We start from the raw sequence: 57,671 nt of genomic DNA on the forward strand, positions 1-57,671 counted from the left end.
CAGCCCGTGCACGACCTCCCGCACGTCGGAGACGGACTGGCTGATCACACCCTTGATCTTCGTCGCCAGCGGGTGTGCCCGGGGATCGTCGGCGACCCGTTCGGCGAGCACGTCGATCTGGAGGCTGGCCGCCGCGAGCAGGGGCCCGAGCCCGTCGTGCAGGTCCCGCCGCACCCGCCGCCGCTCCTCCTCCCGCGCCCGCACGATGCGCTCCCGCGACTCCCGCAGGTCCTCCTCCAGCCGGGCGGCCCGCACTGCCATGGCGATCTGGCCGGCGAGATCGGCGAGCAGGTCCAGCTCGCGGGGCTCGAAGGGGGCGCTGCCGCCGCGCCGCCCGACCAGCAGGGTGCCCTCCTGCCGGCCGTTGCTGACCAACGGGAACGGGTACGCGTCCGCCGGCGGGTCGACCACCTCGCCGGTGACCACCCGGGCGTACGGCACGCGCAGCATGCTCGTCAGCGTCTCGGTCACCGTGTGCAGCAGCTCCTCCAGCGCCACGGTCCGCGACAGCCGCTCGGCGAGGCCGGTGACGACCTCGTAGGGCCGGTCCCGGTCGCCGAAGAGCAGCCGGTCGACGCCCCGCAGCAGGCGGTCCTTGACCGGGTTGAGCGAGACGGCGACCGCGGCCGTGGCCACCAGCGACGCGCCCCGGCTCCGGTCGGGGGCGAGCAGTGCGGACGATGCGGCGAGGGAGCCCAGATAGGTGACGACGACGACGGCGGACAGGGCCGCGTAGGTGATCGAGCGGTCGAGCACCGCCGCGATGTCGAACAGGTCGGCGCGGAGGATGGCCATCCCGGTGGCCAGCGGAAGCGCCGCGACGCCCACGCCCTCCAGCAGGGCGCCCACCCACGGCGGCGTCCACTGGTCGGTGAGCAGGCCGACCAGGGTCGTGCCGATGAAGACCAGGGCGGCGAGCGCCAGCCAGGCGAGGCGCCGCCGGTCCGGGCCGCCCGCCCGGCGCCAGCGGACGACGAACGACGCCATCGCGGCCACCGTCAGGGCCAGCAGCGCGAACAACGTCACGGTGGTGGCGAGCGGCGCGAGCCCCGCCAGCGCGGGTACGCCGAACGGGTTGACCGCCAGGTCGTCCGCCGCGACCCGCCCCGGGGTGACGACGACCGAGGCGACCAGCACGGCCAGCGTCACCGTGGTGGCCGGGAGGATCCACCGCCAGCGGGGGGACGGCGGACGGCCGTCCGGGAAGAGCAGCAGCGGGTACGTGGTGGCGCAGACCCAGGCGACGGCGAACAGCGCGTTCTGCGCGAGCACCAGCACCGGGCCGGTGGCGCAGGTGGGACAGGTCGCCAGAAAATGCTGGCCGAGCCCGTCCAGGACGGCGGCGCCGAACTGGAGCACGCCGACGGCGAGGAAGAGCCAGCCGACGCCGTTCGCCGGGCGGTGCACCGCGATCACCGCGCCGACCAGGGGGAAGGCCAGGAAGCCGGTGAACCAGACGAGGTCCGCCACGGTCGGCGGCGTCACCCCGGGCACGAAGGCCGCGCCGACGGCCGTGGCGGCGTAGCAGGCCAGCGACAGAGCGAGCGCGGCGACGGCGACAACCCGGGACGGCCCCCTGACGGCCACTGACCTCTCCTCGCTCTCGGCGTGCCGGATGACAGTAGCCGCGGCCGCGTCCCGCTGTCGCGGGACGTTCGTCCCCTCCACGGCGTGCGGTCGGCCGGGCGCGACGGGGACGCCCGACCGTCCCGGCCGGGGCGCGGGCGGACGCAGAGTCTTCGGGCAGGAAGAACCCTCACCACGTTGGAGATCACATGTCCACGACCAGCATCGCCAATGCCGACGTCGCGCCCGTCGCGCCGACGGCGCCCGCCCGGGCCGGGCTCGGCGTCGCCGCCGGCGCCGCGCTCGCCCTGTTCGTGTCGATGTTCGGCACCTGGACGCCGCAGTCGCCGGAGGTGGGCAACACGGACGCGGCCGCCATCCGGGACTGGGCCGTGGGCGCCGCGTCGACCCTGCAACTGAACGCGTTCGCCGGGGGCCTGTCCATCGTCGCGCTGCTCGTGCTCACCTCGGCGCTGGCCGGGCTGGTGCGGCAGGCGGCGCCGAACTCGGTGCTCGGCGGCCTCACCCTGCTCGGCGGTGGCCTGCTGGCCACGGTCAACACCGTCGTCACCGGTTTCACCCTGCTCTGGGTGCTGCCCGACCTGAAAACGCTCGACGACGCCACGGTCCAGACCTGGTACGCCGCCGCGCACCTCGGGCAGATGCTGGGCGAGGTCGCAGTCCTGGCCCAGTCGCTGCTGATGGGGGCGTTCTCCCTCGCCGCCCTGCGGGGACGGATCGTGGCCCGCTGGCTGTGCTGGCTCGGCATCGTCCTCGCCGCTGTCGGCTTCAGCAGCGTGCTGGCGCTGGTCGTCCCGTCGCCGGTGTTCGACACCGCCTGGCTCGTCGGCCTCTACGGCTGGATGCTGTGGCCGCTGCTCGCGTCGGTCACCTTCGCGGTGCGCCTGCGGAGGCGGCAGCGCTGAGGCGCTGACGGGCGACGCGCCCGTCCGCTGGCGGGCCGTCCCGGTGGGGCGGCCCGCCAGCGACGCAGGTTCACGCCGCATGCCGGGCGTCGGCGGCTGTGTCGCAATTCCTGCCAGCGTGGTGGGACGCCCTCACGACCACCACCAACGCCCTTCCGACGGGAAGGACGCGGGGTCAGCCGCCGAAGCCGACCCGGTGGCCGCTGGTGGCGATGCCGCGGATGGCGAGGGCGGCGTCGAGCGCGGCGACCGTGGCCGCCCAGCCCTTGTCCTCCGCCGAGCCGGGCAGCCCCGCCCGGTCCCGGGCCTGCTCGATCGTGTCCACGGTGAGGACGCCGTGCGCCACCGGCTTGCCCTCGTCCAGCGCGACCCGGGTCAGCCCGTCGGTCACCGAGCGGCAGACGTAGTCGAAGTGGGCGGTGGTGCCCCGGACCACCACGCCCAGCGCGACCACCACGTCGCAGCGGCGCGCGAGGGCCTGGGCCACCACGGGCAGCTCGACCGAGCCGGCCACCCGGGCGGTCACCGCGCGGGCCCCGCACGCCTCGGCGGCGGCGACCGCCCGGTCGAGCATGTGGTCGGTCAGCTCGCCGTGCCACCGCGCGGCCACCACGCCGACCGTCATCCCGGCGGCGTCCACCGCCGTCACGCCCGGCTCCCCGAAACCCGCCATGTCTACGCTCCGATCTCGTCGCCGGGTACCGGCCGGCCCATCGGGGCCTCGGTGACCTCGTCCAGCTCGTCCAGCAGGTGCCCCATCCGGTCCCGCTTGGTGCGCAGGTAGCGCACGTTCTCCGGGTGCGGCCGCACCGGCAGCCCCTCGCGGCCGGTGACGGTCAGCCCGTAGCCCTCCAGGCCGGCCCGCTTGGCCGGGTTGTTGGTGAGCAGCCGCATCGAGCGCACCCCGATGTCGTAGAGGACCTGCGCGCCGGTGCCGTAGTCCCGGGCGTCGGCCGGCAGGCCCAGGTCGAGGTTGGCGTCCACGGTGTCCCGGCCCTGGTCCTGGAGCTGGTACGCCTGGAGTTTGTGCAGCAGGCCGATGCCGCGCCCCTCGTGGCCGCGCACGTAGAGCACCACGCCGCGCCCCTCCCCGGCGACCCGGTCCAGGGCCGCGTCGAGCTGGGGGCCGCAGTCGCAGCGCACCGAGCCGAAGACGTCGCCGGTGAGGCACTCGGAGTGCACCCGCACCAGCACGTCCCGCCCGTCGCCGATCTCGCCCATGACCAGGGCGACGTGCTCGGCCGAGTCGTGCTCGCTGCGGTAGCCCAGCGCCCGGAACACCCCGTGTCGGGTCGGCATCCGGGCCTCGGCGACCAGCTCGACCTGCTTCTCGGTGCGCCGCCGGTACGCGACCAGGTCGGCGATGGTGACCAGGGTCAGCGCGTGCTCGGCGCAGAACTTCTCCAGGTCCGGCAACCGCATCATGGTGCCGTCGTCGTTGACCAGCTCGCAGAGCACACCGGCGGGGCGCAGCCCGGCCAGCCGGGTCAGGTCGACGGCGGCCTCGGTGTGCCCGGGCCGGCGCAGCACGCCGCCCTCCCGGGCGCGCAGCGGCACCACGTGCCCGGGGCGGGCCAGGTCGGTCGGGCCGGTGCCGGGGTCGGCGAGCAGCCGGATGGTGTGCGACCGGTCGGCGGCGGAGATGCCCGTGCTGACCCCCTCCCGGGCGTCCACGGTCACCGTGTAGGCGGTGCCCCGCCGGTCCTGGTTGGTGTGGTGCATCGGCGGAAGGTCCAGCCGGTCGCACTCGCTCTCGGTCAGCGGCACGCAGATGTAGCCGGACGTCCACCGCACCATGAACGCGAGCAGCTCCGGTGTCGCCAACTCGGCGGCGAAGATCAGGTCGCCCTCGTTCTCCCGGTCGGCGTCGTCGACCACGACGACGGGCCGGCCGGCGGCGATGTCCGCCACCGCCTGCTCGATGCTCCCAAAGGTGGTCATGCCGGCACTCCGCTTCGCTCCGTGCCGTCATGAGGCACCAACGCACTGAGCCTGATGATTCGCTCGCTTCGCTCGCTCATGCCACGGCCTCCGAGTAGGTCTGCGGGATCGGGGCGGGCACCGGGCGGGCGACCCGCGAGGTGCGCCACCAGGCGACGACACCCCAGGCGCAGAAGGCGCCGTAGACGAGGTACATGGCCGCCGAGGGGTAGAAGCCGCCGCGCAGCAGCAGCGGCACGCCGACGGCGTCGACGGCGATCCAGACCAGCCAGAAGTCCACCCAGCCACGGGCCATGCCGTAGGTGGCCAGCAGGCTGCCGGTGAGGATCCAGGCGTCCGGCAGCGGGCCCCAGGAGCCCAGCGCGGCGAGCACCGGGTAGAACGCGGCGGTGCCGAGGACGGCGGCGGCCAGCAGGCCCAGCCGCTCCCGGCCGGTGGCCCAGCGGGGCGCCACGGCGGCCCGGTCGTCGTCGCCGCCGTGGCGGCGGTTGCGCGACCAGCGCCACCAGCCGTAGAGGCTGACCGCGAAGAAGAAGACCTGCCGGCCGGCCTGCCCGTAGAGGTCGTGCGCCTGCGGCGTGGCGAAGACCCCGCCCAGGAACACGGTGAACAGCAGCGCGTTGCCGATCATGCCGACGGGCCAGGCCCAGACCACCCGGCGCAGGCCGAACAGGGCCGAGGCCAGCCCGAAGCCGTTGCCGACGATCTCCCGGACCAGCACCGGCGAGCCGCCGATGCTGAGCTGCGCGTCGAGCAGCCACCCGAGCGGGCCCATCAGGCCGCCCCGCCCGTCGCGGCGGCGTCCGGCAGGCCGGCGACCGGGACGTCCGTGCCCGGAAGCCCGCCGGTCGAACCGGCCTCGGGGCGGCCGGGGTCGGCCAGCCGGGCGCCGAGCAGCCGCTCGACGTACTTGGCGAGGACGTCCACCTCGAGGTTGACCGGGTCGCCGACGCCCCGCGCGCCGAGGGTGGTCAGCTTCAGCGTGGTCGGGATCAGCCCGACGGCGAACCAGTCCGGGCCGACGTCGGCCACGGTCAGCGAGACGCCGTCGACGGTGATCGAGCCCTTCTCCACCACGTACCGGGCCAGGGCGGCGGGCAGGCGGAACCGGACGGTCTCCCACTGCGCGGCCGGCTCCCGGGCGAGCACCTCGCCGACGCCGTCGACGTGGCCCTGCACCAGGTGCCCGCCGAGGCGGCTGCCGAGCGCGGCGGCCCGCTCCAGGTTGACCGGGTCGCCGGCCCGCAACGCGCCCAGCGCGGAGCGGCGCAGCGTCTCCCCCATCACGTCCGCCGTGAAGACCCCGTCGGCGGCGTCCACCACGGTCAGGCAGACGCCGTTGACCGCGATCGAGTCGCCGTGCCGGGCGTCTGAGGTGACCAGCGGGCCGCGGACCGCGACCAGCGCCGAGTCACCCGCCGTCGGAGTGATCCGGACGACCTCACCCAACTCCTCGACGATGCCGGTGAACATGTCAGCCCTCCCTCTTCCGGGGCAGCGCGGTGATCCGCAGGTCCGGTCCGACCTGCGTAACGTCGACGTACTCCAGGTCGATCGCCTCGGCGATGGTCGTCACACCGGCGTCCACCAGGGCGGTCGGGCCGGCGCCGAGCAGCCGGGGCGCGACGTAGCCGACGATCTTGTCGACCAGGCCGGCGGCGAGGAAGGCGCCGGCCAGCGTGGGCCCCCCCTCCAGCAGCGCCGCCCGGACCCCGCGCCCGTGCAGCGCGGCGAGCAGCGCCGGCAGGTCGACCCGACCGTCGGGCCCGACGCCGACCTCCGCGGCGGTGGCGACCCACGTCCGGGCCGCGCCGTCGCGGACCCGGGCGTCGACCGGCGTACGCCCCGCCGAGTCCACCACCACCCGCAGCGGCTGCCGGATGCTGAGGGTGCCGTCGCGCAGGTTGCGGGCGGTGAGCCGGGGATCGTCGGTGAGCACCGTGCCCACCCCGGCGATCACCGCGTCGACGGTGCCGCGCAGCGCGTGCACGTCCATCCGGGCCGCCTCGGAGGTGATCCACATGCTGGTGCCGTCGGCCGCCGCCGACCGGCCGTCCAGCGTGGCGGCGAACTTCCAGATCACGTACGGCCAGCCGCGGCGCATCGAGGTGAGCCAGGCGATGTTGCCGGCCTCGGCCTCCGCCTCGCGTACCCCCAGGTCCACCTGGACCCCGGCGGCGCGCAGCGTGGCGGCCCCGCCGGAGGCGACCGGATTGGGGTCGGGCACGGCGATGACGACCCGGGCGACGCCGGCCTGGACCAGCGCGGTGCTGCAGGGACCGGTGCGGCCGGTGTGGTCGCAGGGTTCGAGGGTGACCACGGCGGTGCCGCCGCGGGCGCGCTCCCCCGCCTGGGCGAGCGCGACGATCTCGGCGTGCGGCCCGCCGGCGTAGGCGTGGAACCCCTCGCCGACGACCTGGCCGTCGGCGTCCAGCAGCACGCAGCCGACCACGGGGTTGGGGCTGGTCGTGCCGAGACCGCGCGCGGCGAGTTCGACCGCGCGACGCATCGCCTCGTCGACGGAGACGCCCCCCATTGCCCTGCCCTCTCACTCACCGGTCGGCGCGCGGGCGGGTCACGGGAGGCAACGGCACGGGCCGCGGGCGTGCGGCGGCGGAGGTCCGGGGTACGGCGGAGCCGACCCGGGGGGCACACACGGCACGCTGAGGTCAGCGGCCGGGCAGGGCCCGTCCGTCCCGCGCGCTGTCTCCCATCCGGACTGTCTGGGCGCGGTTTCCCGCCCCCAACCGTCGGCCCCGGATTCTCACCAGGTCCACCGGGCGGCACGAGGCCGACCGGGTCGCGGGCTTACCACGGTCACGCCGTGGATCACCGCCGGTTCGGAATTACACCGAGTCCCGCCAGCGCGTGGTGGGTACACCGGCAGTCTTACACGTTCGACGGGGGGTGGCGCCACCGAGGCGAGCTACTTCACAGCGGGAATACGCGGTCACGTCACCCCGCGTCGCCGGTCCACCGCCACGTACGAGCCGGGCTGGCTCTTGGCCACCGTCTTCATCTCGGAGGCGACCGCGATCGCCTCGAGGGGGTTGGTGAACCGCTTGTTGGCGTCGGAGATGGAGACGCCGATGGAGAGGGTGACCAGGGCGGCGCGCCGGATGTTGCCCCGCCGGTCCTTCAGCTCCACGTAGCCGCGGGCGGCGTCGGCGGCGTCGTAGAGCGAGTCGGCGGCCTTCTCGAAGTCGGCGGACACCCGCGAGGTGAGCGGACGCACCTGCTCCGGCGTGCAGACGATGACGAAGTCGTCGCCGCCGACGTGGCCGAGGAAGGCCGGCGGCAGCCCCACCGAGACCACGGCCCGGTGCAGGCTGCGCGCCAGGGCCGAGATGAAGTCGTCGCCGCGCACGAAGCCGTACCGGTCGTTGACGCTCTTGAACCGGTCGATGTCGATGTAGCCGACGGCGTAGTCGACGCCGCTGCGGACCCGGTCGGAGATCTCCCGGCGGATCCGGCTGTTGCCGGGCAGCCCGGTCAGCGGGGAGACCTCGCGGAACTCCTTGTTGCGCCGCAGCGTCGAGCTGACCCGGGCCACCAGCTCCGCCGTGTCGAAGGGCTTGACCAGGTAGTCGTCGGCGCCGGCGCTGAGCCCGTGCACCTTGTCCACCGTCATGCCCTTGGCGGTCAGCATGATCACCGGCAGCGCCGAGGTCATCGGGTCGGCCCGCAGCCGCCGGGTCAGCTCCAGCCCGTCGATGCGCGGCATCATCAGGTCGACCACGGCCAGGTCGGGACGCTGGCGCTCGATCACCTCGAGCGCCTCCTGCCCGTCGCCGGCGTGGATCACCTCGAAGCCGTGCAGCCGCAGGTTGAACTCGACGAAGCGCGCGATGTCCTCGTCGTCGTCGACGACGAGGATGATGTCCTTGCGGTCGCCGGCGGGCTCCACGTCAGGCCCCGGGGGCGGCGCGTTCCGCGAGTGCCCGCAGCTTCCGGACGGCCTCGGCGGGGTCGTCGGCGCCGTAGACGGCGGTGCCGGCGACGAAGGCGTCCGCGCCGGCCTCGGCCGCCTGCGCGATGGTGTCGGCGGCGATCCCCCCGTCGACCTCGATGCGCAGTTCGAGGTGGCCGCTGTCGACGTGCCGGCGGGCGGCGCGCACCTTGTCCAGCAGTTGCGGGATGAAGCGCTGCCCGCCGAAGCCGGCCTTGATCGTCATGATCAGCAGCGTGTCGAAGCTCGGCAGCAACTCCAGGTACGGCTCGATCGGCGTGTCCCGGTCGATCGCCAGCCCGGCCTTCGCGCCGGCCGAGCGGAGGTCCTTGGCCAGCGCCACCGGGTCGTCGCACGCCTCGGCGTGGAACGTGACGTTGTACGCCCCGGCGTCGGCGTAGCCGGGGGCCCACCGGCGCGGGTCCTCGATCATCAGGTGCACGTCGAAGGGAAGCTCGGTGGCGGCCCGCAGGCTCTGCACCACGGGCAGCCCGATGGTCAGGTTGGGCACGAAGTGGTTGTCCATGACGTCCACGTGCAACCAGTCCGCGGCGTTCTCGACGGCACGGACCTCTTCGGCGAGGCGGGCGAAATCGGCGGCGAGGATGCTGGGCGCGACGATCGGCGGCGGTACGGTCACGGGGCCAGTGTACGAACGCGGCGACCGGCCGCCCGCAGCGCGCCACCCACGGGACGCCCGGTGGCCCGGCGGTGACCAGTGGTGACGATCGACCGTCCCGGCGTGGTCGACGTCTCCCGGTCCGACGCTGCGGCAACAGCGTCGGGACTGCTTTCGCAACGCTCGATGCGAGGCACCGTCCCGAAGGGACTCCCCGCGGTCTGAGCGCGGTGCCGTATGCTGCCGCACCGTGACGTGTCCGGCCGCCTCGCGCCGCCGGACCACGATCGGCGGGAGGTCGGGGCGATGCGACGGTGGTGGACGGCGGCCGCGGCCGGCGCGGTGGCGGCCCTGGCGCTCGCCGGCTGCGGTACCCCGGCCGGCACCGACCGGGACCTGACCGACGACTGGCCGGCGCCCGCCGCACCGCAGTCGTTCGTCCCCGCCGACGGCGTCTGCCACCGGGGCATCCAGGACGTCGGCTACCTCACCGCCTACAACCCGGTCGACTGCGCCGAGTCGCACCGCGTGGAGACCGTGCACGTCGGCACGCTCACCGGGGCGGCGACCGAGCGCACCACGCCCCCGCCGGCCGGCTCGGCCGGCATGCGCGCCGCCCGGGCCGAGTGCGACACGAAGGCCAACGAGGTGGTCGGCGGGGACTGGCGCTCCGGCCGGCTGGGGCTGAGCGTCGTGCTGCCGTCGCCGCAGGCGTGGGGCGGCGGCGCCCGCTGGTTCCGCTGCGACCTGAGCGAGCAGACCAGCCTCGACGAGGCGAGCGCGAAGTCCCGGACGGGAAGCCTGAAGGGCGCCCTGGCCGGCGCCGCCCCGCTCGCCCACCGCTGCTTCAACCCCAAGCTGAGCGACGACGAGGTGCGGGAGATGGTGGCGGTGGCCTGCACCAGCAAGCACCACGCCGAGTTCGTCGGCGTCTGGCGGGCCCCGGACACCAGCTACGACGCCTTCACGCGGGACAGCCTCAGGGTGCACCGGGCCTGCCGCGCGTTGATCGCGAAGTACGTCAAGGTGCCGAACAACGGCGACCTGAAGTACCGGGCGGGCTCGATCTTCTACCACCCCCTCGAGCAGGAGTGGCGCGACGGCAACCGGGGCGTGCAGTGCTTCCTCTGGGTCAGCGACCGCAACCTGACCCGCTCGATGAAGGGCGCCGGCACGAAGGGCCTGCCGGTCACCTGAGCGCCGGACCGGCACCGGACCGACCGGCACGGGGCGGCCACCCGAGGGTGACCGCCCCGTCGGACGTCCGTTGTCAGGTGCGGCGCAGCACCGCGAGGAACATCGCGTCGGTGCCGTGCCGGTGCGGCCACAGCTGCACCGTCGGCCCGTCGCCGAGGCCGGGCATCCCCGCCGGCAGCAGCGGCCGGGCGTCGACGAAGTCGACCGGCACCCCGGAGCGGCGGGCCGCCTCGGTCACCGTCACGTGCGTCTCCACGGTGTGCGGGGAGCACGTCACGTAGGCGACCACGCCGCCCGGACGGACGGCCCGCAGCGCCGCGGCGAGCAGCTCCCGCTGCAACCGGGTCAGCGGCGGCAGGTCCGACGGCTCGCGCCGCCAGCGGGACTCCGGCCGGCGGCGCAGCGACCCCAGCCCGGTGCAGGGAGCGTCGACCAGCACCCGGTCGAAGTGCGCCTCGGGCAGCTTCGGGTCGGCGCCGACCGTGCGGCCGTCGGTGTTCAGCACGTTCACCGGCAGGCCCCGGGTGGCCTGGGCGACCAGCCGCGCCCGATGCTCGGAGACCTCGACGGCGGTCAGCCGCGCGTCCCGCTGCGCGGCGAGGGCGCCGAGCAGGCCGGACTTGCCGCCCGGGCCGGCGCACAGGTCGAGCCAGCGCCCGTCCGGGCCGTCCAGCGGGGCCACCGCCAGGGCGTTGGCCACCAGCTGGGAACCCTCGTCCTGCACGTGGGCCCGCCCCTCGGCCAGCGCCGGCAGGTCGCCGGGCGCCCCGCCCGAGAGATAGACGGCGTACGGGGAGAAGGCCCCCGGGGCCCCGCCGACCTCGTCGGCCAGCGCGACCGGGTCCGCCAGCCCGGGCCGGGCGCACAGGTGCACCGGCGGGCGTTCGTTGTCCTCGATGAGCAGCCGGGCGGTCTCGCCGAGGTCGCCGCCGAGCGCCTCGGCGAAGGCCCGCACGATCCACTGCGGATGGCTGTACGCCAGCGCGAGGTGCCCGATCGGGTCGGTCTCCATCGGCGGGGCGAGCTTGGCCACCCAGGCGTCCGCGTCCCGCCCGGCGACCTCGCGCAGCACCGCGTTGGCGAAGCCCGTCGCGCCGGGGCCGACCGCGCGGACCAGGTCGACGGTCGAGGAGACCGCGGCGTGCGCCGGCACCCGGGTGTGCAGGAGCTGGTAGGCCCCGAGCCGCAGCGCGTCGCGTACCGGCGGGTCGATGCGCTGCACGTCCCGCCCGGCCGCGTCGGTGAGGATCGCGTCGAGGGTGCCGAGGTGGCGCAGCGTGCCGTAGGTCAGCTCGGTGGCGAAGGCCGCGTCCCGGCCGGTCAGCCCGGTGTCCCGCAGCAGCGACGGGAGCACCAGGTTGGCGTACGCGTCGTCCCGGTGCACCGCCGCGACGGCCTCGTACGCGACCTGCCGCGGCAGGTCCACTGCCGGGCGGGCCGGGCGGCGGCCGCCGTCGCGCCGGTCGCCGCCGGGGCGGGCGCCCCACCGGCCGCCCCCCGCCGGCCGGCCGCCGCGCCGATCGCCAGCCGGTCGGTCGCCGCGCCCGGGGCCGCCGGGCCCCTCACCGCGTCGCTCCGCCGGGAGACGGTCGCCGGAGGGTCGCTCGGGGCCCGTCACGCGAGTTCCTCCCCCGCGGCCACCCGGGCGCCGCGCGCCCAGTCCGTCGCCGCCATCGCCCGCTTGCCCGCGGCCCGCACCTCGCCGAGCCGCACCGGAACGGTGGCCGTGCCGGCCAGCACCCGGGACTTCTCCACCAGCAGCTCACCCGGCTTCAGCTCGGGGCCGTCGGCCACCGGGGCGACCGGGCCGAGCTTGACCCGCTCGCCCCGGAACGTCGTCCACGGCCCGGGCGCCGGCGTGCAGGCCCGGATCCGCCGGTCCACCGCGAACGCCGGGTCGGACCAGCGCACCCGGGCATCCTCCACGGTCAGCTTCGGCGCCAGCGACACCCCGTCGGCGGGCTGCGGCTCGGCCCGGGCGGTGCCGTCGGCGATCGCGTCGAGGACGGCCACCAGCAGGCCCGCGCCGGAGTGGGCGAGCCGCTCCAGCAGGTCGCCGGAGGTGTCGGCCGGGCGGATCTCGTCGGTGAGGGTGCCGTAGACCGGCCCCGTGTCGAGGCCCTCCTCCAGCTGGAAGACGCTGGCCCCGGTCAGCTCGTCGCCGTGCAGCACCGCGTGCTGGACGGGCGCGGCCCCGCGCCACGCGGGCAGCAGGGAGAAGTGCAGGTTGATCCACCCGTGCCGGGGGATCTCCAGGGCGGCCGGCGGCACCAGCGCGCCGTAGGCCACCACGGGGACGCAGTCCGGGGCCAGCTCGCGCAGCCGGTCCAGGAACTCCGGCTCGCGCGGGCGGGCCGGGGTGAGCACCTCGATCCCGTGCTCGTCGGCCCACGCCCCGACGGGGGACCGGGACAGCCCGCGTCCCCGCCCGGCGGGCGCGTCGGGGCGGGTGACCACGGCGACCAGCTCGTGGCGGGAGGCCGCCACGGCGGCCAGGGCAGGTACGGCGACGGCCGGTGTGCCGGCGAAGATCACGCGCACGGGCGGCTCACCGACCCAGGCCGAAGGGGCTGCTGGAGGTGTGCGGGTTGAGCTTCACCGTCGGCGGGGCGGCCGGGTCGTACCACTCCGCCTGGCGGATCGCCTTCATCGCCTCCTTGCGGCCGGCCGGGTCCAGCCGGTCCACGAAGAGCACCCCGTCGAGGTGGTCCGTCTCGTGCTGCACGCAGCGCGCCATCAGGCCGGTGCCGACGATCTGCAGCGGGTCGCCGTAGCCGTTGAAGCCCTTGGCGATCACGTTCTGCCGGCGCTTCGTGTCGAAGTAGAGGCCCGGGATGGACAGGCAGCCCTCCGGCCCGTCCTGCTCCTCGGCGTCGGGAAACTCCAGCACCGGGTTGACCAGGTGGCCCAGCACGTCGTCGACGTCGAAGGTGAACACGCGCAGGCCCACACCGAGCTGCGGCGCGGCGAGGCCGGCGCCGTTCTGCTCGCGCATCGTGTCGGTCAGGTCCGCGATGAGCTTGCGCAGCTCGACGTCGAAGTCGACCACCGGATCGGCCGGCGTGCGCAGCACCGGATCCCCGAACAGACGGATGGGCTGGACGGTCACTCGGCGTGGCTCCTTCGGCTGGACGACGTGGTGCCGTACCAGTCTACGGAGTGCCGGGAGCCGTCCCGGCCGGCGTACCGCGTTGCGCCGCCGCCGGTTCCGTGTCGATGATCACCACGCGGCAGCTCGTACGCCCGGTGGGCCCGCGGGCGCTCGCGGACCAGCCGGCTGTCCCGCCGGTGCCGAGGTGCGGCCGGCCGGGCGGATCAGGCGCCGGCGCCCGGCTCCCCGGCGAGCACCGCGCCCCCGCCGAGCAGGGCGTGCTCGGGCAGCGGCAGCTCGATCTTGTGGGCGGCCTCCCAGTCGTGGATCAGGGTCGGCCGGGCCTGGGCGGCGAAGTAGTCCACCGCGCTCATCCCACCGACCACCGGCTCGTCGACCTCGGCGACGAGTTGGGCCGGCACCAGGCGGAAGCCGTTCTGCAGGGCGGCGCTGAGCCGGCGGTGCCCGTCGACGACGAAGAAGTGCTCCCCCGTGTAGCCGATCCGCAGCGGCTCCAGCGCCTCGTCGCCGGCCGCGGCGACGTCGCCGACGAACTCCGAGTCCCACAGGTCGCGCAGGGCGGCGATGTCCTCGGTCGGGTAGACCCGGGCCGGGTCGAGCAGCAGCAGCGGCGGGGCGTCGCGCAGCACGTCCGCGCACAGCCGGCCCTCGTACGCGTCGACGATGTGCTCGATGACCTCGGCCGCGGAGGCGCGGGTGGTGTCGCAGATCAGGTCGTAGTTGCGCAGCCGCGCCTTGTCCACGCCGTAGCGGACGATGAACCGGCCCCGCTCGCTCTCGCTGCGCTCCCGCAGCTTGGCCGTGGCTTCCTCCAGCGACGTGTAGCTCTCGGCCGGGCCGGAGGGGCGGGCGAGCACCCGGCGGGCCGCCTCGCCCGGCTCGGTGATCATGTGCACCTTGAGCGCGTCGGTGAAGAAGTGCCAGGCCAGCCGGGAGTCCATGACCAGCCGCTCGCCCGAGGCGGCGATGTCCCGCTGGAGCTGGTCGACGTAGCCGTCGACGGCCTGGTCCAGCTCGGCGTGCAGGTTGAGCTGCAGCGCGGTCATCTGCCGCTCCTGCGCCATCTGCCGGTAGAGGTCACCGACGCTGACCCGGCGCAGGCCGAGCCGCTTGGCGATCTCCACCGAGACGGTGCTCTTGCCGCTGCCGAGGTCACCATTGAAGACGATCGACTGACGAACGGTCACGACTGGTCCACCCCTGATCACCGGCTGATTGACATCATCGACATCGCGCCGAACCGACGCGCTCCCGCCATCGTCGCGCGATCCGTGCGCCCGGGCATGACGGGCGATGTTATCACCCGATCGCGGGCCGACCGTCGTACCCGGCGTGCGACGGCGGGCCGGTCGGGCGCCCGGAACGGCGGGACCGTGCGGCGGATCACGGACGGCCCATCGCCGGCGGCCCGTCACGGGCGGCACGGCCGTGGCGAGGGATCGCGGGCGTGGCGACGGATCACCGGCGGTCCGGGCAGGGCGACGGATCACCGGCGGTCCGGGCCGTGGTCACGGGCGGCGCGGGTGTCGTCCGGGTCAGAAGAGGCTGAGCGGGTCCACCTGGAGACGGACCGGGTCGACGGCCTTGCGCGCCGTGCGCACCCCGGCCGCCGAGTGCAGCGCACCGGCCAGCGCGGCCGCCCGGGCCCGGGGCACCCGGACCAGCATCCGCTCCCGCTCCCCGTCGGCCGGCACCGGCCCGAGCAGCTCGGCCCCGGCCGGGAGCCGGGCCTCGGCCAGCAGGTCGGCCACCGCCGCCGGCGGGCCGGTCACGCTGGCCATCCGCACCGCCGGCGGGAAGCCCAGCTCCCGCCGCTCGGCCAGTTCCCGGGCGGCGAACCAGGCGGCGTCCCAGCGCAGCAGCGCCTGCACCGGGGCGAGGGCGCCGTCGGCGACCACCACCACCCGGCCGCCGCCGGCCGCGGGGCGGGCCAGCGCGGCGGCGGCCAGCCAGCGGCGCAGCGCCTCCTCCCCCGCCCGCAGGTCGGCCCGGGTGAGCAGGGCCCACGAGTCCAGCAGGAGCACCGCGCCGAAGCCGCCCTCGGCGACCGGCTCGGCGCCGGGGGTGGCGATGACCAGGCCGGCACCGCCGGGCACGGTGGCGAGCACCTCCTCACGGCCGGAGGTGCGCACCGGCACGCCGGGGAAGGCCCGACCCAGCTCCTCGGCGGTGCGCCGGGCGCCGGTGACGGAGGCGCGCAGCCGCCGCCCGCCGCACTCCGGGCAGGCGTACGCGGCGGCGACCCGCCCGCACCACCGGCAGGCCGGGCTGCCCTCGGCCGAGGGCAGCGCGAGCGGCCCGGCGCAGTGCGGGCACCGGGCCGGGGTCCGGCACTCGGCGCAGGCCACCGAGGGCAGGTAGCCGCGGCGGGGCACCTGGACCAGCACCGGCAGGTCGGCCCGGATCGCCTCGCGGGCGGTGGTCCAGGCCAGGCTGGGCAGCCGGGCGGTGGCCGCCCCGGGGTCCCGGGCCAGCTGCGGGTCGTCGCCGGTGGGCGCGATCGCCGGCATCCGGGCCCGCAGGGTGGCCCGGTCGGCCACCACCTCGCGGGCCCACCCGGTCTCCACCAGCAGCTGCGCCTCGGCCGTGCGGGCGAACCCGCCCACCAGGGCGGCGGCGTCGCCGAGCTGGGCGCGGGTGAGCAGCACCTCCCGGGCGTGCGGGTAGGGGGCCCGGGGCTCGGCGTGCAGGTCGTCGCCGTCGTCCCAGATCGCCACCAGGCCGAGGCGGGCGACCGGGGCGAACATCGCGGCCCGGGTGCCGACCACCACAGGCACGTCGCCCCGCCGGGCGGCGAGGAACGCCCGGTACCGCCGGGCGGGGCCGAGGGCGGCGGAGAGGCAGACGTGCCGCCCCGGACCCAGGGCGGCGTGCAGGGCGGCGTCGAGGCGATCCAGGTCGCGGTTGTCGGCGACCACCACCACCGCGCCCCGGCCGCCGGCGACGGTCGCGGCGACGGCCTCGGCGTACCGGGCAGGCCAGTCCTCCCCGGGCAGCGCCGACCAGACCGCGCGGGGGGCCCGCCCGTCGGCCAGCGCCCGGAGCAGGGCCGGCCCGGCCGGGTAGTCCCGCCAGGCGTCCGGACCGGGCCCGACCACCGGGTCGGCACCCGCCGGGGCGTCCGCCGGCACGGCGACCTCGGGCCCGGTGACCTCGGGCCCGGTGACCCCGGCGGGATCGTCGTCCGGCACGCTGGCGCCTCCGCCGGACGCCGTGAGATCGCCCTCCAGCGCCGCGGCTTCTCCGCCGGACACGGCGGCGCCTCTGGCGGACACGGCCACGTCCCCGGCCGGCACGGCCACGTCCCCGGCCGGCACGGCCGCGTCCCCGGCGGGCGCGGCCACGTCGCGGGCACGGACGTCCTTCTCCACCCGGGCGTGCCGGGGCGGGACGGCGAGGCGGAGCACGTCGGCGAGGCTGCCGGCGTAGCGGTCGGCGACCGCCCGGGCCAGCCGGGCGACCTCCGGGGCGAGCACCGGCTCCGGCGATACGACCTTCTCCAGGTACGCCAGCCGGCCGGTGTGCCCCGAGTCGTCGGCCCGCTCCAGCAGCCAGCCGTCGACGAGTTGCCCCGCGAAGCGGACCTTCACCCGCGTGCCGGGAACGGCGTCGGCGTCCAGCTCGGCGGGGACGAGGTAGTCGAACGGGCGGTCCAGGTGGGCCAGGGGCAGGTCGACGCAGACGCGAGCGACCGGCGACCCCGCAGCGGGTCGCCGGTCGCTGCGCCTGGTGCCGGTCAGGCTCCCGCGGCCGACTTGAGGTCGGCGGCCCGGTCGGTGCTCTCCCAGGTCAGGTCCGGCAGCTCACGGCCGAAGTGGCCGTACGCGGCGGTCTGCTGGTAGATCGGGCGGAGCAGGTTGAGGTCGCGGATGATGGCGGCCGGCCGCAGGTCGAAGACCTCGGTGACGGCCTGCTCGATCGAGGCGACCGGCACGGTCTCGGTGCCGAACGTCTCGACGAAGAGGCTGACCGGGTGGGCCTTGCCGATCGCGTAGGCGACCTGCACCTCGCACCGCTCGGCCAGGCCGGCGGCGACCACGTTCTTGGCCACCCAGCGGGTCGCGTACGCCGCGGAGCGGTCGACCTTCGACGGGTCCTTGCCGGAGAAGGCGCCGCCGCCGTGCCGGGCGTACCCGCCGTAGGTGTCGACGATGATCTTGCGTCCGGTCAGGCCGGCGTCGCCCATCGGCCCGCCGATCTCGAACCGGCCGGTCGGGTTGACCAGCAGCCGGTAGCCCTCGGTGTCCAGGCCGAGGCTCTCCAGCTCCGGGGCGATGACGTGCTCGCGCACGTCGGGGGTGAGCAGCGAGTCCAGCGAGATGTCCGCGGCGTGCTGGCTGGAGACGACCACCGTGTTGAGCCGGACCGGGCGCAGCCCCTCGTACTCGATGGTGACCTGGGTCTTGCCGTCCGGGCGCAGGTAGGGGATGGTGCCGTCCTTGCGCACCTGCGACAGCCGGCGGGCCAGCCGGTGCGCCAGCGCGATCGGCAGCGGCATCAGCTCGGGCGTCTCCGAGCAGGCGAACCCGAACATCATGCCCTGGTCGCCGGCGCCCTGGGCGTCCAGCGCGCTCTCCGAGGCCCCGGTACGCAGCTCGAAGGCGTTGTCGACGCCCTGGGCGATGTCCGCCGACTGGGCGCCGATGGAGACGTTGACGCCGCAGGAAGCGCCGTCGAAGCCCTTCTTCGACGAGTCGTAGCCGATGTCGAGGATGGTCCGACGGACAATGGTCGGGATGTCGGCGTACGCCTTGGTGGTCACTTCACCGGCGATGTGCACCTGGCCGGTGGTGATCAAGGTCTCGACCGCGACCCGGCTGCGCGGGTCCTCGGCGAGCAGGGCATCGAGAATGCCGTCGCTGATCTGGTCGGCGATCTTGTCCGGGTGGCCTTCCGTGACCGATTCGGAAGTGAAGAGGCGGCGTGTCACGGCACTCCTAGCTTGTGGATAAGTCGTTCCGCGGAAGTCTAGTCATCCGCGCGCGCGCCGGGGGCCTTCGGTGCTGCTCGGTTCCAGCCGTCAGGAACGGTCGGGCAACCGGGCCGCCACGAGATCCCAGACGGCGTCGGCGAGGTCCTCCTTGGACTGTTCGGGCAGCCGGCTGACCGATCCGTCCGCGCCGATGACGGTCGCCGCGTTGGTGTCGGCGCCGAAGACCTTGTCGGTGCCGACCTCGTTGATGACGATGAGGTCCGCCCGCTTGCGGGCGAGCTTGGCCCGGCCGTTGGCCTCGGCGTCGCCGGTCTCCGCGGCGAACACCACCAGCACCTGCTCCGGGCGGCGGCGCTGGCCCAGCTCGGCGGCGATGTCCGGGTTGGTGACGAGCGCGATGGTGGGCGCGTCGCCGTCGTCCGACTTCTTGATTTTGCCAGGCGCGTAGGTCGCCGGGCGGAAATCGGCCGGAGCCGCCGCCATCACCACCACGTCGGCCCCGGCGGCCGTCGCGAGTGTGGCCTCGCGCAGCTCGGCGGTCGTGCCGACCCGGACCAGGTCGACGCCCGCCGGGTCGGGCAGCGAGACGTTGGCCGAGATCAGGGTGACCCGGGCGCCGCGGGCGACGGCGCAGCGGGCGAAGGCGTAGCCCTGCTTGCCGGAGGAGCGGTTGCCCAGGAAGCGGACCGGGTCGAGGGGCTCGCGGGTGCCGCCGGCGGTCACCACCACGTGCCGCCCGGCCAGGTCGGCGGGGGCGGCGAGGCCCCGGGCCAGGGCCCGGCGGGCGACCGCGAAGATCTCCGCCGGGTCGGGCAGCCGACCCTTGCCGGTGTCGGCCCCGGTGAGCCGGCCGACGGCGGGCTCGACCACCCGGACGCCCCGGGAGCGCAGCGTCGCGACGTTGGCGACGGTGGCGGGGTGCTCCCACATCTCGGTGTGCATGGCCGGGGCCAGCACGACCGGACAGCGGGCGGTGAGCAGCGTGTTGGTCAGCAGGTCGTCGGCGAGACCGTGGGCGGCCTTGGCGAGCAGGTCGGCGGTGGCCGGCGCGACCACGACGAGGTCGGCCTGCTGGCCGAGCCGGACGTGCGGCACCTCGTGCACGTCGGACCAGACGTCGTCGGCGACCGGCTGGCCGGAGAGCGCCGCCCAGGTCGGCGCCCCGACGAAGCGGAGCGCCGACGCGGTCGGCACGACCCGGACCCGGTGACCCGACTCGGTGAAGAGCCGCAGCAGCTCGCACGCCTTGTAGGCGGCGATGCCGCCGCCGACCCCGAGGACGATCCGGGGGGACATCGGCGCGGGGCGGTTACGGCTGGTCGGTCGGCTCGGCGGTGAGCAGGCCCGCGTTGATCTCGCGCATGGCGATGGAGAGCGGCTTCTCCTGCGGGGTGGTCTCGACCAGCGGGCCGACGTACTCCAGCAGGCCCTCACCGAGCTGGCTGTAGTAGGCGTTGACCTGGCGCGCGCGCTTGGCGGCGAAGATGACCAGCGCGTACTTCGACGTCGTCTTCTCGAGGAGCTCGTCGATCGGCGGGTTGGTGATGCCTTCGGGGTTTGCGATGGATCCCACGAATTAACCTCTGCGTCTATCGCACCGCGGACAGCGGTGCTGGCGGTCAACCGCGCAGATGCGGTCGCGCCGGAGCCAGGAAAGAAGAACCGGACAAGCCTACCAGCTCCTCGACGACCCGATCGGTGAGGTCGTGCGCGACGGTGTGGTCGAACACCGCCAGGGTGTCCGCCGGCGGGGCGACGCCGGGCGGGTGCAGCAGCACCAGCCGGGCGTCGGGCAGCGCCGCCCGGACCAGCAGCGCGCCGGCGAGGTCGAGGCCGAGCAGCACCGGCTGCCCGGCGGCCAGCCGGGCCCGCACCGGCCCGCCCGGCGTACCGCGCCGGTGGGGCCCGGCCCGGCTCCACTCCAGCAGCTCCCCCGCCGCGACCATGCGGTCGAACTCGGGCGGGGCCAGGAAGAGGCGGTCCACCCCGTCCAGCTCGCCCTCCCGACGGGGGCGCGTGGTGGCCGGCACCGGGACCCACACGGACGGAGAACGCGCCCGGACGCGCTCGACGACACTCTCCGTGCCCGAACCCGAAGGTCCGGCCAGGACAGTGAGCCGAGCCGCCGGGCGCGCCTCGTCATCCGTGTTCACTGCTTGTTTCTACACGCTGCCAGCCTCAGTTGGCGGCGAACTCCCCAAGCAGTGCCTTGCGCTGCTGCTCGCCGAGGCCACGCAGGCGACGGCTGTCGGCGATCTTGAGCTTCTCCATGATCTGGGTGGCCCGGATCTTGCCGATACCCGGCATCGCCTGCAGCACGGCGGAGACCTTGAGCTTGCCGACGACGTCGTCGGACTCGGCGCGCTCGAGGACGGCTCCGAGGGTGGTCTTGCCCTGCTTGAGCTGCTCCTTCAGCTCAGCACGGGCCTTGCGGATCTCCGCGGCCTTCTCCAGCGCGGCAGCGCGCTGTTCCGGGGTCAGTGACGGGAGCGGCACCAGTTCTCCTCAGGTCCCTATCGCGACGGGCGGGACGCCACGCCGCATCTGTGAAACGTGGTGTCGCTGTGAACCAAGGGGTCCGTGGTTCCCAGCGCCGGGAAAACTAGCGGCCAACGACGGTTTCGGCAACGTGGACGCGCGATGATCATCGCAAAGTGACCGAGCCGTCAGTCAGTCAGCCGGCGGTCAGGGTGGCCCGGCAGTCGGCCAGGGCCCGGTCCGCGGCGGCCCGCAGCGCGGCCGGGTCCGGGCCCGCGTTCAGCACCTCGCGGGAGTACGAGGGCAGCACGGCGGGCAGGCTGGAGCCGAAGACGACGCGCAGATCCGCCGCGGTGGCGCCCTGCGCCCCGAGGCCCGGGGCGAGCAGCGGGCCGTTGACCCGGGACAGGTCGTGGCCGGTGTCGCCGATGGTCGCGCCGACCACCAGGCCGAAGCTGCCGAGCGGCTCCGCACCCGCGTTGAGCTGGGAAATCTCGTCGATGACGGTCTGCGCCACGGTCCGCCCGTCGGCGGTGCGGGCGCGCTGCACGGCGGCGCCCTCGGGGTTGCTGGTGAGCGCCAGCACGAAGACCCCGCCGCCGTGCTCGGCGGCCAGCTCGAACATCGGGGCGAGCGAGCCGACGCCGAGGTACGGGCTGGCCGTCACCGCGTCGACATGGACCGGACTGGATGGGTCAAGGTACGCCGAGGCGTACGCGGCGACGGTCGAGCCGATGTCGCCGCGCTTGACGTCGAGGAGAACGAGCGAGCCGGCCTCACGTAACTGTCGGATAGTTGACTCTAGGATCGCCACTCCGCGCGAGCCGAACCGTTCGAAAAACGCCGACTGGGGCTTGACCACCGCGACCCGGTCACCGAGGGCTTCCGCGACCGTCCGGGCGAACCGGTCAAGCCCCCGGACGTCGTCGTCGAGCCCCCAGCGGGCCAGCAGCCCCGGGTGCGGGTCGATGCCGACGCAGAGCGGCCCACGCTCGCTGACGGCCCGGTGCAGGCGGGCGCCGAAGCTCTCCATCCGGTTCTCCCTCTCCTCGCCCGGGCGTCCACCGCCCGGGGCACGCTCGTCGGCGGGCGGCGCGCCGCCCGCGTACTTCCCGCCGGACCGTGACCGGCGGCTCAGCCGGCCCACACGGCCGCGGCGACCCCGGCGGCGATCCGGGCCAGGTCGGCGTCGTCGGTGACGTACGGCGGCATGGTGTAGACCAGGTCGCGGAACGGCCGCAGCCAGACGCCCTCGGCGACCGCGGCGGCGGTGGCGGCGGCGAGGTCCACCTCGTGGTCGAGCTGCACCACGCCGATCGCGCCGAGCACCCGCACGTCGCGCACCCCCGGCGCGCCCCGCAGCGGCTCCAGGCCGGCCCGCAGGCCCGCCTGCACCCTCGACACCTGCCCCGCCCAGTCCCCGGCCCGCAGCAGGCCCAGGGACGCGTTGGCGACCGCGCAGGCCAGCGGGTTGCCCATGAACGTCGGGCCGTGCGCCAGCACCCCGCCGGCGGAGATGCCCCGGGCGACCTCCGCCGTGCAGAGCGCGGCGGCCAGCGTCAGGTAGCCGCCGGTGAGCGCCTTGCCCACGCACATCACGTCGGGCACCACCCCGGCATGCTCGGCGGCGAACATCGCACCCGTCCGGCCGAAGCCGGTGGCGATCTCGTCGAAGACCAGCAGCACCCCGTGCGCCCGGGTGACCTCGCGCAGCACCCGCAGGTAGTGCGGGTGGTGGAAGCGCATGCCCCCGGCGCCCTGGACGACCGGCTCCACGATGACCGCCGCCAGCTCGTTGGCGTGCCGCTCGACCGCCTCGACCAGGGCCGCCTCGTAGGCGGCGTCGGGCGGGGTGTCGAAGCCACCGGGCGGGACGGGGGCGAAGACCTGCCGGGGCAGCACGTCGCCCCAGAGGTGGTGCATCCCGCCCTCGGGGTCGCAGACGCTCATCGGGTGGAACGTGTCGCCGTGGTAGCCGCCCCGCCAGGTGCCCAGCCGGCGGCGTTCCGGGCGGCCGGTGGCGCGCTGGTACTGCAGGCACATCTTGACGGCGACCTCGACGGCGACCGAGCCGGAGTCGGCCAGGAAGACGTGCTCCAGCCCGTCCGGGGCCAGCTCCACGAGGGTGGCCGCCAGGCGGACCGCGGGCTCGTGGGTGAGCCCCCCGAACATCACGTGGCTCATCCGCCCGAGCTGGTCGGTGACCGCCGCGTCGAGCACGGGGTGCCGGTAGCCGTGGATCGCCGCCCACCACGACGACATCCCGTCGACCAGCTCCCGGCCGTCGGCCAGCCGCAGCCGTACGCCCTGCGCGCTCTCCACCACGTAGGGCGGGCTGGCCGGCGGCAGGGCCGCGTACGGGTGCCAGACGTGCCGGCGGTCGGCCGCCAGGATCTCCTCGGGTGTCACGCGCGCTCCTTCGTCATCGCCCCCGCGATCTCGCACTTGTGGCCCCCTTCTCGTCCGGCATGAGGCATCGACCGGGGTGGAAGGGGCAGGATCACGGGTACTGCGGTCACCGGGCCGGCGCCGGGGCGGCGGCCGTGGCGCGGGCGACGGCCCGGGGCAGGGCCGGGCCGCGGTAGATGAAGCCCGTGTAGAGCTGGACCAGGGCGGCGCCCGCGTCGAACATCCGGGCGGCGTCGTCGGGGTCGAGGATGCCGCCGACGCCGACGACCGGCAGCCGCCCGTCGGTCTCCCGGTGCACGAACGACACCACCTCGCGGGCCCGGTCGGCCAGCGGCCGGCCGGACAGGCCGCCCGCCTGCGCGCCGCGCTCCCGGTCGGCCGGGGCGAGGCCGTCGCGCGCCAGGGTCGTGTTGGTGGCGATCACCCCCGCCGCGCCCCGGGCCAGGCAGACCTCCAACAGCTCGGCGATCGCCGGCTCGGTGAGGTCGGGGGCGATCTTCACCAGCACCGGCTTCTCCCCCACCAGCGCGGCGAGCAGGGCGTCCAGGTGCGCCCGGTCCTGCAACGCGCGCAGGCCCGGGGTGTTCGGCGAGGAGACGTTGACCGCGAAGTAGTCGCCGTGCCCGCGCAGCGCCCGGTAGGAGGCGAGGTAGTCCTCCACGGCCCCGTCCAGCGGGGTCACCTTGGACTTGCCGAGCGAGATGCCCAGCGGCACCCCGAGCGGGCGGGGCAGCGCCGCCAGCCGGGCCGCGAGGGCCCCGGCGCCGGCGTTGTTGAAGCCCATCCGGTTGACCACGGCCTCGCTGTCGGGCAGCCGGAACAGCCGGGGCCGGGGGTTGCCCGGCTGTGGGTGCGCGGTGACCGTGCCGACCTCGACGAAGCCGAAGCCCAGCGCCGGCCAGGCCGGCAGCGCCGCGCCGTCCTTGTCCATCCCGGCGGCGAGCCCCACCGGATTGGGGAACTCGACGCCGAACACCGTGCGCGGCGCCCGGACGGCGTACCGGGCGCGCAGGGCGGCCAGCGCCGCCGGCCGGCGGGACAGTCCCGCCAGCCGACGCAGCGTCCACTCGTGCGCCGCCTCCGCGTCCCCCGCCCCGATCCGGAACAGCCCCGGCCGCACCACTTTCTCGAAGATCACCGCGCGCTCCCCCCTGGCCCCCGTTGACCATGAGGTTGTTGCCCGTCGCACCGGCGTGTCACGACAGCAACTTCATGATCAATCGGCTGGGGGCGGGTCACTCGGCGGCCCGCAGGGCGGCGTGCAGCTCCTGGAGGGGGCGGACCTGCATGTCGCCCCGGATGCGCGCCTCGATGCCCATCACGGCCGCCGCCGCGCCCGGCACGGTGGTGATGCACGGGATGTCCGCCGTGACGGCGGCGCTGCGGATCTCGTAGCCGTCCGAGCGGGCGCTGGCGCCCGAGCCCTGCGGGGTGTTGATGACCAGGGCGACGTCGCCGCCGAGGATCAGCGACACCGCGTCCTCGCCCGCGCCGGACTCGTAGTGCTTGCGGATCTGCTCGCAGGCGATGCCGTGCCGGCGCAGCACCTCGGCGGTGCCGGTGGTGGCGACGATCTCGAAGCCCAGGTCGGCCAGGCGCTTCACCGGGAAGATCATGCCGCGCTTGTCCCGGTTGGCGACCGACACGAAGATCTTCCCGGCGGTCGGCAGCGAGCCGTACGCGGCCGACTGCGACTTGGCGAAGGCGTTCCCGAAGGCCGTGTCGATGCCCATCACCTCGCCGGTCGACTTCATCTCCGGCCCGAGCAGCGAATCCATGCCCTTGCCCGTCGGGGTGCGGAACCGCTTGAACGGCAGCACCGCCTCCTTGACCGCGATCGGGGCGCCGGCCGGCAGCGAGCCGCCGTCCCCGGTGGCCGGGAGCAGCCCCTCGGCACGCAGCTCGGCGATGGTGGCGCCGAGCGCGATCCGGGCCGCCGCCTTCGCCAGCGGCACCGCCGTGGCCTTGGAGACGAACGGGACCGTCCGGGACGCGCGGGGGTTCGCCTCCAACACGTAGAGCACGTCGTCCTTCAGCGCGTACTGCACGTTGAGCAGGCCGCGCACGCCGATGCCCCGGGCGATCGCCTCCGTGTAGCGGCGGACCTGCGCGACGTGCGAGCCGGCCAGGGTGATCGGCGGCAGCGAGCAGGACGAGTCGCCGGAGTGGATGCCGGCCTCCTCGATGTGCTCCATCACCCCGCCGAGGTAGACCTCGCCGTCGGCGTCGCAGAGCGCGTCCACGTCGATCTCGATGGCGTCGTCGAGGAACCGGTCCACGAGCACCGGGTGGTCCGGGGAGATGTCGGTGGCCCGCCCGATGTAGTCGCGCAGCGTCGCGTCGTCGTAGACGATCTCCATGCCGCGCCCGCCCAGCACGTACGACGGCCGGACCAGCACCGGGTAGCCGATCTCGTCGGCGATCGCCTTCGCCTCGTCGTACGAGGTGGCCATGCCGTGCGCCGGGGCGCGCAGCCCGGCCCGGGCCAGCACCGCCCCGAACGCGCCCCGCTCCTCGGCCAGGTGGATCGACTCCGGGGAGGTGCCGACGACCGGCACGCCCGCGTCCTTGAGCCGCTGCGCCAGGCCCAGCGGGGTCTGCCCGCCGAGCTGCACGATCACCCCGACCACGCCCGGCCCGCCGGCCGCCCTGCCGGAGGAGTCCTCCGCGTGCCAGACCTCCAGCACGTCCTCGAAGGTGAGCGGCTCGAAGTAGAGCCGGTCGGCCGTGTCGTAGTCGGTGGAGACCGTCTCCGGGTTGCAGTTGACCATCACGGTCTCGAACCCGGCGCCGGCCGTGCCGCCGGCCGGCGCGCTGCGCAGCGCCTGAACCGCGTGCACACAGGAGTAGTCGAACTCGATGCCCTGCCCGATCCGGTTCGGCCCGGAGCCGAGGATCAGCACCTTCGGCCGGTCCGACCCGACGACCTCCGTCTCGGCGTCGTAGGAGGAGTAGTGGTAGGGCGTGGTCGCCTCGAACTCGGCGGCGCAGGTGTCCACGGTCTTGTAGACCGGGCGGACGCCCAGGCGGTGCCGCAGCGTGCGTACGCCGTCCTCGGCGGCCAGCTCCGGGCGCAGCGCGGCGAGCTGCCGGTCGGACAACCCGGCCCGCTTGGCCAGGCGCAGCAGGTCGGCGTCGAGCACCGGCGCGGCGACGATCTCCGCACGCAGCTCGACCAGGGCGGCGATCTGGTCCAGGAACCACGGGTCGATCCCGCCGGACGCGGCGGCCACCTCGGCGATCGAGGCGCCCAGCCGCAGCGCCCGCTCCACCGTGTAGAGCCGGCCGTCGTGCGGCATCCGCAGCGCGGCGAGGGTGTTCTCCTTCGTCGCGCCGGCCGGGTCGGGCAGCGTCCAGAAGCCGCCCGCCTTGGTCTCCAGCGAGCGCATCGCCTTGTTCAGCGCCTCGCTGAAGTTGCGGCCCAGGCTCATCGCCTCGCCGACGGACTTCATCGTGGTGGTCAGCTCCGGGTCCGCGCCGGGGAACTTCTCGAACGCGAACCGCGGGATCTTCACCACCACGTAGTCCAGGGTCGGCTCGAACGCCGCCGGGGTCTTCAGCGTGATGTCGTTGGGGATCTCGTCCAGGGTGTAGCCGATGGCCAGCTTCGCGGCGATCTTCGCGATCGGGAAGCCGGTGGCCTTGGAGGCCAGCGCCGACGACCGGGACACCCGCGGGTTCATCTCGATCACGACGATCCGGCCGTCGGCCGGGTTCACCGCGAACTGGATGTTGCAGCCGCCGGTGTCCACGCCGACCTCGCGCAGCACCGCGATGCCCAGGTCGCGCAGCCGCTGGTACTCCCGGTCGGTCAGCGTCATGGCCGGGGCCACGGTGACGCTGTCGCCGGTGTGCACACCCATCGGGTCGACGTTCTCGATCGAGCAGACGACCACCACGTTGTCGTGCCGGTCGCGCATGAGTTCGAGCTCGTACTCCTTCCAGCCGAGCACGCTCTCCTCGATGAGCACCTCGTGCACCGGGCTGGCGGTGAGCCCGTCGCCCGCGATGCGGGCCAGCTCCTCCGGGGTGTGCGCCATGCCGGAGCCGAGGCCGCCCATCGTGAACGACGGCCGGATCACCACCGGCAGGCCCAGCTCGGCGACCGTGGCCTCGACCTCGGCCATCGAGTGGCAGACCCGGGACCGGGGCACCAGGCCGGACGGGTCGTCCAGGCCCAGGCGTACGCCGGCCTTGGCGACGATGTCCTTGAACAGCTGGCGGTCCTCGCCCCGGTTGATCGCCTCGATGTTGGCGCCGATCAGCTCGACGCCGTACTTGTCCAGTACGCCCGCCTCGTGCAGGGCGACCGCGGTGTTCAGCGCGGTCTGCCCGCCCAGCGTGGGCAGGATCGCGTCCGGGCGCTCCTTGGCGATGACCAGCTCGACGAACTCCGGGGTGATCGGCTCGACGTAGGTGGCGTCGGCGAACTCCGGGTCCGTCATGATCGTCGCCGGGTTCGAGTTGACCAGGCTGACCCGGATCCCCTCGCTGCGCAGCACCCGGCAGGCCTGGGTGCCGGAGTAGTCGAACTCGCAGGCCTGCCCGATCACGATCGGCCCGGAGCCGATCACCAGGATGTGCTTGAGATCGGTCCGCTTAGGCATGTGTGCGCCCCTCGTTCTGGGTCCGGCCCTCGATCAGCTCGGCGAAGCGGTCGAAGAGGTAGTCCGCGTCGTGCGGACCGGCTGCCGCCTCCGGGTGGTACTGGACGGTGAAGGCGGGCACGTCCTTGGCCCGCAGCCCCTCGACCACGTTGTCATTGAGGCAGACGTGACTGACCTGGACGCCACCGAACTCGGTCTCGATCACCTGATCGGGTACGACCGCGCCCTGCCGTGCGCCCGGGACCTCGACCGCGAAGCCGTGGTTGTGGCTGGTCACCTCGACCTTGCCGGTGACCCGGTCGAGCACCGGCTGGTTGATGCCGCGGTGGCCGTAGCCCAGCTTGTACGTGCCGAAGCCGAGCGCCCGGCCGAGGATCTGGCTGCCGAAGCAGATGCCGAACAGCGGCACCTTCCGGCGCAGCACCTCGCGGGCCAGCGCCACCGGCGCGTCCGCGGTGGCCGGGTCGCCGGGGCCGGGCGAGAAGAAGACGGCGTCCGCGCCGGTGGCGAGGAGGTCGTCGATGGTGGACGTGGCGGGCAGCACGTGGGTGGTGACGCCGCGCGCGGCCAGCCGGCGCGGCACGTTGCGCTTGATGCCCAGGTCCAGCGCGGCCACCGTGAACCGGTGCTCGCCCTCGGCCGCCACCACGTACGGCTTCGCGGTGGTCACCTCGGCGGAGAGGTCCGCGCCGACCATCTCCGGGGCCTGCCGCACCCGGGCCAGCAGGGCCCGCGGGTCGGTCTCGACGCTGGAGATGCCGACCCGCATCGCGCCGCGCTCGCGCAGGTGCCGGGTCAGCGCCCGGGTGTCCACGCCGCTGATGCCGACCACGCCCTCGGCGGCCAGCCGGTCCTCCAGCCCGCCGGTGGCCCGCCAGTTCGAGCCGATCCGGGCCGGGTCGCGGACCACGTAGCCGGCGACCCAGATCTGGCCGGACTCGTCGTCCTCGCCGTTGACTCCGGTGTTACCGATGTGCGGGGCGGTCTGCACGACCACCTGCCGGTGGTAGGAGGGGTCGGTCAGGGTCTCCTGGTAGCCGGTCATGCCGGTGTTGAAGACCGCCTCGCCGAAGGTCTCCCCGACGCTGCCGTACGCCTCGCCGTGGAACGTGCGCCCGTCCTCGAGGACGAGGATCGCGCTTCTGCGCTTCGCCATTTACTTGACAGCCTTTCCGTCCAGGACCGTCGGCTCGCCGCGCAGGAAGGTCGCCACGATGCGACCCGGCAGCGTCATGCGGGCGTACGGGGTGTTGCGGCTGCGACTGGCCAGCTCCGCCGGCTCGATGGTGCGGCGGGCGGCCGGGTCGACCAGGGTCAGGTTCGCGGGCACGCCGGGCGCCGGGTCGAGGCCGTGCCCCTCCAGGCCGGCGATCCGGGCCGGGGCGCGCGACATCCGCTCGGCGATCAGGTCCCACTCGGGGCCGAGCACGTCGAGGGCGATGGACAGCGCCGTCTCCAGGCCGAGCATGCCCGGCCGGGCGTACGCCCACTCGCACTCCTTGTCCTCCACGGCGTGCGGGGCGTGGTCGGTGGCGACGATGTCGATCACGCCCTCGACCAGGGCGGCCCGCAGCGCGGCGATGTCGGTCGCGGTGCGCAGCGGCGGGTTGACCTTGTAGACCGGGTCGTAGGTCTCCGCCCGTTCGTCGGTGAGCAGCAGGTGGTGCGGGGTCACCTCGGCGGTGACCCGGATGCCCCGGGCCTTGGCCTGGCGCAGCACCTCGACGCTGCCGGCGGTGGAGACGTGGCAGACGTGCAGCCGGCTGCCGACGTGCTCGGCGAGCAGCACGTCCCGGGCGATGATCGCCTCCTCGGCGACCGCCGGCCAGCCGGTCAGGCCGAGCCGGGTCGACACCTCGCCCTCGTGCATCTGCGCGCCCTCGGTGAGCCGGGGCTCCTCGGCGTGCTGGGCGATGATCCCGTCGAACGCCTTGACGTACTCCAGGGCGCGGCGCATCAGCTTCGGGTCGGCGACGCAGTGCCCGTCGTCGGAGAAGATCCGCACCCGGGCCGCCGAGTCGGCCATCGCGCCCAGCTCGGCGAGCTGCTCGCCGGCCAGACCGACGGTGACCGCGCCGATGGGCTGCACGTCGACCAGCCCGGCCTCCCGGCCGAGGCGCCAGACCTGCTCGACCACGCCGGCGGTGTCGGCGACCGGCGAGGTGTTCGCCATCGCGCAGACGGCGGTGTAGCCGCCGAGGGCCGCCGCCCGGGACCCGGACTCGACGGTCTCGGCGTCCTCCCGGCCGGGCTCGCGCAGGTGGGTGTGCAGGTCGACCAGGCCGGGCAGGGCGACCAGCCCGGTGCCGTCGACGACGGTGGCGTCCGGCGCGTCCAGCCCGGCGCCGACGGCCGCGACGACGCCGTCGCGGATCAGCAGGTCGGTCGGCGCGGCGCCGACGACGCTCACGTTGGAGATGAGGTACGAGCTCACCGGTTGTTCCCCCCGAGCAGCAGGTAGAGGACGGCCATCCGGACGGAGACGCCGTTGGCGACCTGTTCAACGATGGTGGAGCGGGGCGAGTCGGCGACCTCGGGCGTGATCTCCATGCCCCGGTTCATCGGGCCGGGGTGCATGACGATCGCGTGCTCGGGCAGCCGGCGCATCCGCGGGCCGTCCAGGCCGTAGCGGCGGGCGTACTCGCGGGCGGACGGGAAGTAGGAGTCGTTCATCCGCTCCCGCTGCACCCGCAGCATCATCACCACGTCCGACTGCGGCAGCACCGCGTCGAGGTCGTAGGAGACGTCGGTGCCGGGCGCGAGCGCCTGCGCGATGTGGACGGGGATCAGCGTCGGCGGCCCGACCAGGGTCACCTTGGCGCCAAGGGTGGACAGCAGCAGCACGTTGGAGCGGGCCACCCGGCTGTGCAGCACGTCCCCGACCACCGCGACCGACAGGCCGGCCAGCCGCCCCAGCCGGGAGCGCATCGTGTACGCGTCGAGCAGCGCCTGGGTGGGGTGCTCGTGGGTGCCGTCGCCGGCGTTGACCACCGAGCCGTCGACCCAGTCGGCGAGCCGGTGCGGGGCGCCGGAGGCGGAGTGCCGGACGACCACCGCGTCGGCGCCCATCGCCTGGAGGGTCAGCGCGGTGTCCTTCAGGCTCTCGCCCTTCGCCACGCTGGAGCCCTTGGCCGAGAAGTTGATCACGTCGGCGCTGAGCCGCTTCGCCGCCGCCTCGAACGAGATCCGGGTCCGGGTGGAGTCCTCGTAGAAGAGGTTCACCACGGTGCGACCCCGCAGGGCGGGCAGCTTCTTGACCTCCCGGCCGGCGACGGTGGCCATCTCGGCGGCGGTGTCCAGGATCTGGGTGGCCGTGGCGGCGTCGAGGTCGGCGCCGGAGAGCAGGTGCCTGATCATGAGGGGGTCCCCCCGTACAGCTTGACCTCGTCGGCGCCGTCGGTCTCCGCGAGGGTGACCTTCACGCTCTCCGCGAGGGAGGTCGGGATGTTCTTGCCGACGTAGTCGGCGCGGATCGGCAGCTCGCGGTGCCCGCGGTCGACCAGGACGGCGAGCTGGACGGACGCCGGGCGCCCCACGTCGTTGAGCGCGTCGAGCGCGGCCCGCACCGTACGGCCGGAGAAGAGCACGTCGTCGACGAGGATGACCCGCTTGCCGTCGATGCCGCCGGGCGGCACCTGGGTCGGCCCGACCGCGCGGGTGGCGTGCCGGCGCAGGTCGTCGCGGTAGAGGGTGATGTCGAGCACGCCGACCGGGACGGTCACGTCCTCGAAGGTGCTGATCCGGGCGGCGAGCCGCTTCGCGAGCGGGGCGCCCCGGGTGGGGATGCCGAGCAGGACGGTGTTCTCGGCGCCCTGGGTCTTCTCCAGGATCTGGTGGGCGATGCGGTCGACCACGCGCTGGACGTCGGCGCTGGCGAGGATCACCTTCACCGAGGGTTGTCGCGGCGGCGACGACTGGGCAGCCGGTGGGTAGGCCACGGCGGACCTCCTTCCCCGCCTCACGGGACGGGTCGTTAAAGGACGTCGGATGCCGGCGCCGGACCGCGAGCGGCCCGGACCGGGGCTTCACGCCACGTTACCAGTGGTCACCGCGCCAACCGCCGCCGGCCACTGACCCTCCAATCAGCCGACGAAACGGGACAACTCTCCCGGCGGTCCCCAACGGTACGGTCACGACCACTTGACCACGTGTCGCAATCCCCGTACCGTCACGCTCCGTAGCGATCGCTGGGAGAACCCGAGCAGCACTGGGAGTGTCCGAATGCCCTCTGAATACGCCAAGTCTCTGGGCGCCCGCCTGCGCTCCATCCGCCAGCAGCAGGGCCTGTCCCTGCAGGGCGTGGAGGAGAAGTCGAACGGGCGGTGGAAGGCGGTGGTGGTCGGTTCGTACGAGCGCGGCGACCGCGCCGTCACGGTGTCGCGCCTGGCCGAGCTGGCCGACTTCTACCGCGTTCCCGTCTCGGAGCTGCTGCCCGACGGCAGCGGGGTGCGCCACGAGCCCACCAGCAAGATCGTCCTGGACCTGGAGCGGCTGTACGACGAGGCCTCCGAGGACCTGGCCTACGTCGCCCGCTACGCGCGCGCCATCCAGCAGCAGCGCGGTGACTACAACGGGCGCGTGCTCTCGATCCGCGCCGACGACCTGCGCGCGCTCGCGATCGTCTACGACGCCTCGCCGTCCGGCCTGATCGAGCGGCTCACCGAGCACGGTGTGCTGGTCGCCGACCCGCGGGCGTTCTTCGCCTCCTGAGCCCGACCACGAGAAGGGGCCCGTGCCGTCCGGCACGGGCCCCTTCTGTCGTACGTGTCACACGGCCGCCGGCGGCGAGGACGCCGCGGGTGCCGGGAATGCTGCGGGCCGCCTCAGCGGGTGGCGTACTCGGCGATGCGGCCGAGGATCCCGTTGAGGAAGCGCGGGGAGTCGTCGGTCGACATCTGCCGGGCCAGCTCGACGGCCTCGCTGATCGCCACCGCGTCGTCGATCTCGTCGACGTAGAGCAGCTCGTAGACCGCGATGCGGGCCAGGTTGCGGTCGACCACGGGCATCCGGTCGAGCGTCCAGCCCTCGGCGTAGCTGGCGATCACCTCGTCGATCCGGTCGAGGTGCGCGGCCACCCCCTCGACCAGGCTGACCGCGTATCCCAGGTGCTCGGGCCGGGGCTTCTCGATCCGCTCGATGTAGCCGGCGAGCACCTCGACCGGCGGGCGGTCCCGCAGGTCGGCTTCGAAGAGCACGTCCAGCGCCCGCTTGCGCGCCTTGCGGCGCGCAGGCATCTGCTGCTTGGGACCCTCGGCCATCAGGCGCGGCCGAGGTAACGGCCGTCGCGGGTGTCGACCTTGATCTTCTCGCCGGTGGTGATGAAGAGCGGGACCTGCACGGTCGCGCCGGTCTCGACGGTGGCCGGCTTGTTGCCGCCGGTCGACCGGTCGCCCTGCAGACCCGGCTCGGTGTAGGTGACCTCCAGCACGACGCTGGTCGGCAGCTCGATGTAGAGCGGGACGCTCTCGTGGGTGGCGACGGTCGCCTCGGCCTCGGGCAGCAGGTAGTTCGCCGCCTCGCCGACGGTGCCGCCGGGGACGGTGATCTGGTCGAACGTCTCCAGATCCATGAAGACGTAGTCCTCGCCGTCGGCGTACAGATACTGCATCGTGCGCTTGTCCACGGTCGCGGTCTCGACCTTGGTGCCCGCGTTGAAGGTCTTGTCGACCACCTTGCCGGACAGCACGTTCTTCAGCGTGGTACGCACGAACGCACCACCCTTACCGGGCTTGACGTGCTGGAACTCGACGACGGCCCAGAGTTCGCCGTCGAGGTTGAGTACCAGGCCGTTCTTCAGGTCGTTGGTGGTGGCCATTTCCTGCCTTGATCATCAATTGGCGGACAGACCTGGCAAGTCTACTAGTTGCGCCGCGCGCCGCTGCCCGCCGTCTACCGGCGCCCGCCGCGTCCGCCCCCGCCCCGCCCGCACCACCGGCTGCCTCCACTGCTCCGCGTCCGTGACTCTCCGCACATGACGCTCGCCGGTCGGACACCCACCTCGCGCGCCCTTTGCTCTGCGCCCACGGACACACCGCTCACCCTGTGTGACGCTCGTCGCGCAGCGGCCTCTCGCGGTCGACCGAAGACCCCCAGCTCAGGCCGCCGGTGCGCATGTGGGTGCAGAGCAAAGCGTCCGCGAGGCGTCCCGCGGACGCGAGGGGAGCAGCGACGGAGGGTTACGAGTGTCGAGCATCACTCATCGTGACGAGTAATCAGAGTCCGACCCCGGCTGGCGGATCCCCGCCTGGTGACTGACGGATCCCCGCTTGCTCGCGGTCGTGCCGTCAGCGGTTTCGGTGGGCCAGGTGGTGCAGGGCCAGGCGGTAGCCGTCGACGCCGAGCCCGCAGATCACCCCGGTCGCGACCGCGGAGACCACGGAGTGGTGCCGGAACTCCTCCCGGGCGTGGATGTTGGAAATGTGCACCTCGACCAGCGGCCCGCGCAGCATCGCGCAGGCGTCCCGGACCGCGTACGAGTAGTGCGACCAGGCCGCCGGGTTGAGCACCACCGCAGCGCCCTCGTCGGCGGCGGCGTGCAGCCAGCCCAGCAACTCGTGCTCGGCGTCGGTCTGCCGGACGGTCACGTCCAGGCCGAGCTCGCGCCCGGTCGCCTCGCAGAGCGCCACGAGGTCCGCGTAGCTGGTCGCGCCGTAGACGTCCGGCTGGCGGGTGCCGAGCCGGCCGAGGTTGGGGCCGTTGAGCACGTAGACCCTCACGCCGCGACCTCGCGGTAGGCCGCCTCCAGCAGGTCGTCCGCCGGGCCTTCCAGGATGGCGGGGCGGGCCAGCCCGTCCAGCACCACGAAGCGCAGTTGGCTGCCCCGGGCCTTCTTGTCCACCCGCATCGTGGCCAGCAGCCGGGGCCAGGCGTCGGCCGGGTAGCTGGTGGGCAGGCCCAACGCCGCCATCGCCGTGCGGTGCCGCTCCGCAGTGGCGGCGTCCAAGCGGCCGGCGAGCCGCGCCAGCTCACCGGCGTAGACCATGCCGACGGCCACCGCGTGCCCGTGCCGCCAGCGGTAGCCCTCCTCCTTCTCGATGGCGTGGGCGAGGGTGTGACCGTAGTTGAGCACCTCCCGCACCCCCGACTCGCGCAGGTCGCCGGAGACCACGTCGGCCTTGACCCGGATCGCCCGCTCGATCAGCTCCCGCGTCACGGGGCCGGTCGGGTCGGTGGCCGCCGCCGGGTCCCGTTCCACCAGGTCGAGGATCACCGGGTCGGCGATGAACCCGCACTTGACCACCTCGGCGAGGCCGGCGGCGAGGTCGGCCGGGGGCAGACTGTCCAGGGTCGTCAGGTCGGCGAGGACCCCGACCGGCGGGTGGAACGCGCCCACCAGGTTCTTCCCGGCCGAGGTGTTGATCCCGGTCTTGCCGCCCACCGCGGCGTCGACCATGCCCAGCAGTGAGGTCGCCACCGGCACCCAGCGCACGCCGCGCAGCCAGGACGCCGCCACGAAGCCGGCCAGGTCGGTGACGGCGCCGCCGCCCACCCCGACCACCGCGTCGGTGCGGGTGAACCCGGCCTCGCCCAGCTTGTCCCAGCAGGCCGCGGCGACGTGGATGTGCTTGCCCGCCTCGGCGTCCGGCACCTCGATCGGCAGCGGCGCGACGCCGGCCGCGCCCAGCCGGTCGCCGATCGCGTCGGCCAGCTCCTTGAGCGGGGGCGCGTGCAGCACCGCCACCCGGGTCGCGCCCGGCAGCAGGCCGGGCAGCGCGTCGAGCAGGTCGCGTCCCACCAGCACGTCGTACGGGCGCTCGCCGCCGACGGGGATCCGGGTCATTTCGTCCATCGCCGGCAGCCTAGTCCAGCCGCCCGGTCCCGGACCGGGACTGTCCACGTGGTGGCCACCCGGCCCGCCGGAACCGCCGGCGCCGAGGCGACCGTGCCGCCGGCGGCCGGGTCAGCCCGGCGTCCGTCCGGCCCAACCGGCGAGCCGGCGGGCGTGCTCGGTCACCGCGGCACGCAGGGCGTCCGGGCTCAGCACGGTGAACGGCCAGCCCAGCCCGGCGAGCAGTTGGGCCATCCCGTCGAGGTTCTCCGCGCGGGTGCGCAACAGCACCCCGTCGGCGCTTTCCGTCAGCTCGGCCACGCTCGGCGGGACCCGCCGTCGGGCCGTCGCCAGGTCGGTCTCGAGCAGCACCTCGACTTCGTGGGCGTAGGGCACGCCGGCCAGCGAGCGGGTCACCTGGGCCACCGGGTCGAAGCCGTCGGGCACGACGAAGGTCTCGGTCCCCGTCTCCACCTCGCCGACGCGGTCCAGGCGGAACGTGCGCACCTCCCCGCGCAGGTGGTCGTGCCCCGTCACGTACCACCGGCCGGCGTGAAAGACCAGGCCGTACGGGTCGAGCTGCCGCCGGGAGGCCGCGCCGGACCAGGAGCGGTAGGCCAGCCGCACCCGGCGCCGGTGCCGGGCGGCCGCGCCGAGGGCGAGCAACGTCCCGGTCGCCGGGCGGGCCTCCGTCGTGGAGCGCCGCAGCGTGAAGCCGAGGTGCTCCTGCACGGCGGCGAGCCGGTCGCCCAGCGCGGACGGGAGCACCCGGCGGATCTTGGCCAGCGCGGTGGCGGTCGCCGGTTCCTCGGTGCCCAGCCCGAGCCGCTCGGCGGCGAGCAGCCCGAGCAGCACGGCCACCGCCTCGTCGTCGGTGAGCATCAGCGGCGGCAGCTTGTAGCCGGGGCGCAGCCGGTAGCCGCCGTGGCGACCCCGCTCGGCGGCCACCGGGATGCCCAGCTCGGCCAGCGTCGCGGCGTAGCGCCGCACGGTGCGCTCGTCCACCGACAGCCGGCGGGCCAGCTCGGCCCCGGTGAGCCGGTGGTGGCTCTGGAGCAGCTCGAGCATGCCGAGCACCCTGGCGGCGGGATGTGACACGGGCCACTCCTTCAATCAGGGCGGAAAGCGTCCGGATTCGATCGTACGGTCTCCCGGAGCGACGACAGAGGGAGAAGGCAGATGGCGACGTTCGTGCTGGTTCCGGGCTTCTGGCTGGGTGGTTGGGCATGGCGGGAGGTGACCGCGGCGCTGCGCGAGCGGGGCCACGAGGTGTACCCGGTGACGCTGACCGGGGTGGCCGAGCGCGCCCACCTGGCCGGCCCCGAGGTTGGCCTGGAGACGCACACCACCGACGTCGTCCGGCTGGTCGAGGTGGAGGACCTGCACGACGTGGTGCTGGTGGGGCACTCCGGTGGCGGGCTGCCGGTGGCCCAGGCGGCGGAGCGCGTCCCGGACCGGATCGCCCGGGTGGTCTATGTGGAGAGCGGGCCGATGCCGGACGGCATGTCGCAGTTCGACGTCAACCCGCCGGAGGAGCAGGAGCGGCTGCGCGCCCGGATCGGCGACGGCCATCTGCTGCCCCCGCCCGCGTGGGACCCGGCCGAGGACCCGGAGAACCTGGCCGGCCTGGATGCCGCCGCGCTCGCGCTGCTGCGGCGGCGCGCCACCCCCCATCCGCTGCGCGCCGCCACCGACCCGGTGCGCCGCGCCGGCGGGCGCGCGGTGCCGACCGCGCTGGTGGCCAGCACCTTCCCGCTCGAAGTGGTGGAGGGCATGATCGCGCAGGGGCACCCGTTCTTCGCGGGGCTGGCCGGTGGCCAGTTGCACGCGCTGCCCACCGGGCACTGGCCGATGCTCAGCGAGCCGAAGGGCCTGACCGACGTGCTCGACCGGATCGCCGGGAGCTGACCGCGGCCGGAGGGGCCACACCGTGACGGTGGCACCCGGGCGGACGGCGCACCCCCGTGCGGCAGCGGTCCCGCCCGCCGGATCCGGTCGCGGCCCACTCGTGACGTGCGCCGCGGCCGGCCGGTCACTCAGTGCTTCAGCAGCGCCGCGACCTCGGCGGCGATCTCCTCCGGGGCCCGCCCGTCGGTGACCACGGTCGCGGTGGCCACCTCGGCGTAGAGCGGGCGGCGCTGGTCCAGCAGGTGCTTCAGCGTCGCCCTCGGGTTGATCGCCAGCAGCGGCCGGCCCGCCCCCAGCCCGACCCGCTTGACGGCGTCGGGCAGCTCCACGGAGAGGTGCACCACGGGGTGCCCGACCAGGGCGGCGCGGTTCTCCTCGGCGAGGACCGCGCCGCCGCCGAGGGCCAGCACCCCCTCGCAGGAGGCCAGCGCCGCCGCCACCGCCGCCCGTTCGAGGGCACGGAAGTGGGCCTCACCCTCGTCGATGAAGATCTCCGGGATCGGCTTGCCGGCGAGCCGCTCGATGTCCACGTCGGTGTCGCGGAACTCGACCCCGAGCAGCTCAGCGAGTGCCTGCCCAATGGTGGTCTTGCCGGAGCCCGGCGCCCCGACCAGCACGCAGACCGGCGCCATCAGCGGCACCGTCCGGCGCCACCGCGCCCGGCCGACCGGCCCGCGCTCACCGGATCACCAGGGCGTCGAGGTAGCCGGCCAGGTTGCGGCGGATCTCGGCGACGGAGTCGCCGCCGAACTTCTCGGTGGCCGCCTCGGCCAGCACCAGCGCCACCATCGCCTCGGCGACGACCGCGGCGGCGGGCACCGCGCAGACGTCCGAGCGCTGGTTGATGGCGGTGGCCGGCTCGCCGGTGGTGACGTCCACCGTCGCCAGGGCCCGGTTCAGCGACGAGATCGGCTTCATCGCGGCCTTCACCCGCAGCGGCTCGCCGGTGGTGATGCCGCCCTCCAGCCCGCCGGCCCGGTCGGTGACCCGGCGTACGCCGGTGGCGGTGGGCACGATCTCGTCGTGCGCCTCGGAGCCGCGGGAGCGCGCCTGCTGCCAACCGTCCCCGATCTCGACGCCCTTGATCGCCTGGATGGACATCAGCGCGGTGGCGAGCCGGGCGTCGAGCTTGCGGTCCCACTGCACGTGGCTGCCCAGACCCGGCGGCACCCCGTACGCCAGCACCTCGACCACGCCGCCCAGGGTGTCGGCGGCCTTCTTCGCGGCATCGACCTCGGCGACCATCCGGGCGCTGGCCTCGGGGTCGAGGCAACGCAGCGGGTCGGCGTCGATGCGGGCGGCGTCCTCGGGCACCGGGCGCAGCCCGGGCTTGACGGCGACCGGACCCAGCTCGACCACGTGGGAGACGATCTCGATGCCGAGCGCCTGCCGGACCAGCGCCTTGGCGACCGTGCCGACGGCGACCCGGGCGGCGGTCTCCCGGGCGCTGGCCCGCTCCAGGATCGGCCGGGCGTCGGTGTGGCCGTACTTCTGCATGCCGGCCAGGTCGGCGTGGCCCGGCCGGGGGCGGGTGAGCGGCGCGTTGCGGGCCTGGCTGGCCAGCTCCGCCGGGTCGACCGGGTCGGCGGCCATCACGGTGCGCCACTTGGGCCACTCGGAGTTGCCGACCCGGATCGCGACCGGGCTGCCGAGGGTCACCCCGTGCCGGAGCCCGCCGATGATCTCGACCTCGTCCTGCTCGAACGACATCCGGGCGCCCCGGCCGTAGCCGAGCCGGCGCCGGGCCAGCTCACCGGCGATGTCCCCGGTGGTCACCTCGACGCCGGCGGGCACGCCCTCCAGCAACGCGACGAGGGCGGGACCGTGCGATTCCCCTGCAGTCAACCAGCGCAACACAGCGGTCAGTCTGTCACGCCCGGTGGCCGCCGCCGTGCGGTGCCCGCCGCGTCCCGCCCTGCGGACGCCGCCGTCCGCAGGGCGGCCGACGCCCGGAGCCGGGACAGGGCGTTCGGGCGGGAACACCGACCCGAGACCCTGGATGACCCGGGGCGCGGGATCCGGCGTCGCCCGGCCCGCCGGCTCAGATGCCCCGGCCGCGCCGGTGCAGGGTGCGCAGCACCGCGTCGGCGCGGACCACCCGCCCGGCCACGGCGAGGGCGAGGTACGCCCGCGGCTCGCGCGGGTTGCGCCGGATGGTGTGCCGGGCCCACCGCATCGCGCCCCGCCGGTCGCCGGAGGCGGCCCGGGCGAAGGCGATCTGCCCAGCGACCCGCGCCTCGCCGGCCGGCTGCGTGCCGAACTCCGGGTAGCGCTCCAGCAGCCACTGCAACGCCTCGGAGATGGTGTCCCAGCGCTGTGCGAAGTAGGACCGCTTGTGCCAGCGCACCAGCACGTACGGCGTGCGCAGGTTGACCAGCGGCGCGCTGCGGGCGGCCCGGAGCAGGAACTCGTAGTCCTCCGCGTAGCTGCCCGGGATCTCCTCGTCGACCAGCCCGAACCCGTCCCGCAGCGCGGCGGCGCGGATCAGGAAGGTGGACGGGTGCAGCTCGGTCATCCGGTCGCGCAGCAGGTCGGCCAGGGTGACCGAGTCCTTCGGCAGCGCCCGGTCGACGGTGTGCCCGTCGTAGCTGACCCGGATGCCGCAGCTGACGAACTCCGCGTCGGGGGCGGCGGCGAGCGCCTCGACCTGGGCCCGCAGCTTGCCGGGGAGCCACTCGTCGTCGTCGTCGCAGAACGCGACCAGCTCCCCGGTGGCCGCCAGGATGCCCGAGTTGCGGGCGCCGGCCAGGCCGGGGGTGCGTTCGTTGCGGATCACCCGCACCAGGCGGTCCGGGCGGGACAGCTCGGCCAGCGAGCCGTCCGGCTCGGAGCGGTCGTACACGACCACCACCTCGACCGGGCCGGGGTGGTCCTGGTCGAGGACGGCCCGCACCGCGGCCCGGAGCAGCTCGGGCCGGTCCCGGGTCGGCACCACCACGCTGACGCTCGGGTGTCCGGTCATCGTCGTTCTCCGTTCCGGTCCGGCCGTGCCCACGGCCGCCACCTCGCCCGCTGCCGTCGTCCGGTCGACGCGGCCACCAGTTCCTCCACGATCCGCCCCACCTGCTGCACCGCGGCGCGGCGCGCCTCGGACGCGGCCGGGTCGGCCGCGACGGCGAACCGGGACGGGTCCGCCAGCCCCGCGGTGAGCGCCGCGAACAGCGCCTCCCGGGTCTCGGCCAGCGCCACCATGCCGGCCGCGCCCAGGCGGCGGGCGAAGAGCTGCTGGTGGTCGTCGACGTGCTCGCCCCGCGTCGGGTCCCGGGGCACCACGATCGGCAGGTGACCGTGCCGGCGGGCCTCCAGGATGGTGGCCGGCCCGCCGTGGCAGACCACCAGGTCGGCCTCGGCCATGGCGGTCTGGAGCTCGTCGTGGCCGAGGAACGGCACCGCCCCGGGCACGCCGGGCGCCCGGGTGTGTCCGTGCTGGACGGTCAGGCCGACGTCCTCGGCGACGCCGGGATGCCACTCCTCCAGCCAGCCGACCAGCCGGCCGAACGGGTGCTTGTCGGTGCCGACGGCGACCAGCAGCCGGGCGCGGGCGACGTCGTCGTGGTCGCGGGGTCGGGGCACCCGGCCCGCCTGCGAGGGCCGGGGACGGCCGGGGGCGACCGGGTGCGCGGGGGTGGTTCCGGTGCTCTCGGCGGTCACAGCAGGGTCCCCACGAGGGTGGCCTCCGGGTACTGGCGGCGCTGCTCGTCCCACTGCACGAGCATCGCGGACAGGAACGGGCGGCAGAGCCGGGCGGTCAGGGTCGGGGTGTCGATCCGGTCGTACACCTCGATGTAGACGGTCGGGATGCGGCGCAGCCGGGCCAGCACCACGAACGGCACGGCGACCCCGGCGCCGGTGGTCACCACGGCGGCGACCCGGCGCGACCGCAGCACCCGCCAGGCGAGGACGGCGTTGCGCAGCAGATTCGGCACGTTGCGGGTGGTCGGGTGGTGCGCCGGGACCAGGTCCTCGCCGGCGAGCAGCGAGACCGCCTCGGGCGTGTCGAAGGTGACCCAGCAGCGGCGCCAGCGTTCGTACCACGGCCGCAGGGCGAGCAGTTGGGCCAGGTGGCCGCCGCTGGAACCCACCAGGAGCAGGACTCCGGGATCGCCGGCGTCCTCGATTGTCGTTTCCACGCGACTCCCCACAAAGTTCGCTTGGAGTTTCGGTCGGCGCCACGCGCCAGCAGATCACAGGTCTTCCGCCGGTGAAATAGGACGACCGGGCGACGATCGATCTCCACCGGTGGCGGAACGGGTGCGCCGCGCCGACCAGTCAGCCATCGACCATTGTCACGACCTGGAGTTTCTCCGTCACCGTCCGCATCGGAGGGTCGGTTCCGGCTCTCGTCGGATCGGGCGGATCAGCCGGTATGTCGTTTCTCGACGACGTCCAGCAGGGCGGGGTGCAGCGCGGCGTTCCAGCCCGCGCCGGCGTCGGCGAGCCGCCACGTGCGCAGCCACATCTCCAGCAGGTAGCCGTCGGCCACCAGCCGGCGCGCCGCCGGCCCGAGCCCCAGCCCGCCGCCGTGGTGGTCGAGGTGGGCGTCGACGGCCCGCGCCGCCGTCGCCGCCGGCTCGCCCCGCAGCACCAGGGCGCGCTGGAACGCGTCGTGCGCCAGGTCGAAGCCCACCGGCACGTCCGGCCCGCTGTGCTCCCAGTCCCAGGCGACCAGGCGGCCGGCGTGCACGCCCAGGTTCCAGGGCACCCAGTCGCCGTGCCAGTGCCCGAACTCGACGGTCGTGTCCCCGTGCCGGCGGGCCAGCGCGGCCACGGCGGCGACCGCCCGGGCCCCGTCGGGCGTGCCGGCGGCGGCCCGCTGCGCCTCGGCGGCGATCCGGGCCAGGAAGGCCGACCCGGCCAACGGACGAGGCGGCGCCGGCGGGCGGCCCCGGCGGGCCACCGCGAGCAGCGCCGCCAGCCGCGGCGGATCGCCGGCCGGCACCCCCCGTACCTCGGGCGGCAGCGGCTCGACCAGCGCGATGACCTGCCCGGCCGCGGTCACCTCGGCCAGCAGCCGGGGCGCCGCCGGGTGGTCGGGCGCCCCGGCCACCGCCGGCAGCCCGCGCAGGGCCACCGCCTCGGCGGTCACCAACGCCCGGGTGGCGCCGTTCCAGCCGATCTTGGCATAGCCGAGGGGCCGGCCGGCCGGGTCGAACAGTTGCAGGGTGGGCTTGTGGTTCGGGTCCGGCGGGCGGACGCCGCAGGCCGCGTACACCGACGGGCCGCCGAGCGCGCCGGCCAGCCGCCCCGCCAGCAGCACCTCGTCGGCGGCGAGCCCGTCGGGCAGCGACACCGTGAGCCGTGGGAACGGGGCCAGGTCGACCGCGCCGACCCGGGCGAACCCGCCGAGCGCGGCCCGCACCGCCCGCACCTTCGGCGGGCGCAACGCGTTGTACGCCAGCAGCGAGGCGGCCGTGGCCCGGGGCGCGCCGAGCGGCAGCAGGAACCGGGCCCGGGCGACCGACGGGACGACCGCGTACCGGGCGACGGCGCGGTGGCCCGGCGGCGGGGGGCCGCCCACGGTCAGGGCGAGCCGCTCGTCGCCGAACACCGCCCGGGTGACCCAGCCCAGCCCGTCCGTCCGGGACCGGGGATCGGCCGGCGCGGCGACGCGCGCCGTCACGCGGCCCGGTCCGGCCAGTCGAGGTCCAGCCCCAGCCGCTGCCGCAACGCGTCGTTGTACGGGCGGTAGTACTCGGTCAGCTCGGCGCGCACCACCGGCTCCAGGGGCGCCGAGCGGCGGTCGTTGTAGACCTTGAAGTCGGGCAGGTCGTGCGGGGGCAGGCCGAGGAAGTCCAGTGTGCGGCGGTAGGTGGACCGGGCGTCGCGGTAGAGGTCCTCGCTGGGCAGGAAGAGGATCTGCTCCCGGTCGAAGCGTTCCAGCCACGGCTCCAGGTGCTCCAGGTAGCGGCCCCGGGCGCGGTAGGTGTACCAGTCGTACGGCTCGCTGAAGTATTCCGGCTCCGCGATCAGCCGCTCCCGCTCCCCCGCCGTGCGCTCCTCCTCGGCGGCGAGCGCGGCGGCGAAGTCGAGCGGCTCGATGCCGTGCGTCCGCCGCTCCTTCCAGTGCGAGTACGCCCGCTCCACCGGGTCGCGCAGCAGCACGATCAGCCGCGCCGACGGCATCAGCGCGGCGACCCGCTGGGCGGCGAGGGGGTGGAACATGTACAGCGGCGCCGCCTCGCCGACCCGGACCGGCCCGCCGTGCCGCCTCTCCAGCGCCTCCCGCTGCCGCTGCGTCGGGAAGTGCGACCGGTACCAGGCCTCGCCGCGCCGCCAGTGCTCCTCGAAGTAGTGCGCGGACTTCGTGTTCCAGGCCGGGAAGAGCCGGGGCACCAGCGGGTGCTGGATGAGGTAGTTCCACAGCGACGTCGTGCCGCCCCGCTTGGTGCCGATGATGAGGAAGTCCGGCAGCGGCCGCCGGTCGCTGGTGCGCACCCCGTAGTCGACGAGGGACTCCTTCACCCGGTTCGTCACCTGGGTCGGGACGAGCTGCTTCACCCGGTCACGGATGGACGGCACGACGGACCTCACCTGCCCTTCGACTTCTCCGGGGCGGGCCCGGCGGCGGCCGGGGCCGCCTCCCGCCGCCCACGGATCTGCACCATGGTCACCCGGATGCCGCGTCGCACCCGGGGCAACGTCAGCAAGCCGACGCAGCCGGCGGCCAGCACACCCACCGCCACCGTCAGCCCGCCGATCCCCCGCCCGCCGGCCAGCGCCCCGATCGTCGCCGCGAGCCCGACCCCGGCGACGGTGGCCGCCCCGGCCCGCAGCATCGCCGTGTCGACCAGCGGCTGGCCGACCACGACCCGGGCGCAGCATGCCGCGGTGAGGTTCTCGGTGGCGATGCCGAGCGCCCAGGCCAGGGCCGCGCCGGTCGCGCCGTGCGCCGGGATCAGCCACAGGCCGAGGGAGACGGTGACCAGCAGCCCGGCCAGCGTGGCGGCCAGGTGCAGGCCGCTGCGGCCGCCCATGAGCAGCAGGCTCTGCACGTTGCCGACCCCGGTGTTGACCAGCATGGCCAGCGCGAGCACGGTCATCGCAGGGGCGCCGGCGGTGAACTCCGGCCCGAAGAGCTGGAGGAACGCCAGGCCGAAGACGGCGAGCAGCAGGTAGACCGGCCAGGACAGCACCAGCCCCCAGGTGGTCAACTGCCGGTGCACGGCGGCCGCCGCGCCCCGCTCCCCCCGCCCGAGCAGCCGGGACAGCTGCGGCGACACCGCCACCCGCAGCCCCTGCATGGCCAGTTGGCCGGCGAGGATGTAGCGGCCGACGGCGCCGAACACGCCGGCGTCGGCCGGGCCGGCCAGCACCGAGGTGAGCAGCACGCCCACCCACATGTTGCCGGCGTCGATCGCCGCGGAGGCGGCGCGGGGCAGGGCGAACCGCCAGAAGGCCGACCAGTCGGCGCGCTGCGGGCGCAGCGCCGCGCCCCGGCCGACGCCGAGTGGGCCCGCGACGAGCGTCAGGCAGGCCAGCAGGGCGAGCGCCGCCGGGACCAGCCAGCCGGTCATGCCGGCGAGCAGGCCGCCGCCGGCGAGCACCGCCGCGCCGACCAGCACCGGCCGCGCCACCGGCAGCAGGAAGAACTGCACCCCGACGTACGCCCGGATGGGGCGGACGCAGCGCAGCGTGGCGAGCAGCAGCGTCATCGCCACCACCACCGGCACCGCGGCGAAACTGACCGCCAGCAGGGCCGTTCCGTCGGCGTCGGATCCGTCGAGCAGGCGCGGGGCGAGCGCGTCCGCGGTGAGCACCCCGGCCACGGCGACGAGGACCGCGGCCAGCAGCGGCGGCAACAGCGCCACCGGCAGCACCCGGGCGGCGTCGCCGCCGGCGCCCGAGCGGCGGCGGGGCAGCGCCCACATCAGCCCGGTCTCGGCGCCGAGGGTGCAGACGGCGGCGGCGACGGTGACCACGCCGATCGCGGCGAAGAACGCGCCGGAGCCGACCGTGCCGTAGCCGCGGGTGATGACGACCGCGAGCAGGAAGCCGAAGAGGCCGCTGGTGGCCGCGCCGACCAACCCGGCGGCCCCGCTGCGGGCGCTGCGCCGGGTCTCCGTGTCGTCGGCCGGCGGGCCGGCGGGGGCGACGGCGCCGGCCGGCGGGCGGGTGGCGGCGGTCATGCCGGCACCGCCTCCGGGCCGACCGGACGGGGGTGGTGCGGCCGGACGGACGCCTCCCGCTCGGTGAGCACCGTCGCGAAGGCGACGGCGAAGAAGGCGACCGCGAGGTTCTGGTTGGCCATGCCGTAGAACGGGATCTGCACCAGGCAGATCACCGGCACCACGGACAGCCACTGCCCGGCGGGCGAGGTGGCCCGCGCGCAGATCAGCGCGGCGGCGACGAACCAGGCGAGGAAGCACAGCAGCGCGGGGACGCCGTGGCTGAACAGCACCATCCACAGCTGCCCCTGGGTGCCGATGGGCGCCTGGGCCGTGACGGTGTCCACGTTGACCGGCGCGCCGTAGCCGAGCCACGGCGACTCCTTCACCCGGCGGATCACCTCGACGTAGAGCGAGAGCCGGTCGGTGTTCGTGTCGCTGGACTCGACGCGGTTGCCGATCAGCTCGGCGATCGGGATGAACAGGGTGGCGACGCCGCCGATGACCACCACGCCGACGATCGACGCGGCAACCCGGACATTGCCGCGCAGGGCGGCCCGGACGCCGAGCACCGCGAGGCCGGCACCGATGCTGAGGAACATCGCCCGGTTAAGCGTGAGGAAGGCCGGGACCAGCGACAACGGCAGCGACGCCAGCAGCGCCCAGCGCAGCACGCCGCGCCGGCGCAGCATGGTGAAGGCGACCACGCAGGGCAGGGTCATCGCGTACGCGCTGCCGAAGTTGTTCGTGTACGCGAACGGCGCGGCCGGCCGGTAGATCGGGTTCAGTGACCGCTCGCTGTACTCGGCGGTGCTCAGGTGGACCATGTCCCGGATGAACGGGGTGCGGGCGATGCCGCCCGGGAGCAGCACCTCCACCGGGGTGGTCAGCGCGAACCGGGGCGCCAGCACGCCCAGCCAGCCGAGCGCGACCAGCGCGAACCAGAACGCACAGAGCGGCACGAGCACCGCGACCAGGTCGGCGCGTTCCCGGGCGACCGCGTAGACGTAGACGCCGACCACGAGCGCGGTGACGTAGAAGGCGAGCCGCAGGCCGAAGGTCAGCACCGAGGCCGGCGACTGGAGCTGGGTGGCGCTGACCACGACGACGGCCAGGAACAGCAGCCAGATCCCGGCGGCCGGGGGCAGCGGCACCCGCCCCCGGATCACCAGCAGCGCGAACAGCAGCGCGCCGAGCAACGGCCAGCCGAGATAGAACGCGCCGGTCAGCCACCAGAGCGGCACCAGGCCGAACATCGCCGCCAGCGGCCACAGTGGCAGCCGGGGCGGGGCGGGCGGCTGTGGTGGCGGCGGGGCGGCGCCGTCCGGGCCGCCGGCCGGCTCGCTCGTGGCCGGCGCGCGGGTGACGGGCACTGCTCAGCCCCGGCCGCTGCGGGTCAGCACGAAGCCGAGCGGGGTGACCCCGGCGGCGCGCAGCCGCTCCACGAGCCGGCGCAGGTCGTTCTGCCGGGTGCGGTCGCGCTCGACCACCACCACCGCCGTGCCCTGCCGGGCGACGGCGACGCCGCGCTCGTCTGACTCGGCCGGCGGAGCGTTGAACAGCACGAGGGTGTGGTCGGCGCCCTGCCGCCAGGTGCCGAACCGGACGCTGCCCGCGCCCACGGTCACCGGGTCGGCGCCCGTCACCCGACTGTTCCCGCCGCTCGCCGAGGAGGCGACCCGGGGCAGGGTGAGCGTGGCGTCCGGGTCGGTGGACGGGCGCGCGCCGGGCGGGTGCGGCGACGGGCGGCGGGCCGCCGGCGGGGACGTGCCGGCGGCTGCCGCGTCCACGGAGCCGGCCGGGCGGGGCTTGGGGACGGCGGGACGGGACGGGTCGGCCGCGGCGGGCAGCCGCTCCCGGTCGGCGAGCACCGTGTCGCGCAGCCGGTCGGCGCGGCCGCTGTCGTCGGCGACGAAGACCTCCCGGCCGACCGCCGCCAGGGCCACCGCCAGCCCGGCGGTGATGGCCGTCGCGTCCTCCTCGCGGGAGGTCAGCAGCGACACCCGGGCGGGCTGGCGCACCCGCTCGGCGATCGCCATCGCCACGTACCGGATGTCGGCGTCGATCGCCTCCTTGCGACCGCGCCACCTGCGGCTGCGCACCGTGCCGAGCAGCGGCAGGCCGGTGGCGTCGCGCCCGTCGTCCACCGACCGGATCCGCCGGTCGACGGACTCCCAGGCGTACGCCAGCACCACGCCGAGCAGCGTCCCGCCGAGCAGGCCGGCGAGCAGGTAGAGCGGGCGGTTGCCGGCGGAGGAGGCCAGGGCCCGCTCGGCGGTCTGGGTGACCCAGCCGGGGTTGACGTCGACGGCGGCGATCTCCGTACGCGCCGCGTTGAGCTGGGTGAGCTGGTTGTTGATGCCGGCCAGCTCGGTCACCGCCGCGTCGACGGCGCCCTCCCGGGCGTTGTTGACCCGCTTCTGCAGGGCGGCCTGCTGGGCGGCCACCTTGCTGATGCTCTCGTCGTACGAGCGCAGCATCTCCGCCCGCTGCTTCTCGTACATCGCCCGGCGCACGTCCAGGTAGGCCCGGGCGGCCAGGTTGACACTCTCCACCGCCTGCTCGGCCGTGGGGGCCGAGTAGACGAAGCGCAGGATCTGCCCGCCGGTGGGCACCTCCACCTCCAGCGCGTCGCGCACCTCGCGCGGGTCCAGCCCGCCCGCCTCGGCGAGCCGCTGCACCACGTCGGTGCCGGTGGCGATGCCGCTCTCCACGTTCATGTTCACCGCCCGCTCGGCGTTGGCCCCGCTGGGCGTGAACGCGTCGGTGACGACGGGGCGGACCGCCACGACCGCGCTGGCGGTCACCGCGGCGGGGACGAGGAGCACGTAGCCGAGCGCGGCGGCCAGGCCGAGCGCGGCGACGGCCGCCACCAGCCGGATCCGGTGCAACGGCACGCGGAGCAGGTCGGTCAGCGTGACGGTGCGGCCCGCCCCGCCACCGGTGGGGACGTCGGCGGACCAGGAAGCGGGAGGAACATCAGTCATGGAACTTCTTCACCGTCTGTTGTGGATTTCCGGCGACCACGACGCGCGGCGGCACGTCCGTACGCACCACCGTGGCGGCGCCCACGACGCTGTCCCGGCCGATCCGCACGCCCTTCATCACCAGGGCGTGCGCCCCGATCCACACGTTGTCCTCGATCGTGATCGGGGCGCGGGTGGCCGGGACGGGCGGGTCGTGCCGCCGCTCGGGCGGCAGGTTGTGGAAGTCGTTGTCCAGCAGCTCGCAGTCCGAGAGCAGGCACCGGTCGCCGATCGTGACCGACGTCCAGGTGCCGATCCAGGTGGCGTTCAGCAGGCAGTCGGCGCCGACCGTCACCTCGCCGGGGCCGGCGAAGCGGACCAGCTTGTTCACCCGGGTGCGGTCGCCGATGCTCACCCGTACGCCCCGGCGCAGCCGGATCCGGCCGCGGATCTCCACGCCCCGGCCCAGCCTCAACCGGGGGTAGCGCAGCCGGTACCAGCCGCGCTTGACCGCGAAGACGACCCGCACCGGGAGCCCTCGGCGGATGCCACCCGCGCCGACCAACGACCCTCCCCACGTCGTGGGGCCGGCGACGGCTGATCCGTCACCGGCCCAACGTGAACAATCTACCGACGTCCCGTTACGAACGGTCGACCCTCACTGCACGGAGAAGAACGTCGACGGGGTCGACCACGTCACCCCGGCGACCGCCGGGGAGATCACCGTCGCCGCCGCACCGTCGACCGCCGGGGCGGCCGTCGGGTCGAACGGCACGCTGCGCAGCGTCCCGTCGGTGCCGCCGTACACGATCCTGCCGCCGACCCAGGCCATGCCGCGCACGGTCGACCAGGTGACGCCGGTGGTGGGCAGGGTGAACTCGGTGGCGCCGAGGTAGTTGCCGTCGATCTCGAAGTACCGGTAGTAGAGGCCGCTGGCGCCCGTCCGGGTGTAGTAGAGGCGACCGTCGAGATAGAACGCGCCGGTCATCGCCGCCGGGTTGAACCAGTCGTTGTAGCCGGACGCCTCCCACGGCACGCCGATCGCGCCCCCGTTGAACATCGAGATGTCGATCCGGCTGCCGGTGGGGGTGCCGGCGACCGCGTGCGACCAGTAGATCCGGTCGGCCACCCGCCAGGTCGCGCCGGCCGCCGTGTAGTTCGGCTGGCTGACGGTGGTCGGGGCACCGACCGCGGTGCCGTCGAACGGCACCTTCGCCAGCTCGCCGGGCCCGGTGCCGACGTAGAGGTTGCCGGTGGTCGCGGTCGGCGGGTTCTTCGGGGTGATGGTGCGCCCGCCGGCCAGCGGGAACATGCCGAGCCGGCCGTGGTACTCGTTGCCCATGCCGTCGGAGTTGTGGCCGAAGTAGAGGCCGTCGCTGCCGCGCCAGAGCACCGGCACCGAGGAGCCCCAGTTGCTGGTGCCGGCCGGCATCGACGCGCTGCCACTGCGGCGGGGGTTCCAGTTCACCGGCATGCCGGTGGCCGGGGTGACCGCGGCGATGCCGAGCCGGTCGATCGCGCCGGCACCGGCCCGGTCGCTGGCGTTCGGGTTGTTCAGCCAGCGGAAGTGCCCGCCGAGGTAGATGACGTTGTCGGCGACCTCGACGGAGGTGATGGTGTCGTTGCCGGTGTAGTCGACCCAGGTGCCGAGCTGGCCGGCGCCCCGGGCCGCGGTCTCGAACCGCACCAGCGCGTCGCAGTACGCGGCCGGCCAGCCCGCGCCGCCGTTGGTGCCGACGACGAACCAGCTGCTGTCGGCGCCGAACTTGACGTCCTGCACGTAGTGCACGAAGGTCGCCGGCGACGCGCACGGCGGCACGAACTTCTCGGTGCTCCAGTCGAGCAGGGTCGGCGTGCCGGACAGGTCGACCAGCGCCATCTGGTTGCGCGGCAGGTCGTTGACGTACATGAAGTTGCCGCCGACGGCCAGGGTGGCGCCGTCGGGGGCGACGTCGATGGTCCAGACGTACGAGGTGGTGTCGTGGCGCCCGACGGTGGCGTTGACGTTGAAGGTCGGGTCGATCGCGCCGGTGGTGGCGTCGAGCCGGCCCAGGCCGGCGTGCGCGGTGCCGTTGAGCCAGTTGAACGCGCCGGCCACGTAGAGGTGGTTGCCGTGCAGGGCCAGGTCGCGGACGGTGCCGCCGTCGGAGCGGCCGACCCAGCTGTCGACGATCGCGCCGGTGGCCGGGTCGAGCGCCACCAGGTTCTTACGCGAGACGCCGTTGACGGTCTTGAACGCGCCGCCGACGATCAGCGTGCCGTCGGGCCCGGCGACGAGCGTGTTGACCGCGCCGTCGAGCACCGGCAGGAAGGCGGTCGAGATCGTCCCGGTGGCCCGGTCGTACGCGAAGAGGTAGCGCTGCGTCGTCCACGCCGCGCTGGCGGTCTGCCGGATCTGGGTGAAGCTGCCGCCGACGTACACCATGGAGCCGACCTGCGCGAAGGCGCGGGTCTCGCCGTCCCGGGCGTGGGGGGTGGCGTCGGCGGGGTTCGCCGAGACCAGGGTCGCCGGTTCGGGGGCCGGCACCACGGCGGCGGAGGCCCCGGTGGGGACGGCCAGCACGGCGGCGACGGTCACCAGCGCGACCACCCCCGCCCGGGTGCGGAATCCGGCGGATCGCCGGAAGCGCGGGATTTCGGGCACGCTACGCCTCCAAGGTGGAAGAAGACCCGCGTAGCGTGCCTCGCCCACCCGGCTCGGCGATATCCGCCGATTGGGCGGTCAGTGCCTCCGCAAGCGACAGACCGCGTGTTCTGTCGGATGTCCGACTCTTCCGGTCGTCCGCCGGCCTGTGCCGGCGGTCAGCGACTGCCTCCGGTGGGCTGCCGCAGGTAGCTGTCGCGACCCGCGCGGGCGAACCCGGCCACCGCCGAGGCGTCGTGGTTCATCGTCATGTCGCACGTGCTCGTCCGGCGGGTCATCCCGGCGGAGTTGAAGTAGATCGCGGCCTTGATCTTCGGGTGCGCCTTGAGCGCCGCCGGGAACTCCTCGAACCAGCGCCGCTTGGCGTCCGGGTCGGCCGCGTTGAAGTTGGTGCCGAACTCGGCGAGCATCCGCGGCTTGCCGACGCCGAGGCGGTGCTCGTCCAGCCACCGGTAGAAGCGGCCGATGGTGGTGGCGGGGCTCTTCCACACCGTGCTGCCGTTGCAGACGTGGAAGTTGTACGGGTCGTAGCCCACCCAGTCGACGTACCGGTCGCCGGGGTAGAGGGCGGCGTACCGGTCGTAGTGGCCGGACCAGCCCATCATCGTCCACACCCAGACGGCGTTGTGGGCGCCCGCCGCGGCGAAGCGGTCGTGCACGTGCCGCCAGGCGCGGACGAAGTCGGCGTCGCTGCCCTTCGCCGGCTCGTCCTCCGGCTCGTGGTCGAAGCCCATGAAGACCGGCACGCCGGTGTCGCGGATCCGGCCGGCGACCGCGTCGATGGTGGCGTCGTACCGGCCACTGTAGACGTCACGCCAGGTCAGCACGGTGCCGGAGGAGAAGATGCGGGACTCCCAGGCGAAGAACATCAGCCGACCCTCGCGCATCTGCTGCCGCTGGTAGGCGTCCGGGAACGCGCCGTTGCTGCCGGTGCCGGAGAAGTCGTGGTAGCGGTGCACGATGTCGAACTTCCGCCCGACCTGCGCCTCCACCTCGGCGACCGCCGCCCCGTGGTCCCACCCGTCGGCCGCGCCGGCCGGGGAGTACATCCCCCACCAGGCACCGCACGAGGGGACCAGCTTGCCCGACACCTCGCCGCACCGCCCGGTGCCGCCCGACGGGCTCGCCGACGGGCGCGGCGTGGCACGGGTCGGGCCGGCGCTGGGGGTCGGCCGTGGCGCGGGCGTGGGCGCCACCGTCCGGCTCGGCGAGGGCGCGGCGCTGGTGACCGCCGGCGTGGGCGGGGTGCCGACGTCGTAGCGGATCTCCAGGCGCGGGCGCAGGTCGGGGTTGCGGTTCTCCGTCGACGCCCAGTAGATCCGGGTCTCCAGGCCGGTCTGGGCCAGCGAGACCGTCCAGGTGCCGTTCCCCCTGACCAGGGCCGAGACGTCCCACTCGTTGAAGCCCGCCGCCACCGGGGACACGGCGTCCAGGGCCGGGCCCGGCGGCGTCGGCGCCGGGCGCGCCGCGCCGGCGTCGGCTGTGGACGCGTGCGCGGTCACCGTCGCGGGGAACCTCTGCCAGGCGTGCACCCGCAGCGTGGCCCTGACGTTGACGGCGGACGCCGGCAGGCTGGTCACCGCGAACCGGATGACCGCCTCCCGGGCCCCTCGCGGGTTGCCGTCGCAGCGGGCGGCGCAGGTCGCCAGCGTGCTCTTCGCGCCGTTGTCGCCGTCCTGCGGCACCGTCGTCGCCGTGGTGTCCGCCGTCGCCCGGATCGACATGTCGTCGGCGGCCAGCAGCGGCACCGTGGTGGCGGCGATGCCGACGACCACGGTGGTGCCGACGACGCCGAGCAGCACGGCCTTGCGCCGAGGGCCGTGGTGCCGGGTGCGGCGGTGCAGTCCGTGCCTACTCAAGGAACACTCCCTGTGTCTCGGGCGGTGACGCTCAGCAGCGTATCCACGACCACCACCCGACGCGGGCAGGACAGCGGGACGTAAGCGCGTCTTAACCGTCGCCTAAGGATGCCCTGGACAACCACAGGGGACGCTCCCGTCCGGCGGGGACGGTCAGGCGGCGCGGGCGGCGGCCAGCGCGGCGGCCATCGCCGCCCGGGGCGCGGTGACGCCCGTGAAGTGCTCGAACTGGCCGACCGCCTGGGCCAGGAGGAGGTCGAGCCCGGAGACGATCCGGCAGCCGGCGGCCTGGGCGGACGCGGCCAGCGGCGTGGGCCACGGGTCGTAGAGCGCGTCGAAGAGCACCGTCTCCGGCCGCCAGGCGACGGTCTCCGCGAGCGGGTCGGCGACGCCCTTCGGCACGGTCGAGACCACCACGTCGGCGCGGCACCGGTCGGCCGCGTCGGCCCAGGTCGCGCCGGCCATCGCCACGCCGACCGCGCGCGCCACCGGGAGCAGCTCCTCGACCGCCGCCGGCCGGCGGGCCACCACGGTCACCGCGCGGGCGTCCAGCCGGCCGGCCGCCGCCACCGCCGCCCGCGCCGTGCCGCCCGCGCCCAGCACCGTCACCGTCGCGCCGGGGCGCACCCCGGCGTCGGTGAGCACCTCAACCATGCCGACGACGTCGGTGTTGTCGGCGTACCAGGAGCCGTCCGGCCGGTGTACCAGCGTGTTGGCGGCGCCGACGGCGGCGGCGACCGGCGAGACCTCGTCGGCCACCGCGAGCGCCGCCTCCTTGCCCGGCATCGTCACCGACAGCCCGGCCCACTCCGGGCCCAGGCCGGCGACCACGTCCGGCAACTCCGCCGCCGCGCACTCGATCCGGGTGTACGACCACCCGGCCAGCCCCGCCGCCGCGTAGCCGGCGTTGTGGATCACCGGGGAGAGGGAGTGCGCGATGGGCTTCCCGAGCACCCCTGCCCGCCGTACAGCCATCATCAGATGACCCCGGCCTCCTTGGCCTTGACCTTGTTCCGCTCGTGCTCCTCGATCGTCTCCGCGAAGGCCGAGTGCCCCTGCTTGTCGATCGCCACGAAGAAGAGCCACTTGCCGTCCGGAGGGTCCATCGCGCCCTCCATGGCCTGCTTGCCCGGGTTGTTGATCGGGGTGGGCACCAAGCCCCGCAGCTTGCGGCTGTACGGGTTCTTGGTGTCGAGCAGCTCCTCCTCGGTCATCTGGGCGGAGGTCTTGGTGTCCTGGCCGGTCAGCTCCAGGTAGTAGTTGACCGTGACGTCCATCTCCAGGCAGTTGCAGGGAAACTCGCCGAACACCCGGTTGTACGCCACCCGGGCGACCTTGCCCAGGTCGTCCTTGTTTCCGGCCTCGGCCTGGGCCAGCGACGCGACGATCAGCGCCTCGTACGGGCTGATGCCGCCGCGCTCCTTCTGCACCCGGTCGGCGAACTGCATCTCGCCGGTGACGGCGAGGAAGTTCTCGACCATCAGCGTCAAGATGGTCTCCGCGGTCGCCTTCGGCGGGATCTCGTAGGTGTCGGGGTAGAGGAAGCCCTCGATCGACGGTTTGACCTTCTTGCCGTCGGTGCGCTTGAACCACCAGTCCGGCACGCCGAGCGCGAGCGGGTCCTTCGCCGCCGCCTCGAAGTCCTTCACCGGGATCTTGGTCTCCTTGGAGAGCAGCTGGTAGACGTTCTTCGCCGTCCGGCCCTCCGGGATGGTGACCCCGTTGACGATCCGGTTCTTCAGGTCGAGCATCGCGGTGACCGCGCTCTCGCCGCTCATCTGCTTACGCAGCTTGTAGGTGCCGGGCTGGATGTTCTTGCTGCGCGAGTTGGCCTCGGCAGCCTCGATGAACGCCTTGGCGCTCTTCACCACGTCGGCGGCGACCAGCGCGTCGGCCATGTCGGCGATCAGCGCGCCCTGCTTGATCTCGACGGTCACCTCGCCGGTGCCCGCGCCGTCGTAGTCGGGCGTGACGAAGTAGCCCTGGATCCGGTCGAAGCCGTAGAAGGCGCCGCCCCCGATCGAGCCCAGCAGGACGAGGGCGAGCAGCAGCGCCAGGACGGTCTTGCCCCGCCCGCCGCCGGAGCGCCCGTCGCGCTTACGCATGGCGCTGCGCCGGTGTTTGCCCTTCTCCCCCCGGTCCTGCTCGTCGAACCCGAGGTCCAGATCGTCGATCATCGTGTCCGCCTCCGCTGCGCGTCCAGCCAGCTCTGCAGAATCTCCACCGCGGCAGCCTGGTCGACCACCGCCCGTTGCCGTTTCCCCCGGACACCACGCTCGGCAAGCCTACGAGACGCCACGACCGTGGACATCCTCTCGTCGGTGAGCGCCACCGGAACGGGCGCTATTACATCGGCCAGTCGGTCAGCGTACGCCTTCGCGTGGACGGCCGCCGGACCGTGCTTGCCGGCGAGATTGACCGGAAGGCCGACGACGACCTCGACCGCCTCGTGCTCGGCCACCAGCGCGGCGAGCTCGGCGATGTCGCTCGGCACCGCGTCCGGGCCCGCCGTGAGGTCGCGGGCGAGGGTGACCAGCGGGGTGGCCAGCACCCCGTGCGGGTCGGAGCGCGACACCCCCACCCGGACCTGCCCGACGTCCACGCCGAGCCGGACGCCGTGGGACAATTCGCTCACCGTCGGTAACTCCCCCAGAAACGGCGAACCAGGGCGGACCATCCCGGTCCGCCCTGGTCGCTGCGGTCTCGCATCACGCCTCGGCGATCGCCTTCTCGACCGTGAGCAGCAGGTTCGGCGCTTCCGCCGCCGGCAGGCCGCCGCCCTGGGCCAGGTCGGGGCTGCCGCCCCCGCGCCCGGAGAAGGCCGCCTTGACCAGGTCGGCGGCGGACAGGCCCCGGTTGCGGGCGGCCGGGTTCACCGCGACCACCAGGGACGCCTTGCCGTTGGCCCGGGCCGCCACCGCGACGACCGCCGGCCGCGCCGGGTCGATCTTGCCCCGGATCTCCTGGGCGAGCGTCCGCACGTCGTTGCCGGCCGCGCCCTCCGGCGCCTCGGTGCCCACGTACGCGACCCCGCGTACGTCCTTCGCCTGCGCCGCCAGCGCCGCCGCGCCGCCGAGCACGAGCTGGGCGCGCAGCTTCTCCAGCTCCTTCTCGGCGTCGCGCAGCTGCGTCACGGTCTGCTCGACCCGGTCGGCGACCTGGTCGTTGGGCACCCGGTACAGCTCGGCGAGGCGGGACACCAGCAGGTGCTCGCGGGCCAGGAAGTGGAAGGCGTCCATGCCGACCAGCGCCTCGACCCGGCGCACCCCGGAGCCGATCGACGACTCGGAAAGGATCTTGACCAGGCCGAGCTGGCCCGAGCGGGCGACGTGGGTGCCGCCGCACAGCTCCCGCGCGTAGTCGCCGACCTCGACGACCCGCACCTCCTCGCCGTACTTCTCGCCGAACAGCGCCATCGCGCCGATCCGCCGTGCCTCCTCCAGGGAGGTGACGAAGGCGTGCACCTCCAGGTCGGCGAGGAGCACCTCGTTGACCTGCTGCTCGACGTCGCGCAGCACGCTCGGCGCCACCCCGGTGGGGGTGTTGAAGTCGAAGCGCAGCCGCCCGGGGGCGTTCAGCGAACCGGCCTGGGTCGCGGACTCGCCGAGGAAGTTTCGCATGGTCTGGTGCACCAGGTGGGTCGCGGTGTGCGACCGGGAGATGGCCCGCCGGCGGGTGGTGTCGATCTCCGCGTAGCCGGTCTCCCCCGCCCGCACCTCGCCCCGGACCACCCGGGCGCGGTGCACGATCAGGCCGGGCACCGGCTGCTGCACGTCGAGCACCTCGACCTGGCCGCCGCCGACCGTGATCATGCCGAGGTCGGGCTGCTGCCCGCCGCCCTCGGCGTAGAACGGGGTGGCGTCGAGCACCAGCTCGACCGTGTCGCCCTCGACCGCCGCCTGGCGGGGGCCGTCGACGCCGAGCACCGCCCGCACCGTCGACTCCCGGGACACCTCGCTGTAGCCGGTGAACGTCACCGGCCCGCCCGAGTCGAGCACCGACCGGTACGCCGACAGGTCGGTGTGCCCGGTCTTGCGCGCCTGGGCGTCGGCCTTGGCCCGGGCCCGCTGGTCGGCCATCAGCCGGCGGAAGCCCTCGGCGTCGACCTGGAGCCCCTGCTCGGCCGCGATCTCCAGGGTCAGGTCGATCGGGAAGCCGTACGTGTCGTGCAGCTGGAACGCCTTCTCGCCGGAGAGCGCCTGCTTGCCGGCGGTCCGGGTCTCGGCGATCGCCGTGTCCAGGATCGTCGTGCCGGCGCGCAGGGTGGACAGGAACGCGTCCTCCTCCGCGTACGCGTAGTCGGCGATCCGGTCGAAGTCGGCGGCCAGCTCCGGGTACGACGGGGACATGCAGTCCCGGGCCACCGGCAGCAGCTCGGGCAGCGCCCGCTCCTGCCAGCCGAGCAGCCGCACGGCCCGGATCGCCCGCCGCATGATGCGCCGCAGCACGTAGCCGCGCCCCTCGTTGCTCGGGGTGACCCCGTCGCCGATCAGCATCAGCGCGGTACGCACGTGGTCGGCGATCACCCGCAGCCGGACGTCGTCGGGGTGGGACTCGCTGGCGACGTGGCCGGAACGGGCGCCGTAGCGCTTGCCGGTCAGCTCGGCGGCCTTGTCGAGGATCGGCCGGACCTCGTCGATCTCGTAGAGGTTGTCGACGCCCTGGAGGATGGACGCCATCCGCT

The 57,671-nt window shown here is 74.5% G+C and carries 52 protein-coding genes and 1 riboswitch (2 of these 53 cut by a window edge); of the genes, 4 read left to right on the plus strand and 48 right to left on the minus strand.

Features of this window, described 5'->3' with window-relative positions:
* Nucleotides 1–1,587, minus strand: partial view of a sensor histidine kinase gene (locus ABT006_RS21485; protein WP_350708911.1) — the 5' portion only. It extends 417 nt beyond the left edge of the window; the window shows 1,587 of its 2,004 coding nt (coding positions 1–1,587); it begins with the start codon at nucleotides 1,585–1,587; its stop codon lies beyond the left edge, outside the window.
* 188 nt (nucleotides 1,588–1,775) lie between these two features.
* Here ABT006_RS21485 and ABT006_RS21490 point away from each other — a divergent pair, with 188 nt between their 5' ends.
* Complete coding sequence (locus ABT006_RS21490; RefSeq protein WP_350708913.1) at nucleotides 1,776–2,492, plus strand: hypothetical protein; 717 nt, start codon at nucleotides 1,776–1,778, stop codon at nucleotides 2,490–2,492.
* 175 nt (nucleotides 2,493–2,667) lie between these two features.
* On the opposite strand, the gene ribH is transcribed toward ABT006_RS21490, so the two are convergent.
* The 7 genes from ribH to rpe form a co-directional block, all read right to left on the minus strand.
* Nucleotides 2,668–3,165, minus strand: coding sequence for a 6,7-dimethyl-8-ribityllumazine synthase (ribH, locus tag ABT006_RS21495; RefSeq protein ID WP_350708915.1), 498 nt, complete (start codon nucleotides 3,163–3,165; stop codon nucleotides 2,668–2,670).
* A 2-nt stretch (nucleotides 3,166–3,167) separates the two neighbouring features.
* Nucleotides 3,168–4,433, minus strand: coding sequence for a bifunctional 3,4-dihydroxy-2-butanone-4-phosphate synthase/GTP cyclohydrolase II (locus ABT006_RS21500; protein WP_350708917.1), 1,266 nt, complete (start codon nucleotides 4,431–4,433; stop codon nucleotides 3,168–3,170).
* Nucleotides 4,434–4,509: 76 nt separating this feature from the next.
* Entirely contained in the window at nucleotides 4,510–5,208 is a 699-nt protein-coding gene (pnuC, locus tag ABT006_RS21505) for a nicotinamide riboside transporter PnuC (RefSeq protein WP_350708919.1), read from the minus strand.
* The gene (locus ABT006_RS21510; protein ID WP_350708921.1) at nucleotides 5,208–5,906 is read right to left on the minus strand and encodes a riboflavin synthase; all 699 of its coding nucleotides are present in this window, start codon (nucleotides 5,904–5,906) and stop codon (nucleotides 5,208–5,210) included. Before ABT006_RS21510 ends, pnuC begins: the two co-directional genes overlap by 1 nt.
* Before the next feature lies 1 nt (nucleotide 5,907).
* Nucleotides 5,908–6,969: a bifunctional diaminohydroxyphosphoribosylaminopyrimidine deaminase/5-amino-6-(5-phosphoribosylamino)uracil reductase RibD gene (ribD, locus tag ABT006_RS21515; RefSeq protein ID WP_350708923.1), complete on the minus strand. Its 1,062-nt coding sequence runs from the start codon at nucleotides 6,967–6,969 to the stop codon at nucleotides 5,908–5,910.
* Between the two features lie 162 nt (nucleotides 6,970–7,131).
* A riboswitch (FMN riboswitch) is annotated at nucleotides 7,132–7,303 on the minus strand.
* A gap of 80 nt (nucleotides 7,304–7,383) precedes the next feature.
* Nucleotides 7,384–8,340: a GGDEF domain-containing response regulator gene (locus ABT006_RS21520; RefSeq protein ID WP_350708925.1), complete on the minus strand. Its 957-nt coding sequence runs from the start codon at nucleotides 8,338–8,340 to the stop codon at nucleotides 7,384–7,386.
* Nucleotide 8,341: 1 nt separating this feature from the next.
* Complete coding sequence (rpe, locus tag ABT006_RS21525) at nucleotides 8,342–9,022, minus strand: ribulose-phosphate 3-epimerase (RefSeq protein WP_350708927.1); 681 nt, start codon at nucleotides 9,020–9,022, stop codon at nucleotides 8,342–8,344.
* 285 nt (nucleotides 9,023–9,307) lie between these two features.
* On the opposite strand from rpe, the gene ABT006_RS21530 reads away from it, so the two are divergent.
* On the plus strand, nucleotides 9,308–10,198 hold the full coding sequence (locus ABT006_RS21530; RefSeq protein WP_350708929.1) for a septum formation family protein: 891 nt from the start codon (nucleotides 9,308–9,310) through the stop codon (nucleotides 10,196–10,198).
* 73 nt (nucleotides 10,199–10,271) lie between these two features.
* Here the strand turns inward: ABT006_RS21530 and ABT006_RS21535 are convergent, their stop codons facing one another.
* The 18 genes from ABT006_RS21535 to pyrR form a co-directional block, all read right to left on the minus strand.
* Complete coding sequence (locus tag ABT006_RS21535) at nucleotides 10,272–11,816, minus strand: RsmB/NOP family class I SAM-dependent RNA methyltransferase (RefSeq protein ID WP_502891013.1); 1,545 nt, start codon at nucleotides 11,814–11,816, stop codon at nucleotides 10,272–10,274.
* A complete protein-coding gene (gene fmt / locus ABT006_RS21540) occupies nucleotides 11,813–12,739 on the minus strand; it encodes a methionyl-tRNA formyltransferase (RefSeq protein ID WP_350708931.1) in 927 nt (308 codons plus the stop codon). Before fmt ends, ABT006_RS21535 begins: the two co-directional genes overlap by 4 nt.
* A 7-nt stretch (nucleotides 12,740–12,746) precedes the next feature.
* Complete coding sequence (def, locus tag ABT006_RS21545; RefSeq protein WP_350708933.1) at nucleotides 12,747–13,307, minus strand: peptide deformylase; 561 nt, start codon at nucleotides 13,305–13,307, stop codon at nucleotides 12,747–12,749.
* Nucleotides 13,308–13,513: 206 nt separating this feature from the next.
* A complete protein-coding gene (locus ABT006_RS21550) occupies nucleotides 13,514–14,497 on the minus strand; it encodes an AAA family ATPase (RefSeq protein ID WP_350708935.1) in 984 nt (327 codons plus the stop codon).
* Nucleotides 14,498–14,845: 348 nt separating this feature from the next.
* Nucleotides 14,846–16,981 (minus strand): primosomal protein N', encoded by a 2,136-nt coding sequence (locus ABT006_RS21555; RefSeq protein ID WP_350709061.1) that lies wholly within the window; start codon nucleotides 16,979–16,981, stop codon nucleotides 14,846–14,848.
* 65 nt (nucleotides 16,982–17,046) lie between these two features.
* Complete coding sequence (metK, locus tag ABT006_RS21560; RefSeq protein ID WP_350708937.1) at nucleotides 17,047–18,240, minus strand: methionine adenosyltransferase; 1,194 nt, start codon at nucleotides 18,238–18,240, stop codon at nucleotides 17,047–17,049.
* A gap of 90 nt (nucleotides 18,241–18,330) precedes the next feature.
* On the minus strand, nucleotides 18,331–19,539 hold the full coding sequence (coaBC, locus tag ABT006_RS21565) for a bifunctional phosphopantothenoylcysteine decarboxylase/phosphopantothenate--cysteine ligase CoaBC (RefSeq protein WP_350708938.1): 1,209 nt from the start codon (nucleotides 19,537–19,539) through the stop codon (nucleotides 18,331–18,333).
* 13 nt (nucleotides 19,540–19,552) lie between these two features.
* A complete protein-coding gene (gene rpoZ, locus ABT006_RS21570; protein WP_007075826.1) occupies nucleotides 19,553–19,816 on the minus strand; it encodes a DNA-directed RNA polymerase subunit omega in 264 nt (87 codons plus the stop codon).
* Nucleotides 19,817–19,862: 46 nt separating this feature from the next.
* Nucleotides 19,863–20,396, minus strand: coding sequence for a nucleoside/nucleotide kinase family protein (locus ABT006_RS21575; protein ID WP_350708940.1), 534 nt, complete (start codon nucleotides 20,394–20,396; stop codon nucleotides 19,863–19,865).
* 25 nt (nucleotides 20,397–20,421) lie between these two features.
* Nucleotides 20,422–20,739, minus strand: coding sequence for an integration host factor, actinobacterial type (gene mihF, locus ABT006_RS21580; protein WP_007458370.1), 318 nt, complete (start codon nucleotides 20,737–20,739; stop codon nucleotides 20,422–20,424).
* A gap of 178 nt (nucleotides 20,740–20,917) precedes the next feature.
* Complete coding sequence (gene pyrF / locus ABT006_RS21585; protein ID WP_350708942.1) at nucleotides 20,918–21,754, minus strand: orotidine-5'-phosphate decarboxylase; 837 nt, start codon at nucleotides 21,752–21,754, stop codon at nucleotides 20,918–20,920.
* A gap of 101 nt (nucleotides 21,755–21,855) precedes the next feature.
* Nucleotides 21,856–23,130: an adenosylmethionine--8-amino-7-oxononanoate transaminase gene (locus ABT006_RS21590; RefSeq protein WP_350708944.1), complete on the minus strand. Its 1,275-nt coding sequence runs from the start codon at nucleotides 23,128–23,130 to the stop codon at nucleotides 21,856–21,858.
* 106 nt (nucleotides 23,131–23,236) lie between these two features.
* A complete protein-coding gene (locus ABT006_RS21595) occupies nucleotides 23,237–24,268 on the minus strand; it encodes a quinone-dependent dihydroorotate dehydrogenase (RefSeq protein WP_350708946.1) in 1,032 nt (343 codons plus the stop codon).
* A 97-nt stretch (nucleotides 24,269–24,365) separates the two neighbouring features.
* Nucleotides 24,366–27,737, minus strand: a complete 3,372-nt coding sequence (gene carB / locus ABT006_RS21600; RefSeq protein WP_350708948.1) for a carbamoyl-phosphate synthase large subunit — start codon at nucleotides 27,735–27,737, stop codon at nucleotides 24,366–24,368.
* Nucleotides 27,730–28,893, minus strand: a complete 1,164-nt coding sequence (carA, locus tag ABT006_RS21605; RefSeq protein ID WP_350708950.1) for a glutamine-hydrolyzing carbamoyl-phosphate synthase small subunit — start codon at nucleotides 28,891–28,893, stop codon at nucleotides 27,730–27,732. The genes carB and carA overlap by 8 nt, the downstream gene beginning before the upstream one ends.
* The gene (locus tag ABT006_RS21610) at nucleotides 28,894–30,171 is read right to left on the minus strand and encodes a dihydroorotase (RefSeq protein ID WP_350708952.1); all 1,278 of its coding nucleotides are present in this window, start codon (nucleotides 30,169–30,171) and stop codon (nucleotides 28,894–28,896) included.
* Nucleotides 30,168–31,094, minus strand: a complete 927-nt coding sequence (locus ABT006_RS21615) for an aspartate carbamoyltransferase catalytic subunit (protein WP_350708954.1) — start codon at nucleotides 31,092–31,094, stop codon at nucleotides 30,168–30,170. Before ABT006_RS21615 ends, ABT006_RS21610 begins: the two co-directional genes overlap by 4 nt.
* The gene (gene pyrR, locus ABT006_RS21620; RefSeq protein ID WP_350708956.1) at nucleotides 31,091–31,675 is read right to left on the minus strand and encodes a bifunctional pyr operon transcriptional regulator/uracil phosphoribosyltransferase PyrR; all 585 of its coding nucleotides are present in this window, start codon (nucleotides 31,673–31,675) and stop codon (nucleotides 31,091–31,093) included. Before pyrR ends, ABT006_RS21615 begins: the two co-directional genes overlap by 4 nt.
* A 283-nt stretch (nucleotides 31,676–31,958) precedes the next feature.
* Here pyrR and bldD point away from each other — a divergent pair, with 283 nt between their 5' ends.
* Entirely contained in the window at nucleotides 31,959–32,447 is a 489-nt protein-coding gene (gene bldD, locus ABT006_RS21625; protein WP_013285505.1) for a transcriptional regulator BldD, read from the plus strand.
* A 113-nt stretch (nucleotides 32,448–32,560) separates the two neighbouring features.
* Here the strand turns inward: bldD and nusB are convergent, their stop codons facing one another.
* From nusB to ABT006_RS21650, 5 genes are all read right to left on the minus strand, one after another.
* A complete protein-coding gene (gene nusB, locus ABT006_RS21630) occupies nucleotides 32,561–32,971 on the minus strand; it encodes a transcription antitermination factor NusB (protein WP_176737511.1) in 411 nt (136 codons plus the stop codon).
* 23 nt (nucleotides 32,972–32,994) lie between these two features.
* Nucleotides 32,995–33,552, minus strand: a complete 558-nt coding sequence (gene efp, locus ABT006_RS21635; protein WP_013285503.1) for an elongation factor P — start codon at nucleotides 33,550–33,552, stop codon at nucleotides 32,995–32,997.
* 469 nt (nucleotides 33,553–34,021) lie between these two features.
* Nucleotides 34,022–34,453 (minus strand): type II 3-dehydroquinate dehydratase, encoded by a 432-nt coding sequence (gene aroQ, locus ABT006_RS21640; RefSeq protein ID WP_350708958.1) that lies wholly within the window; start codon nucleotides 34,451–34,453, stop codon nucleotides 34,022–34,024.
* A complete protein-coding gene (gene aroB, locus ABT006_RS21645) occupies nucleotides 34,450–35,526 on the minus strand; it encodes a 3-dehydroquinate synthase (RefSeq protein WP_350708960.1) in 1,077 nt (358 codons plus the stop codon). The genes aroQ and aroB overlap by 4 nt, the downstream gene beginning before the upstream one ends.
* Before the next feature lie 111 nt (nucleotides 35,527–35,637).
* Nucleotides 35,638–36,603: a helix-turn-helix transcriptional regulator gene (locus tag ABT006_RS21650; RefSeq protein WP_350708962.1), complete on the minus strand. Its 966-nt coding sequence runs from the start codon at nucleotides 36,601–36,603 to the stop codon at nucleotides 35,638–35,640.
* An 81-nt stretch (nucleotides 36,604–36,684) separates the two neighbouring features.
* Between ABT006_RS21650 and ABT006_RS21655 the strand changes: the two genes are divergently transcribed.
* Nucleotides 36,685–37,413 carry an alpha/beta fold hydrolase gene (locus ABT006_RS21655; protein WP_350708964.1) on the plus strand — a complete coding sequence of 243 codons (729 nt, stop codon included), beginning with the start codon at nucleotides 36,685–36,687 and terminating at the stop codon, nucleotides 37,411–37,413.
* A 128-nt stretch (nucleotides 37,414–37,541) separates the two neighbouring features.
* On the opposite strand, the gene ABT006_RS21660 is transcribed toward ABT006_RS21655, so the two are convergent.
* From ABT006_RS21660 to alaS, 17 genes are all read right to left on the minus strand, one after another.
* A complete protein-coding gene (locus tag ABT006_RS21660; RefSeq protein WP_350708966.1) occupies nucleotides 37,542–38,045 on the minus strand; it encodes a shikimate kinase in 504 nt (167 codons plus the stop codon).
* A 46-nt stretch (nucleotides 38,046–38,091) separates the two neighbouring features.
* The gene (gene aroC, locus ABT006_RS21665; RefSeq protein ID WP_350708967.1) at nucleotides 38,092–39,270 is read right to left on the minus strand and encodes a chorismate synthase; all 1,179 of its coding nucleotides are present in this window, start codon (nucleotides 39,268–39,270) and stop codon (nucleotides 38,092–38,094) included.
* 184 nt (nucleotides 39,271–39,454) lie between these two features.
* Complete coding sequence (locus ABT006_RS21670) at nucleotides 39,455–40,375, minus strand: glycosyltransferase family 2 protein (protein WP_350708969.1); 921 nt, start codon at nucleotides 40,373–40,375, stop codon at nucleotides 39,455–39,457.
* The gene (locus tag ABT006_RS21675) at nucleotides 40,372–40,986 is read right to left on the minus strand and encodes a glycosyltransferase (protein WP_350709063.1); all 615 of its coding nucleotides are present in this window, start codon (nucleotides 40,984–40,986) and stop codon (nucleotides 40,372–40,374) included. The genes ABT006_RS21670 and ABT006_RS21675 overlap by 4 nt, the downstream gene beginning before the upstream one ends.
* A 74-nt stretch (nucleotides 40,987–41,060) precedes the next feature.
* Nucleotides 41,061–41,543 carry a UDP-N-acetylglucosamine--LPS N-acetylglucosamine transferase gene (locus ABT006_RS21680; protein WP_350708971.1) on the minus strand — a complete coding sequence of 161 codons (483 nt, stop codon included), beginning with the start codon at nucleotides 41,541–41,543 and terminating at the stop codon, nucleotides 41,061–41,063.
* A gap of 227 nt (nucleotides 41,544–41,770) precedes the next feature.
* Nucleotides 41,771–43,033, minus strand: coding sequence for a hypothetical protein (locus ABT006_RS21685; protein ID WP_350708973.1), 1,263 nt, complete (start codon nucleotides 43,031–43,033; stop codon nucleotides 41,771–41,773).
* Entirely contained in the window at nucleotides 43,030–43,932 is a 903-nt protein-coding gene (locus tag ABT006_RS21690) for a sulfotransferase domain-containing protein (protein ID WP_350708975.1), read from the minus strand. Before ABT006_RS21690 ends, ABT006_RS21685 begins: the two co-directional genes overlap by 4 nt.
* Before the next feature lie 8 nt (nucleotides 43,933–43,940).
* Complete coding sequence (locus ABT006_RS21695) at nucleotides 43,941–45,539, minus strand: lipopolysaccharide biosynthesis protein (RefSeq protein WP_350708976.1); 1,599 nt, start codon at nucleotides 45,537–45,539, stop codon at nucleotides 43,941–43,943.
* Entirely contained in the window at nucleotides 45,536–46,891 is a 1,356-nt protein-coding gene (locus ABT006_RS21700) for an O-antigen ligase family protein (protein ID WP_502891014.1), read from the minus strand. The genes ABT006_RS21695 and ABT006_RS21700 overlap by 4 nt, the downstream gene beginning before the upstream one ends.
* Before the next feature lie 3 nt (nucleotides 46,892–46,894).
* On the minus strand, nucleotides 46,895–48,505 hold the full coding sequence (locus tag ABT006_RS21705) for a lipopolysaccharide biosynthesis protein (protein WP_350708978.1): 1,611 nt from the start codon (nucleotides 48,503–48,505) through the stop codon (nucleotides 46,895–46,897).
* Nucleotides 48,498–49,049 (minus strand): acyltransferase, encoded by a 552-nt coding sequence (locus ABT006_RS21710; protein WP_350708980.1) that lies wholly within the window; start codon nucleotides 49,047–49,049, stop codon nucleotides 48,498–48,500. Before ABT006_RS21710 ends, ABT006_RS21705 begins: the two co-directional genes overlap by 8 nt.
* 93 nt (nucleotides 49,050–49,142) lie before the next feature.
* Nucleotides 49,143–51,074, minus strand: a complete 1,932-nt coding sequence (locus ABT006_RS21715) for a hypothetical protein (protein WP_350709067.1) — start codon at nucleotides 51,072–51,074, stop codon at nucleotides 49,143–49,145.
* Between the two features lie 212 nt (nucleotides 51,075–51,286).
* Nucleotides 51,287–52,987 (minus strand): glycosyl hydrolase, encoded by a 1,701-nt coding sequence (locus tag ABT006_RS21720; RefSeq protein ID WP_350708982.1) that lies wholly within the window; start codon nucleotides 52,985–52,987, stop codon nucleotides 51,287–51,289.
* 153 nt (nucleotides 52,988–53,140) lie between these two features.
* Nucleotides 53,141–53,965: a shikimate dehydrogenase gene (locus tag ABT006_RS21725; protein ID WP_350708984.1), complete on the minus strand. Its 825-nt coding sequence runs from the start codon at nucleotides 53,963–53,965 to the stop codon at nucleotides 53,141–53,143.
* The gene (mltG, locus tag ABT006_RS21730; protein WP_350708986.1) at nucleotides 53,965–55,164 is read right to left on the minus strand and encodes an endolytic transglycosylase MltG; all 1,200 of its coding nucleotides are present in this window, start codon (nucleotides 55,162–55,164) and stop codon (nucleotides 53,965–53,967) included. The genes ABT006_RS21725 and mltG overlap by 1 nt, the downstream gene beginning before the upstream one ends.
* Nucleotides 55,161–55,622, minus strand: coding sequence for a Holliday junction resolvase RuvX (gene ruvX, locus ABT006_RS21735; protein ID WP_350708988.1), 462 nt, complete (start codon nucleotides 55,620–55,622; stop codon nucleotides 55,161–55,163). Before ruvX ends, mltG begins: the two co-directional genes overlap by 4 nt.
* Nucleotides 55,623–55,695: 73 nt before the next feature.
* Nucleotides 55,696–57,671 carry the 3' portion of an alanine--tRNA ligase gene (gene alaS, locus ABT006_RS21740; protein WP_350708990.1) on the minus strand. It continues 703 nt past the right edge of the window, so only the last 1,976 of its 2,679 coding nucleotides appear in the window; the start codon falls outside the window, past its right edge; the stop codon is at nucleotides 55,696–55,698.

This window comes from Micromonospora sp. NPDC002717 (assembly GCF_040295705.1).
GTDB lineage: Bacteria > Actinomycetota > Actinomycetes > Mycobacteriales > Micromonosporaceae > Micromonospora.

Coding starts and splice junctions, on each gene's coding strand:
- ABT006_RS21670 (WP_350708969.1), bottom strand. CDS start 40,375: ATGACCGGACACCCGAGCGTCAGCGTGGTGGTGCCGACCCGGGACCGG.
- pyrF (WP_350708942.1), bottom strand. CDS start 21,754: ATGGAGAGCTTCGGCGCCCGCCTGCACCGGGCCGTCAGCGAGCGTGGG.
- ABT006_RS21530 (WP_350708929.1), top strand. CDS start 9,308: ATGCGACGGTGGTGGACGGCGGCCGCGGCCGGCGCGGTGGCGGCCCTG.
- ABT006_RS21500 (WP_350708917.1), bottom strand. CDS start 4,433: ATGACCACCTTTGGGAGCATCGAGCAGGCGGTGGCGGACATCGCCGCC.
- ABT006_RS21490 (WP_350708913.1), top strand. CDS start 1,776: ATGTCCACGACCAGCATCGCCAATGCCGACGTCGCGCCCGTCGCGCCG.
- nusB (WP_176737511.1), bottom strand. CDS start 32,971: ATGCCTGCGCGCCGCAAGGCGCGCAAGCGGGCGCTGGACGTGCTCTTC.
- ABT006_RS21655 (WP_350708964.1), top strand. CDS start 36,685: ATGGCGACGTTCGTGCTGGTTCCGGGCTTCTGGCTGGGTGGTTGGGCA.
- carB (WP_350708948.1), bottom strand. CDS start 27,737: ATGCCTAAGCGGACCGATCTCAAGCACATCCTGGTGATCGGCTCCGGG.
- ABT006_RS21510 (WP_350708921.1), bottom strand. CDS start 5,906: ATGTTCACCGGCATCGTCGAGGAGTTGGGTGAGGTCGTCCGGATCACT.
- carA (WP_350708950.1), bottom strand. CDS start 28,893: ATGGCGAAGCGCAGAAGCGCGATCCTCGTCCTCGAGGACGGGCGCACG.
- aroB (WP_350708960.1), bottom strand. CDS start 35,526: ATGGACGAAATGACCCGGATCCCCGTCGGCGGCGAGCGCCCGTACGAC.
- coaBC (WP_350708938.1), bottom strand. CDS start 19,539: ATGTCCCCCCGGATCGTCCTCGGGGTCGGCGGCGGCATCGCCGCCTAC.
- pnuC (WP_350708919.1), bottom strand. CDS start 5,208: ATGGGCCCGCTCGGGTGGCTGCTCGACGCGCAGCTCAGCATCGGCGGC.
- ribH (WP_350708915.1), bottom strand. CDS start 3,165: ATGGCGGGTTTCGGGGAGCCGGGCGTGACGGCGGTGGACGCCGCCGGG.
- ABT006_RS21705 (WP_350708978.1), bottom strand. CDS start 48,505: ATGACTGATGTTCCTCCCGCTTCCTGGTCCGCCGACGTCCCCACCGGT.
- ABT006_RS21660 (WP_350708966.1), bottom strand. CDS start 38,045: ATGGCGCCGGTCTGCGTGCTGGTCGGGGCGCCGGGCTCCGGCAAGACC.
- bldD (WP_013285505.1), top strand. CDS start 31,959: ATGCCCTCTGAATACGCCAAGTCTCTGGGCGCCCGCCTGCGCTCCATC.
- ABT006_RS21695 (WP_350708976.1), bottom strand. CDS start 45,539: ATGACCGCCGCCACCCGCCCGCCGGCCGGCGCCGTCGCCCCCGCCGGC.
- ABT006_RS21725 (WP_350708984.1), bottom strand. CDS start 53,965: ATGATGGCTGTACGGCGGGCAGGGGTGCTCGGGAAGCCCATCGCGCAC.
- ABT006_RS21615 (WP_350708954.1), bottom strand. CDS start 31,094: ATGATCAGGCACCTGCTCTCCGGCGCCGACCTCGACGCCGCCACGGCC.
- ribD (WP_350708923.1), bottom strand. CDS start 6,969: ATGGGGGGCGTCTCCGTCGACGAGGCGATGCGTCGCGCGGTCGAACTC.
- efp (WP_013285503.1), bottom strand. CDS start 33,552: ATGGCCACCACCAACGACCTGAAGAACGGCCTGGTACTCAACCTCGAC.
- mltG (WP_350708986.1), bottom strand. CDS start 55,164: ATGATCGACGATCTGGACCTCGGGTTCGACGAGCAGGACCGGGGGGAG.